Origin of the sequence: Haloarcula argentinensis DSM 12282 (assembly GCA_000336895.1) — an archaeon.
Classification (GTDB): domain Archaea; phylum Halobacteriota; class Halobacteria; order Halobacteriales; family Haloarculaceae; genus Haloarcula; species Haloarcula argentinensis.
Genome location: AOLX01000027.1, coordinates 1 through 54795, shown reverse-complemented (window position 1 = coordinate 54795; position 54795 = coordinate 1). Strand labels below are relative to the sequence as shown.

Annotated in this window: 61 protein-coding genes and 1 tRNA gene (1 of these 62 only partly in view); 14 read left to right on the top strand and 48 right to left on the bottom strand. The window is 59.4% G+C overall.

Annotation, left to right across the window (positions count from 1 at the left end; translation table 11 throughout):
- Positions 1-655, top strand: the 3' portion of a protein-coding gene (pyrF, locus tag C443_RS18070; protein ID WP_005538184.1) for an orotidine-5'-phosphate decarboxylase. 179 nt of this gene lie to the left of the window's left edge; 655 of the gene's 834 nt are visible here — the last part of the coding sequence; the start codon falls outside the window, past its left edge; its stop codon occupies positions 653-655.
- A gap of 1 nt (position 656) precedes the next feature.
- On the opposite strand, the gene C443_RS18065 is transcribed toward pyrF, so the two are convergent.
- Positions 657-857, bottom strand: coding sequence for a hypothetical protein (locus C443_RS18065; protein WP_005538182.1), 201 nt, complete (start codon positions 855-857; stop codon positions 657-659).
- A 130-nt stretch (positions 858-987) separates the two neighbouring features.
- Here C443_RS18065 and C443_RS18060 point away from each other — a divergent pair, with 130 nt between their 5' ends.
- A complete protein-coding gene (locus C443_RS18060) occupies positions 988-1176 on the top strand; it encodes a hypothetical protein (protein ID WP_005538180.1) in 189 nt (62 codons plus the stop codon).
- On the opposite strand, the gene trpG is transcribed toward C443_RS18060, so the two are convergent.
- Genes trpG through trpD form a run of 4 tightly spaced genes read right to left on the bottom strand, consistent with a single transcriptional unit; the run spans position 1173 to position 5036 of the window.
- Positions 1173-1796 carry an anthranilate synthase component II gene (gene trpG, locus C443_RS18055; protein WP_005538179.1) on the bottom strand — a complete coding sequence of 208 codons (624 nt, stop codon included), beginning with the start codon at positions 1794-1796 and terminating at the stop codon, positions 1173-1175. The genes C443_RS18060 and trpG overlap by 4 nt on opposite strands.
- Complete coding sequence (gene trpE / locus C443_RS18050; RefSeq protein WP_005538178.1) at positions 1793-3403, bottom strand: anthranilate synthase component I; 1611 nt, start codon at positions 3401-3403, stop codon at positions 1793-1795. Before trpE ends, trpG begins: the two co-directional genes overlap by 4 nt.
- The gene (locus C443_RS18045) at positions 3400-4044 is read right to left on the bottom strand and encodes a phosphoribosylanthranilate isomerase (RefSeq protein ID WP_005538177.1); all 645 of its coding nucleotides are present in this window, start codon (positions 4042-4044) and stop codon (positions 3400-3402) included. The genes trpE and C443_RS18045 overlap by 4 nt, the downstream gene beginning before the upstream one ends.
- Positions 4041-5036: an anthranilate phosphoribosyltransferase gene (gene trpD, locus C443_RS18040; protein ID WP_005538176.1), complete on the bottom strand. Its 996-nt coding sequence runs from the start codon at positions 5034-5036 to the stop codon at positions 4041-4043. The genes C443_RS18045 and trpD overlap by 4 nt, the downstream gene beginning before the upstream one ends.
- Positions 5037-5214: 178 nt before the next feature.
- Here trpD and C443_RS18035 point away from each other — a divergent pair.
- Together C443_RS18035 and C443_RS18030 are read left to right on the top strand one after the other, a co-directional pair.
- Positions 5215-5289, top strand: a tRNA-Val gene (locus tag C443_RS18035).
- A gap of 264 nt (positions 5290-5553) precedes the next feature.
- A complete protein-coding gene (locus C443_RS18030) occupies positions 5554-5907 on the top strand; it encodes a hypothetical protein (RefSeq protein ID WP_005538175.1) in 354 nt (117 codons plus the stop codon).
- A 9-nt stretch (positions 5908-5916) separates the two neighbouring features.
- Here C443_RS18030 and C443_RS18025 read toward each other — a convergent pair whose 3' ends face one another.
- Entirely contained in the window at positions 5917-6408 is a 492-nt protein-coding gene (locus C443_RS18025; protein ID WP_005538174.1) for an HTH domain-containing protein, read from the bottom strand.
- 180 nt (positions 6409-6588) lie between these two features.
- Positions 6589-6909 carry a lycopene cyclase domain-containing protein gene (locus tag C443_RS18020; protein ID WP_005538173.1) on the bottom strand — a complete coding sequence of 107 codons (321 nt, stop codon included), beginning with the start codon at positions 6907-6909 and terminating at the stop codon, positions 6589-6591.
- Between the two features lie 108 nt (positions 6910-7017).
- On the opposite strand from C443_RS18020, the gene C443_RS18015 reads away from it, so the two are divergent.
- On the top strand, positions 7018-8160 hold the full coding sequence (locus C443_RS18015) for a CBS domain-containing protein (RefSeq protein ID WP_005538172.1): 1143 nt from the start codon (positions 7018-7020) through the stop codon (positions 8158-8160).
- An 18-nt stretch (positions 8161-8178) separates the two neighbouring features.
- Here the strand turns inward: C443_RS18015 and C443_RS18010 are convergent, their stop codons facing one another.
- A complete protein-coding gene (locus C443_RS18010) occupies positions 8179-9192 on the bottom strand; it encodes an NADP-dependent oxidoreductase (protein WP_005538170.1) in 1014 nt (337 codons plus the stop codon).
- 187 nt (positions 9193-9379) lie between these two features.
- On the bottom strand, positions 9380-11605 hold the full coding sequence (locus tag C443_RS18005) for a CDC48 family AAA ATPase (protein ID WP_005538167.1): 2226 nt from the start codon (positions 11603-11605) through the stop codon (positions 9380-9382).
- Positions 11606-11805: 200 nt separating this feature from the next.
- Between C443_RS18005 and C443_RS18000 the strand changes: the two genes are divergently transcribed.
- Both C443_RS18000 and larC read left to right on the top strand, forming a co-directional pair.
- Positions 11806-12222 carry a universal stress protein gene (locus tag C443_RS18000; RefSeq protein WP_004591598.1) on the top strand — a complete coding sequence of 139 codons (417 nt, stop codon included), beginning with the start codon at positions 11806-11808 and terminating at the stop codon, positions 12220-12222.
- 75 nt (positions 12223-12297) lie between these two features.
- Positions 12298-13590, top strand: a complete 1293-nt coding sequence (gene larC / locus C443_RS17995; RefSeq protein ID WP_005538166.1) for a nickel pincer cofactor biosynthesis protein LarC — start codon at positions 12298-12300, stop codon at positions 13588-13590.
- A gap of 2 nt (positions 13591-13592) precedes the next feature.
- Here larC and C443_RS17990 read toward each other — a convergent pair whose 3' ends face one another.
- The gene (locus C443_RS17990; protein WP_005538165.1) at positions 13593-14360 is read right to left on the bottom strand and encodes a hypothetical protein; all 768 of its coding nucleotides are present in this window, start codon (positions 14358-14360) and stop codon (positions 13593-13595) included.
- Between the two features lie 163 nt (positions 14361-14523).
- Between C443_RS17990 and C443_RS17985 the strand changes: the two genes are divergently transcribed.
- Together C443_RS17985 and radB are read left to right on the top strand one after the other, a co-directional pair.
- Entirely contained in the window at positions 14524-15354 is an 831-nt protein-coding gene (locus tag C443_RS17985; RefSeq protein WP_005538164.1) for a hypothetical protein, read from the top strand.
- Between the two features lie 54 nt (positions 15355-15408).
- The gene (radB, locus tag C443_RS17980; RefSeq protein WP_005538163.1) at positions 15409-16119 is read left to right on the top strand and encodes a DNA repair and recombination protein RadB; all 711 of its coding nucleotides are present in this window, start codon (positions 15409-15411) and stop codon (positions 16117-16119) included.
- Positions 16120-16429: 310 nt separating this feature from the next.
- On the opposite strand, the gene phoU is transcribed toward radB, so the two are convergent.
- The 11 genes from phoU to C443_RS17930 form a co-directional block, all read right to left on the bottom strand.
- Entirely contained in the window at positions 16430-17110 is a 681-nt protein-coding gene (phoU, locus tag C443_RS17975; protein WP_004591593.1) for a phosphate signaling complex protein PhoU, read from the bottom strand.
- A gap of 126 nt (positions 17111-17236) precedes the next feature.
- Positions 17237-17548: a hypothetical protein gene (locus C443_RS17970; RefSeq protein ID WP_005538162.1), complete on the bottom strand. Its 312-nt coding sequence runs from the start codon at positions 17546-17548 to the stop codon at positions 17237-17239.
- Between the two features lie 57 nt (positions 17549-17605).
- The gene (gene trkA, locus C443_RS17965) at positions 17606-18937 is read right to left on the bottom strand and encodes a Trk system potassium transporter TrkA (protein ID WP_005538161.1); all 1332 of its coding nucleotides are present in this window, start codon (positions 18935-18937) and stop codon (positions 17606-17608) included.
- 165 nt (positions 18938-19102) lie between these two features.
- Complete coding sequence (locus tag C443_RS22240) at positions 19103-19231, bottom strand: hypothetical protein (protein WP_005538160.1); 129 nt, start codon at positions 19229-19231, stop codon at positions 19103-19105.
- Positions 19232-19684: 453 nt separating this feature from the next.
- Entirely contained in the window at positions 19685-19867 is a 183-nt protein-coding gene (locus C443_RS22235; RefSeq protein WP_005538159.1) for a hypothetical protein, read from the bottom strand.
- A 54-nt stretch (positions 19868-19921) separates the two neighbouring features.
- The gene (locus C443_RS17955) at positions 19922-20632 is read right to left on the bottom strand and encodes a DUF7344 domain-containing protein (RefSeq protein ID WP_049944133.1); all 711 of its coding nucleotides are present in this window, start codon (positions 20630-20632) and stop codon (positions 19922-19924) included.
- A gap of 483 nt (positions 20633-21115) precedes the next feature.
- The gene (locus C443_RS17950) at positions 21116-22819 is read right to left on the bottom strand and encodes a helix-turn-helix transcriptional regulator (RefSeq protein WP_005538155.1); all 1704 of its coding nucleotides are present in this window, start codon (positions 22817-22819) and stop codon (positions 21116-21118) included.
- A 108-nt stretch (positions 22820-22927) separates the two neighbouring features.
- Complete coding sequence (locus tag C443_RS17945) at positions 22928-23686, bottom strand: helix-turn-helix domain-containing protein (protein ID WP_005538153.1); 759 nt, start codon at positions 23684-23686, stop codon at positions 22928-22930.
- Between the two features lie 243 nt (positions 23687-23929).
- Positions 23930-25393 (bottom strand): glycosyltransferase family 39 protein, encoded by a 1464-nt coding sequence (locus C443_RS17940; RefSeq protein WP_160163368.1) that lies wholly within the window; start codon positions 25391-25393, stop codon positions 23930-23932.
- Positions 25394-25683: 290 nt separating this feature from the next.
- Entirely contained in the window at positions 25684-27042 is a 1359-nt protein-coding gene (locus C443_RS17935; RefSeq protein ID WP_049944132.1) for a hypothetical protein, read from the bottom strand.
- A 251-nt stretch (positions 27043-27293) separates the two neighbouring features.
- Positions 27294-28196, bottom strand: coding sequence for a hypothetical protein (locus tag C443_RS17930; protein WP_005538147.1), 903 nt, complete (start codon positions 28194-28196; stop codon positions 27294-27296).
- Positions 28197-28729: 533 nt separating this feature from the next.
- On the opposite strand from C443_RS17930, the gene C443_RS17925 reads away from it, so the two are divergent.
- Entirely contained in the window at positions 28730-29872 is a 1143-nt protein-coding gene (locus C443_RS17925) for a glycosyltransferase family 4 protein (RefSeq protein ID WP_005538145.1), read from the top strand.
- On the opposite strand, the gene C443_RS17920 is transcribed toward C443_RS17925, so the two are convergent.
- On the bottom strand, positions 29842-30972 hold the full coding sequence (locus C443_RS17920; RefSeq protein WP_049944131.1) for a glycosyltransferase: 1131 nt from the start codon (positions 30970-30972) through the stop codon (positions 29842-29844). The genes C443_RS17925 and C443_RS17920 overlap by 31 nt on opposite strands.
- Before the next feature lie 565 nt (positions 30973-31537).
- On the opposite strand from C443_RS17920, the gene C443_RS17915 reads away from it, so the two are divergent.
- From C443_RS17915 to C443_RS17905, 3 genes are read left to right on the top strand one after another with little or no spacing between them, the layout of a single operon-like run.
- Positions 31538-32698 (top strand): glycosyltransferase family 4 protein, encoded by a 1161-nt coding sequence (locus C443_RS17915; RefSeq protein WP_005538143.1) that lies wholly within the window; start codon positions 31538-31540, stop codon positions 32696-32698.
- An 8-nt stretch (positions 32699-32706) separates the two neighbouring features.
- Positions 32707-33855 (top strand): glycosyltransferase family 4 protein, encoded by a 1149-nt coding sequence (locus tag C443_RS17910; protein ID WP_080505496.1) that lies wholly within the window; start codon positions 32707-32709, stop codon positions 33853-33855.
- 14 nt (positions 33856-33869) lie between these two features.
- Positions 33870-34925, top strand: coding sequence for a glycosyltransferase family 4 protein (locus tag C443_RS17905; RefSeq protein ID WP_005538141.1), 1056 nt, complete (start codon positions 33870-33872; stop codon positions 34923-34925).
- A 305-nt stretch (positions 34926-35230) separates the two neighbouring features.
- Here the strand turns inward: C443_RS17905 and C443_RS17900 are convergent, their stop codons facing one another.
- The 5 genes from C443_RS17900 to C443_RS17880 all read right to left on the bottom strand — a co-directional run bounded on the left by C443_RS17900 (position 35231) and on the right by C443_RS17880 (position 41980).
- Positions 35231-36334 (bottom strand): glycosyltransferase family 4 protein, encoded by a 1104-nt coding sequence (locus tag C443_RS17900; RefSeq protein WP_342764093.1) that lies wholly within the window; start codon positions 36332-36334, stop codon positions 35231-35233.
- A gap of 93 nt (positions 36335-36427) precedes the next feature.
- Entirely contained in the window at positions 36428-37888 is a 1461-nt protein-coding gene (locus tag C443_RS17895; protein WP_005538138.1) for a lipopolysaccharide biosynthesis protein, read from the bottom strand.
- 5 nt (positions 37889-37893) lie between these two features.
- Positions 37894-39447: an alkaline phosphatase family protein gene (locus C443_RS17890; RefSeq protein WP_005538137.1), complete on the bottom strand. Its 1554-nt coding sequence runs from the start codon at positions 39445-39447 to the stop codon at positions 37894-37896.
- Positions 39448-39722: 275 nt separating this feature from the next.
- Positions 39723-40979 (bottom strand): glycosyltransferase family 4 protein, encoded by a 1257-nt coding sequence (locus C443_RS20875; RefSeq protein WP_080505493.1) that lies wholly within the window; start codon positions 40977-40979, stop codon positions 39723-39725.
- A gap of 65 nt (positions 40980-41044) precedes the next feature.
- Positions 41045-41980: a UDP-glucuronic acid decarboxylase family protein gene (locus tag C443_RS17880; protein WP_005538135.1), complete on the bottom strand. Its 936-nt coding sequence runs from the start codon at positions 41978-41980 to the stop codon at positions 41045-41047.
- Between the two features lie 198 nt (positions 41981-42178).
- On the opposite strand from C443_RS17880, the gene C443_RS20870 reads away from it, so the two are divergent.
- Positions 42179-43237 carry a glycosyltransferase family 4 protein gene (locus C443_RS20870; RefSeq protein ID WP_080505492.1) on the top strand — a complete coding sequence of 353 codons (1059 nt, stop codon included), beginning with the start codon at positions 42179-42181 and terminating at the stop codon, positions 43235-43237.
- Between the two features lie 507 nt (positions 43238-43744).
- Here the strand turns inward: C443_RS20870 and secY are convergent.
- The 21 genes from secY to C443_RS17770 form a co-directional block, all read right to left on the bottom strand.
- A complete protein-coding gene (secY, locus tag C443_RS17870) occupies positions 43745-45208 on the bottom strand; it encodes a preprotein translocase subunit SecY (protein WP_005538133.1) in 1464 nt (487 codons plus the stop codon).
- Between the two features lie 6 nt (positions 45209-45214).
- A complete protein-coding gene (locus C443_RS17865; RefSeq protein WP_005538132.1) occupies positions 45215-45712 on the bottom strand; it encodes an uL15m family ribosomal protein in 498 nt (165 codons plus the stop codon).
- Complete coding sequence (rpmD, locus tag C443_RS17860; RefSeq protein WP_005538131.1) at positions 45712-46176, bottom strand: 50S ribosomal protein L30; 465 nt, start codon at positions 46174-46176, stop codon at positions 45712-45714. Before rpmD ends, C443_RS17865 begins: the two co-directional genes overlap by 1 nt.
- Positions 46176-46814, bottom strand: coding sequence for a 30S ribosomal protein S5 (locus tag C443_RS17855; protein ID WP_004957374.1), 639 nt, complete (start codon positions 46812-46814; stop codon positions 46176-46178). Before C443_RS17855 ends, rpmD begins: the two co-directional genes overlap by 1 nt.
- Positions 46811-47374: a 50S ribosomal protein L18 gene (locus tag C443_RS17850; protein ID WP_049944128.1), complete on the bottom strand. Its 564-nt coding sequence runs from the start codon at positions 47372-47374 to the stop codon at positions 46811-46813. The genes C443_RS17855 and C443_RS17850 overlap by 4 nt, the downstream gene beginning before the upstream one ends.
- On the bottom strand, positions 47374-47823 hold the full coding sequence (locus tag C443_RS17845; protein WP_004516953.1) for a 50S ribosomal protein L19e: 450 nt from the start codon (positions 47821-47823) through the stop codon (positions 47374-47376). Before C443_RS17845 ends, C443_RS17850 begins: the two co-directional genes overlap by 1 nt.
- Complete coding sequence (locus C443_RS17840) at positions 47823-48545, bottom strand: 50S ribosomal protein L32e (protein WP_005538129.1); 723 nt, start codon at positions 48543-48545, stop codon at positions 47823-47825. Before C443_RS17840 ends, C443_RS17845 begins: the two co-directional genes overlap by 1 nt.
- Complete coding sequence (locus C443_RS17835; RefSeq protein ID WP_004591564.1) at positions 48545-49081, bottom strand: 50S ribosomal protein L6; 537 nt, start codon at positions 49079-49081, stop codon at positions 48545-48547. Before C443_RS17835 ends, C443_RS17840 begins: the two co-directional genes overlap by 1 nt.
- 2 nt (positions 49082-49083) lie before the next feature.
- Positions 49084-49476 (bottom strand): 30S ribosomal protein S8, encoded by a 393-nt coding sequence (locus tag C443_RS17830; RefSeq protein ID WP_004516956.1) that lies wholly within the window; start codon positions 49474-49476, stop codon positions 49084-49086.
- 2 nt (positions 49477-49478) lie between these two features.
- A complete protein-coding gene (locus C443_RS17825) occupies positions 49479-49664 on the bottom strand; it encodes a 30S ribosomal protein S14 (protein ID WP_004591563.1) in 186 nt (61 codons plus the stop codon).
- Positions 49661-50194, bottom strand: a complete 534-nt coding sequence (locus tag C443_RS17820; protein WP_004591562.1) for a 50S ribosomal protein L5 — start codon at positions 50192-50194, stop codon at positions 49661-49663. Before C443_RS17820 ends, C443_RS17825 begins: the two co-directional genes overlap by 4 nt.
- Positions 50191-50895 carry a 30S ribosomal protein S4e gene (locus C443_RS17815; RefSeq protein ID WP_005538128.1) on the bottom strand — a complete coding sequence of 235 codons (705 nt, stop codon included), beginning with the start codon at positions 50893-50895 and terminating at the stop codon, positions 50191-50193. The genes C443_RS17820 and C443_RS17815 overlap by 4 nt, the downstream gene beginning before the upstream one ends.
- Positions 50892-51254, bottom strand: a complete 363-nt coding sequence (rplX, locus tag C443_RS17810) for a 50S ribosomal protein L24 (RefSeq protein WP_005538127.1) — start codon at positions 51252-51254, stop codon at positions 50892-50894. Before rplX ends, C443_RS17815 begins: the two co-directional genes overlap by 4 nt.
- A 4-nt stretch (positions 51255-51258) precedes the next feature.
- Positions 51259-51657: a 50S ribosomal protein L14 gene (locus C443_RS17805; RefSeq protein ID WP_004516961.1), complete on the bottom strand. Its 399-nt coding sequence runs from the start codon at positions 51655-51657 to the stop codon at positions 51259-51261.
- Positions 51657-51995, bottom strand: a complete 339-nt coding sequence (locus C443_RS17800; protein ID WP_004591559.1) for a 30S ribosomal protein S17 — start codon at positions 51993-51995, stop codon at positions 51657-51659. The genes C443_RS17805 and C443_RS17800 overlap by 1 nt, the downstream gene beginning before the upstream one ends.
- The gene (locus tag C443_RS17795) at positions 51986-52270 is read right to left on the bottom strand and encodes a ribonuclease P protein component 1 (RefSeq protein ID WP_005538124.1); all 285 of its coding nucleotides are present in this window, start codon (positions 52268-52270) and stop codon (positions 51986-51988) included. The genes C443_RS17800 and C443_RS17795 overlap by 10 nt, the downstream gene beginning before the upstream one ends.
- Positions 52270-52485, bottom strand: coding sequence for a 50S ribosomal protein L29 (gene rpmC / locus C443_RS17790; RefSeq protein ID WP_004516964.1), 216 nt, complete (start codon positions 52483-52485; stop codon positions 52270-52272). The genes C443_RS17795 and rpmC overlap by 1 nt, the downstream gene beginning before the upstream one ends.
- The gene (locus C443_RS17785; protein ID WP_005538122.1) at positions 52482-53399 is read right to left on the bottom strand and encodes a 30S ribosomal protein S3; all 918 of its coding nucleotides are present in this window, start codon (positions 53397-53399) and stop codon (positions 52482-52484) included. Before C443_RS17785 ends, rpmC begins: the two co-directional genes overlap by 4 nt.
- On the bottom strand, positions 53399-53866 hold the full coding sequence (locus C443_RS17780) for a 50S ribosomal protein L22 (protein ID WP_005538121.1): 468 nt from the start codon (positions 53864-53866) through the stop codon (positions 53399-53401). Before C443_RS17780 ends, C443_RS17785 begins: the two co-directional genes overlap by 1 nt.
- Positions 53867-53868: 2 nt before the next feature.
- Entirely contained in the window at positions 53869-54291 is a 423-nt protein-coding gene (locus C443_RS17775) for a 30S ribosomal protein S19 (RefSeq protein WP_004516967.1), read from the bottom strand.
- On the bottom strand, positions 54288-54795 hold a 508-nt coding region (locus tag C443_RS17770; protein ID WP_005538120.1), incomplete at its 5' end, for a 50S ribosomal protein L2. The genes C443_RS17775 and C443_RS17770, both read right to left, overlap by 4 nt.

The following is a 54795-nucleotide window of genomic DNA, read 5'->3' as shown; positions in this document are numbered from 1 at the left end:
CAACGCCGCCTTCTATGAGGACCCTGACGGCTGGCGCGCCCTCGAAGAAACAATCGCCTACGCACATGGGAAAGACGTACCAGTCCTGCTGGATGCAAAGCGGGGCGACATCGGCAACACCGCACGGCAGTACGCCCAGATTCTCGACGAGGATGCGGGACCCGCCGCCGACGCCATCACGGTCAACCCCTTCCTCGGCCGCGACTCGTTGGAGCCGTTCCTCCAGCGCGCGGACAGGGGTGTGTTCGTTCTCGGGCGCACGTCAAACCCCGGCGGTGAGGATCTCCAGGACCTCGAACTGGCCTCCGGCGAGAAACTATACGAGCGCGTGGTCCACCTCGCTGACCTCTGGAATCAGAACGGCAATGTCGGCCTCGTCGTCGGTGCGACAAACCCCGACGAACTCGAAGAGATCCGCGAACTGGTTCCGGACATCCCGTTTCTCGTCCCCGGCGTCGGCGCGCAGGGCGGCGACGCCGAGGCCGCTGTCGAGCACGGCCTCGCCGACGGTGTCGGCCTCGTCAACTCCTCGCGAGGCATCATCTTTGCCGGCGAAGACGCCGATACGCGGCGCGATGACTCCGGTGACGCGTTCTTCAAGGCCGCTGGGCAGTCGGCCAAACAGCTCAAGCAGCGATTGAACCAGTTTCGGTGACTCAGAAACGGTACGTGTCCACACCATCGGGCATATTCTCTGGCGACGTCCGGTCGCCCGGCTGGCCGACCTCCGCGCCACACTCGACGCACATTCCGGTGTCCTCGTCCCAGTGGCGGTCACAGACGAGCCGCCCGCACCTGTCGCAGGTGTGATCCACGTCGGGGCGCTCACAGAGTTCACACAGTCCGGCTACGCTCATGGTATCGCGTAGCATAGCTGACGGTTTGAATCTTTGCCGGCGTGAGCCCGGAGTCGTTCGGCGGGCCCACGCCGGGACAGTCTCCCCGCTGGCCACGAAGTATTTCCCCGTGGCCATTCCTATCAGTACTATGCTGCCACTCCTCCAGCTCGGAACGCTTCCCGCACCGCCAGCGATACTCGTCGGTTTGCTGGCTATCGCCGTTGTACTACTGGTCGGTCGGCTCGTGATGAAAGTGGCGTGGCGGCTCGTCATCATCGCTATCATCGCCGTCGCTGTCCTCTGGCTCCTCGGAATGCTGGGCTTTCAGGTCATCTAGAGGCCGGCGAGGAAGTTCCGGATCACGTCGTGGCCGACCGCGGTCAGGACTGACTCGGGATGGAACTGTACGGCTTCGATGGGGTACTCGCGGTGGCGGACGCCCATCACCAGTTCTGTGTCGTCCTCGGTCTCCGTCGTCGCGCTGACGACGAACTCCTCGGGAACGTCCTCAGCGATGAGCGAGTGGTAGCGCCCGCCCTGGAACCCCTGTTCCAGTCCCTCGAAGACACCCTGCTCGTCGTGGTCGATGGGAAACGCCTTGCCGTGAACCGGCTCCGGCGCGCGGCCGATGGTGCCGCCGTAGGCGTACACCGCCGATTCGAGGCCGAGACAGACGCCCAGCGTCGGCACATCGGGGCTGACCTCCCGGAGGACGTCGAGCGTGACACCGACGTCCCGTTCGTTCTTCGGGTGGCCCGGACCCGGCGAGAGGATGATTGCGTCAGGGTCGAACGCCTCAACGTCATCGAGCGTTGCGGTGTTTCGGACGACCTCGGTCTCGGCGTGTTCGGAAACGTACTCGACGAGGTTGTAGGTAAAGGAGTCGAAGTTGTCCACGAACAGCACGCGGAGGTCGTCTCTGACGGCGTCTTCACCAGCAGGCTGTGACGCGCTCATCGGGTCACCTCTTCGGGGCCATCAGCGCGCTCTGACGCGTCGACCGGTTCCCCTTCGATTTCTTCCAGCGCCGTCAACACGCCGTCCATCTTCTGCTCGGTCTCGACGTACTCGCTTTCGGGGTCGGAATCCGCAACGATACCGGCCCCGGCCTGAACGGTGATGCGGTCCCGGTCGCCCTCGTCTTCGACCGTCGCTGAGCGGATGACGATGGCGAAGTCGGTGTCGCCGTCCCAGTCGAAGTAACCGACGCCCCCGCCGTAGGGACCACGCGGCGAGCGTTCGAGTTCGTCGATGATCTCCATCGCGCGGATCTTCGGCGCGCCGGAGAGGGTCCCTGCCGGGAACGTCGCCCGAGCGGCGTCGAAGGCGTCCTTGTCTTCGGCGAGCCGCCCCGTCACGGTGGATTCGATGTGCTGGACGTGGCTGTACTTGAGGACGTTCATGAACTCCGGGACCCGGACACTCCCGGCCTCGGCGACGCGGCGCACGTCGTTGCGCGCCAGGTCCACGAGCATGGTGTGTTCGGCCCGCTCCTTCCCGTCGGCGAGCATCTCGCCAGCGAGCCGGCGGTCCTCGACGGGGGAGTTCCCGCGCGGGCACGTCCCCGCGATAGGGTTCGAGACAACGTGGTCGCCCGCAACGGAGACGAGCGTCTCCGGACTCGCGCCGACGATGGTTAGGTCGTCGTAGCCCAGCAGGTACATGTACGGCGAGGGGTTCACCTCTCTGAGCGCCTCGTAGAAGCCCAGCGGGTCCACCTCGCCGTGCAGTTCGCGAGTCCGCGAGATGACGCCCTGGTAGATGTCGCCCGAGAGAACATACTCCTTGGCGCGCTCGACGGCATCCTTGTACTCATCTTGCGGCCCAGCGATCTCGTCTTCGCGGCGGAAGCCGCCGGTCGAAAGCGGCGACAGGTCAGAGAGCACGTCTTCGACCCGTTCGGATTCGGCGACTAATTCGTCGTAGCGTTCGCCGGCGTCCTCCCCTTGCCTGACAACGGGCGTGAACACGAGCGAGACAGTGTCCTCGACGTGGTCAAAGCGGACCGTCGACGTGGTGAGGACGAACTGCGCGTCCGGGAACCGTGAGTCGGGCCGATCCAGACCGACCTCGTCGAGCCAGAGGTCGTAGACGGCGTCGTACGAGAGAAAGCCCACGAGGCCGCCTTCGAGGTGCTGGCGGTCCATCGCCGGGAAGTTCCGCAGCGCCACGTCTGGCATCGCCGCCCGGAGGTCATCAACCACGTCGCCGCCGTCGGTCGTCACGAGGTCGGCGTAGCGGTCATCGAATGCCTCGACCTCGCTCTCATCGCCGGTCACCGTGACGACGGCGCGCGGGTCGTAGCCAACGAAGGAGAAGCGGGCGTGGCGGTCGTCCGTCTCCGGCGCGAACGCGCCGTCGGGGTCGCTGGAGGCGACCTTCTCGGCGCTTTCTAGCAGGAACGTGTAGTCGTTTGCAGCCACGTCGCTCGTGCGACCGGTCAGCGCTGCGTACGCGGTCAGTGGCTCCACATCGACATCGAGTTCGGCGGCGGTGCGGACGACAACCGGGCGGTCCGCCTTGGCATGCTCGATGAACTCCTCGCGAGAGATATCGAGGGTCATACCGCGCCCTCCGACGTTCGCTTGGCGTTCTGGACGAACCGCTCGACAGCGTCGTGGTCTTTCGTGCCGCCAGCCGATTCCACGCCGCTCGCCACGTCGATGGCGAACGGCTCTACCGTCTCGACGGCCTCGGCCACGTTCTCGGGGGTCAGACCACCGGCCAGCACGACGGGCACGTCAAGCGAATCCACAAGATCCCGCGTGCGCTCCCAGTCGTGTGTTTCGCCCGTTCCGCCGCCGCCGTCGGCGTCGACCGAGTCCACGAGCAGCGCATCGGCGTGGGCAGCGTAGTCCTCGATCGCCGGCGCGTCCGCCTCGACCACGGCGACGATGTCCTGAGTGATTCGGTTGTCGAGTGCCCCGACTTCCGCTGGCGAGAGGCCGTCGTGGACCTGCACCGCGTCGGGTTCGATCCTGTCGATACGCCTGACAGCCTCCTGGACTGTGGTCGGCATCGTCACCAGCACGCTCGTCACGAACGGTGGGACGCCGTCGGTGAGTCTCTCGGCGGTGGCCTCGTCGACCTCTCGGGGCGTGTCGACCGGGACACCATGAATGACACCGACCGCGTCGGCACCCGCTGTAACGACAGCATCGCGGTCCGCACTGTCCGTCACGCCACAGATTTTCACGCGCGTCATGCCCCGATCAGGTCGTCGAGTTTGTCGGCCGCCGCACCCGACTCGATAGCCTGCCGGGCTTGCTCGACTCCCTCTTCGTGCGTGTCGGCGACGCCGGCGACGTAGATGGCCGCGCCGGCGTTGGCGAGGATGATGTCCCGCTTCGCGCCGGTGACGACGCCCGTGACGATGCCGTGAAGGTCGGCGGCGTTCTCTTCCGGCGATCCCCCGGAGATAGCCTCGATGTCACGTGTTTCGAGCCCCATGTCCTCCGGGGTGATGGTGTATTCTGCGATCCGGTCGCCGGTGACTTCTGCGACAACCGTCTCGCCGTGGACCGCGATCTCGTCGAGGCCGTCGCCGTGGACGACCAGCGCGCGCTCGACATCCAGTCGAGCCAGCGCCTCTGCCATCACGGGCACGAGGTCCGGGTCGTAGACGCCCAGCACCTGCGCGTCCGCGTCGGCAGGGTTCGTCAGCGGGCCGAGAATGTTGAAGACGGTCCGCATCCCGAGTTCCTTGCGCGGGCCGATAACGGCCTTCATCGCCGGGTGGAACACGGGCGCGAGCATGAAGCCGATGCCGTCTCGCTCGATCGTCTCCTCGACGTCCGGTGGTTCGGCCTCGATATCGACGCCAACTTGTTCGAGCACGTCGGCGCTCCCCGAAGATGAAGAGACAGAGTAGTTGCCGTGTTTGGCGATGGGGACGCCAGCCCCAGCAGCGACGATGGCACTCGTCGTCGAGACGTTGATTGTGTTGTAGTCGTCGCCACCGGTCCCGCAGGTGTCGACAAGGCCCTCGCGGTCGGGCCGGATGGTCCGTGCGGCGTCGCGCATCCCCTCAGCAAAGCCGGCTATCTCAGCCTCCGTCTCCCCTTTCGCCCGCAGTGCCGTCAGGAGCGAACCGATCTGTGCTTCGGTCGCATCCTCGAAGACAGTCGTCGCAACGGCCCGAGCCTCGTCCTGTGTCAGGTCATCGCCGTCAGTGACGCGTTCAATATACTCTTGCATTGTATTCACCAATGAACTCTTTCGTGTTGTGATGTACAAATCCGTACATTGACTTAAGCCTATCGGGACCCTTACTCACTGACGTATATGTGTGGGCAATCAACAGACAACGTGGCGATACGGAATTCGAAACCTTCAATTATACCCACCGGAAACAATGTGGTGTACCTCGCAGTGAGGGTTCGTGGTCTAGGTCGGTTATGACACCTCCTTGACATGGAGGAGGCCGGCGGTTCAAATCCGCCCGAACCCATTTCTACTGTCGTTACTTCCCGAGCGAAGCGAGTCGGCAGCGGCCGGTGGATTCGCACTAGGCGAGTCGTGTACAAGTGAATCCGTCTCGACGTGGGTCACAATCCTCCCGAACCCACTTCTATCGTCGTTGAGTCAGTTCCGACACGGGTGCGTTTCGATAGTGCCAAAATAAGACCATTAGGCCGTCAGAGTCGAAATCAGGCCAGCGGGCCGACACCGTCGTCCCATAGTTTCTTGCCCTAACCGCGTTAGAGTCATCCATATGAGAGATCAGGTCCAGTCGGCGGACGCATTCGAACAGTTCGTCCTACTGGCGGTTGCAGAACTCGAAACAGCCGGCGAAACGCCGGTCCACTCATACCACGTGACACAGACAATGAAAGCGCACCTCGCAGATATCGATCGACAGCCGTTCGGCGGCGTCGAGCGCCAGAAGGTCATCTCGACGCTGGGCCGACTCGCCGACAAGGGACTACTGAGCGACGAAAAGACGGAGTCGCCGACGGGGAAAGGACGGCCAGGGTACGAACTGTCCGGCGACCCGGACGAGGTACTCGAAGCGCTGTCGGCAACGGACGAATTTGAGTCGTATATCGAGACGGTCCGGTCCTCGTAGCGTCCCTCGTTAGACGACGCTCACGCCGCCGCGCTCCTGATCGAGAGCGGGCGGCTGGCCCGCTTCGAGACGGTCGAGACGGTCCATGATCGTGTGGACGACGTCGTCTTTCGTACAGGGTGCGACGTGGACGAGCTCGCTGTCATCGTACTCAGCCAATCCCATCACGGGTAGGGCCATGGCATCGTACGCCGACGCCGCTACTTCTGAATCGACGGTCGTGTCCTGATAGAAGGATTCAAGCGAGACATTGTTGCTCAATGCCCACTGCTTGAAATCGGCGACGCGGTTCAGGATGTACTTGCCTTCCTCTGTCCGTGCAGCGGCCGACTGCGGTGCGATCTGTTTGCCCCAGACGATGACATTGAACCCGTCAATGTGGTCGTTCTCATCGAGCGTCTGGAGGCGGTTGATAACCGCTTCCTGTCGTTCGTGTGCGCCGTCGGGCAGCATCGACCGGACATACAGCTCGATGTGAGGTGTCGGGATAGTATCACTCATAGCTATCAGACGGCACTCTCGGCTGACACATATAGATACTGTGAGAGATGTCTTCACAGTACAGATGGCCTCATCAAGACTGGAGGCAGGTAAAATCAGCAGTTTCTGTGAGTGGGCCGTTTCCAGTTGTAACGCTGTCTCAAGAGTGGTTAACAGCTGAAAGCAGCCTCGGATTTCTTACTATTCGCTGTTCGACCCGGACGATAGACCGTGGAGGTTCTCGTGGATACCGAGGATGAGCGCGGGGACGACGATCATGAAAATATGCTCTTCGATGGGAATCCCGAGCAAGTCGACACCGGTTCGGAGTTTGATTGCGAAGACACCGACAGTCAGTGTATACCAGTCCCAGACGTAGGCGATCGGATAGAGCACGACGATGGTCTTGGCTGCCATCCGAAGAGCGTGCGCGCGCCAGAGCAACACGAGGGCGATACTCCCCCAGATTACCTCCGTGACCAGATACGTGTAGGGGCCAAAGACGCCGATGTCAGGCAGCATACAGCCACCTTAGATCCAAGGGCGTAAAGCTTAGTTCGTCTCTCGGTTTCCGGGGACTAAACCAACCTTGATAACCCCACACGTCGAATCTACGAACTGTGAAGAACGATGGATATTGCTGATATCGCCACCAGAGAATTTGTCGAGGTTGACGCCAACAAGCGCCTGGGGAAAGTCCGGTCTATCTTCGAACGCGAGAATCCCAAGGGTATCATCGTCACGGAAGACGATGACTACGCTGGCGTTATCACGCAGAAACAGCTGGTCCAGTCCCATGTCGAGGACAACGCGAAAGCGGGGGCGATGACGCGCTCGGCACCGAAGGTCGAGCGCACCGACGACGTGCGCGAAGTCGCGCGCGTCCTCGTCGAGGGTGGTGTCAAGCTCGCGCCGGTGTTCGAGGCGGGCGAGCTCTGGGGTATCGTCACCGAGGACGATATCCTCGATGCGGTTCTCGACAACCTCGACGCGCTGAGCGTCGAGGACATCTACACGCGGGATGTCATCACGGTGTCGGAAGACACCAACGTCGGGCAAGTCGTCAATCTCCTCCGGAAACACGGCATCTCCCGGCTTCCGGTGCTCGGTGACGACGATGGCCTGACCGGGATGGTCACGCGCCACGACATCGTCGACGTCGTCGTCCGTGACATGAACAAGACGACGCGGGGCGACCGCTCTGGCGAGATCGAGCGCGTGCTCGATATGCCCGTCTACGACGTGATGAGCAGCCCTGTCGAGACGGCGAAGCTCGGCGACTCCGTCGAGGACGCCGTCGCGCGGATGCTCGACAACGACTTCGCCGGGCTCGTCGTCACGCCGGAAGACGACGACACCCACGTCGCCGGCATCCTCACGAAAACCGACGTGCTCCGTGCGCTGACCTACACTGAGGAGGAACACATGGACGTTCAGATTACGAACATCAAGCTGCTGGACACCATCTCCCGTGCGGACATCCGATCCGACATCGAGACGGTCGCGGACAAGTACGGAGCGATGCAGGTCCAGCACGCCCACGTCCGGTTCCACGAGCACAAGGAGAAGCTCCGTGGCACGCCGCTCATCCAGTGCCAGATCCGCTTGCGGACCAACAAGGGCCAGGCGGCCGGCTCCGGTGAAGGCTACGGCGCTGAAACCGCGTTCAACGTCGCACTTGACAAGCTAGAGCGCAACGTTCTCGAACTGAAAGGCGTTCAGGCAGATGAGGAGTACCGCGGCCAGCTCCTCCGCAAACTCGGCGAGCTGTAACCTGAGACTCGCTTTTTTCTACCGTTCGGCGACCTGCACGAGCTGCTTGCCGATGTTCTCGCCTTCGAACAGCCCGAGGAACGCGTCGGGCGCGTTCTCGATGCCTTCGGTGACGGTTTCTCGATAAGAGATGTCGCCCGAGGCGACCCACTGACCGAGCTGCTTCGTTCCTTCCTCGAACCGCGGCTCGAAGTCGGAGACGAGGAGGCCCTCGACGGTCGCACGGGACTGAATGACCTGTGTCAGCTTGCGCGGCCCCATCGGAACGTCCTCGCTGTTGTACAGCGAGATCTGTCCGCAGACGGCGACGCGCGCGTCGGTGTTGAGTCGCGTGAACACCGCGTCGGTAATCGGTCCACCGACGTTGTCGAAGTAAGCGTCGACGCCGTCCGGTGCGGCCTCGTCCAGCGCAGCCTGGTAGTCGTCGGTCGTCTTGTAGTTGATGCCCACGTCGAAGCCGAGGTCGTCTTCGAGGAACGAGACCTTCTCGTCGGAGCCGGCGAAGCCGACGACGCGTGCGCCCTGAAGCTTGGCGAGCTGTCCTGCCACGGAGCCGACGGCTCCGGCAGCCCCTGTGACGACGAACGTATCTCCGGCGGACGGCTGTGCGACTTCACGCGTGCCGAAGTACGCTGTCAGGCCTGGCATCCCTAGAACGCCGAGTGCCGTCGAAATCGGTGCGAGGTCCGGATTGACCTCCGTAAGTACCGGTCCGGGTGCCGTGGCGTACTCCGCCCACTCTAGCTCGCCGGTGACGACGTCACCTTCGTCGAAGCGTGCACCGTTGGATTCGACGACCTCACCGACGACTGCACCCTTGAGCGGGTCGCCCACGTCCCACGGCTCTTCGTACGATTCGCTGTCACGCATCCGATCGCGCATATACGGGTCGACAGAGAGGTACAGCGTCTTGATGAGCACCTCGCCAGGCCCCGGTTCCGGTATCTCTTCCTCGGAAAGCTCGAACGTATCGTGGTCGGGGGTCCCTTCAGGGCGCTTCGCTAGCCGGTAAACGCGGTTAGTGTTCGACATCACCCCCTATACACTTGGGACCCGAAAGGGGGCTTCGAAAGGAGAAACAAGCACCGGTTTTATAGTTTATCTAATAATTATACACGGGTATTGTGCAGCTGGCGGAAGGGATATCGCTGATCGGGACAGCAAAACCGAAAAAACCGCGCTCGAATCGCAGCGAAGAGCAGGACCGAGAGAGTCGGAGTTACTGGAAGCCGATCCGGCCGCCGGACCCAGCCTGGCGCTGCGGGCTGGAGCCGCCTCTGAACTCCTCTTCCATCTGCTCGTAGTACTCGCGGATGTCGTCGGTGATGGTCGGGCGCACGCTGTCCATCGCCTGCCGGAAGTGGCGCATCTCGACTTCCTCCGCGTCGTCATCCTCACGAAGCGCCTCGATGGCGGCCTCCCGTGCGATGGATTCCAGATCAGAGCCGACGAACCCATCGCTGACTTCGGCCAGTTCACGCAGGCTCACGTCGGGCGACAGCGGCGTGTCGTCCGTGTGGATCTTCAGGATCTGCTCGCGGCCCTCGATATCGGGCTCGCCGATCATCACCAGCCGGTCGAACCGACCCGAACGGATCAGTGCCGGATCGATCATGTCCGGCCGGTTGGTTGCGCCGATGACCATCACGTCCTCCATCTCTTCCAGCCCGTCAAGTTCGGTCAGGAGTTGGTTGACGACGCGCTCAGAGACGTTCGACCCCATCTCGCCGCCCCGACCCGGTGCCAGCGAGTCGAGTTCGTCGAAGAAGATGATGGTCGGGGCGACCTGACGGGCCTTCCGGAACGTCTGCCGGATGGCCTTCTCGCTCTCGCCGACCCACTTCGAGAGCAGCTGTGGGCCACGGACCGAGATGAAGTTCGCGTCAGTCTCGTTGGCGACGGCTTTCGCCATGAGCGTCTTCCCGGTGCCGGGTGGGCCGTACAGCAACACCCCCGACGGCGGCGTGACGCCCATACGTTCGAACTTCTCCGGTGAGTTCATCGGCCACTCGACGGCCTCCTGGACCTGCTCTTTGGGGCCGCTGAGGCCGCCGACGTTGTCCCAGGACATCTTCGGGAGTTCGACCAGCACCTCCCGCATCGCCGATGGACTCACCTCGTTGAGTGCGCCCTTGAAGTCGTCCCGCTTGATAATCATCCGGTCGATGAGGCTCGGCGGGATGTCCTCCTCGTCTAAGTCTATTTCTGGGAGGTAGCGCCGGAGCGCCTTCATCGCGGCCTCCTTCGTGAGACTCTCGATGTCGGCTCCGACGAAGCCGTGGGTGTCCGTCGCCAGCTTGGCGAGGTTCACGTCGTCGGACAGCGGCATCCCGCGGGTGTGAATCTGGAGGATCTCCTCGCGGCCCACTTCGTCCGGGACGCCGATCTCGATCTCGCGGTCGAAGCGGCCCGGGCGACGGAGCGCCGGGTCCACGCTATCGACACGGTTCGTCGCGGCGATCACGATGACCTGCCCTCGCGATTCGAGGCCGTCCATCATCGTCAGTAGCTGGGCGACGACACGGCGCTCGACCTCGCCGGTTACGTCCTCGCGCTTGGGCGCGATGGAGTCCAGCTCGTCGATGAAGATGATCGAGGGCGATTCCTCGCTCGCGTCCTCGAAGATCTCGCGTAACTGCTGTTCGGACTCGCCGTAGTACTTCGAGATGATCTCGGGGCCGGCAATAGAGAAGAAGCTAGCGGAGGTCTCGTTGGCGACAGCCTTTGCAAGTAGCGTCTTCCCGGTGCCGGGCGGGCCGTGGAGCAGGACCCCCTGTGGCGGCTCGATGCCGAGCTTCTTGAAGATCTGGGGGTGTTTCATCGGCAACTCGACCATCTCTCGCACCCGCTGGATCTCGTTTTGCAGCCCACCGATATCCTCGTAGGTGATGCCGCCACCGGTCTTCTCGAAGCCGGAGATCGGTTCCTCGCGGAGTTCCACCTCGGTGTCCTCGGTGATGAGGCAGACGCCCTCGGGCTCTGTCTCGACGGCGATGAGCGGGATGGCCTGCCCGGGCGAACGCATGAACGGGTGGTTCGTCGAGGACATCACCGGGACGATGTCGCGCTCGACGACCGGCCGCTTCAGTATCTGCCGTTTGACCATGCCAGCGGCGTCGGAACCGAACTGGACCGACGCTTCCTCCGGCGGCGCGAGGACGAGCTTGTCGGCCTTCTCGGCCTCGGCCTTCCGGATGGTGACGCGCTCGCCGATACCCACGTCGGCGTTCTGGCGCGTGAAGCCGTCGATGCGGACGGTGTCAGTGTTCCAGTCCTGCCGGTCAGCCCGCCACACCTTGGCCGCAGTCGTATCGCTCCCTTCGATCTCGATGATGTCACCGGGAGAGAGTTTGAGGTGCAGCAACGTGTCGGGGTCGAGTCTGGCGATACCGCGCCCCGAGTCGTTCGGGTACGCCTTCGCCACTTCCAATTGGACTTCGTTCATAGTAGAGCCTGCTTACAACGAACTCGGGTAGCCCCGGAGATATGCTTTATGCTACCGGCGGGCAAGACGCACGGCGACGGGTTTATATGACACCTAATAACACACCGCACAGCAGGGGCTAATACCCTCCGGCCAGGGCGGCGGTAACACAGGCTGCCGCCATCGCCGCGTTTCATAAGGCTGGCCGCGATAGCGCCGATATGGTATTTCTCGTTCCCTTCGACGGGTCACCGCTCGCAGACGCCGCGCTCGACCGTGCCGTTTCCTACGCCGCGGCCCTCGACGAGGACGTCGTCGCCGTCGCGTTCATCCCGACCGGGGCCGACTACGCCGAGCGCCGCCGTCGCGTCGACCCGACCGAGGACTTCGCCGCCGAAACTGCCGCGGACGACCTCCGGCGCAAGATCGAGGAGGCGACCGACGACTCCGAACTCCGCTACGACGACGTGAGTGCCCACTCGACAAGCGAACTGTCGACGACGATCAGACAGACCGCTCGCGACGTCGACGCCAGCGTCGTGTTCCTCGGCAGCGACGACACCGAAGACATCGTGGTCCCCATCGGCGAAGTCACGGACGGCGAGTCCTACGATATCCATATCGTTCGACAGACCTGAGCGGTCCAGCGACTCGACACGTTCGATGGATTCGTAGTATGAGGGCTTTTACTCACGGGGCGCGACGCCCCGTGTATGCGAACACTCGCTTTCGACGGCCGGATGGGTGCCGCCGGCGACATGCTGCTGGGGGCACTGCTGGCCGCCGGGGCCGACCGCGAGGCCCTGTCGCCGGTCGAGGACGCCCTCCCCGTTGAATACGCCGTTTCTGAGGTTGATCGCTGCGGGATTGCTGCAACGCGCGTCGAGGTACTGCTGACCGACGCTGCTAGCGACGGCGATGGGTCCCACGACCACGATGAGGGGCACGACCACACCGGAGGTGACGACGCACATTCCCACGCCCACGGCGACCACGACCACACCCACGCCGAGGGCCACGGGCCGACCCGAACGTACGCCGAGGTCGTCGAACTCGTCGAGGCAATGGATCTTCCGACAGCCGTCAGCGCGGACGCACTGGCGATCTTCGAGATACTCGGCGAGGCCGAGGCGTCGGTCCACGGGACGGACCTCGACGACACGCACTTCCACGAGGTCGGGGCCGACGACGCCATCTCCGACATCGTCGGCGTCTGTCTCCTGCTCGATGATCTCGACGTGGACCGGGTCGTGACGACACCGCTGTCGACCGGCGGCGGGACCGTCGAGATGAGCCACGGTACCTACCCGGTCCCGACTCCCGCGGTGGTCGAGATCGCAGAGCAAGCCGACTGGTCGCTGCAGGGTGGCCCTATCGACAGGGAAGTCCTGACGCCGACCGGGGCGGCGATTCTCGCACACATCGCCGACGGGACCGAGTCGCTCCCGCCGCTCGATATCGACGTGTCGGGCTACGGCGCTGGCGGGTGGGACCTCAGCGACCGCCCCAACGTCCTGCGGGCGCTGGCCGGCGACGGCGCGGGGCGGCTCCGTCGCGACGAAATCACGGTCCTCGAAACGAACGTCGACGACGTCCCGCCCGAGGTGCTCGGCGACCTCCAGCGCTCGCTTTCGGAGGTCGGCGCTCGCGACGTGTCGATAGTGCCGACGACGATGAAGAAATCCCGGCCGGGCCACATCGTGAAGGTCATCTGCAGGCCGGAAGACGCCGAGCGGGTCGCGCGCCGCCTCGCCGAAGCGACCGGGACGCTCGGCGTGCGCGAGTCCGGGGCCGGTCATCGCTGGGTCGCCGACCGGGAGTACGAGACGGTCGTGCTCTCCGTCGACGGCGAGCAGTTCGAGGTCACGGTCAAGATTGCAAGCGACACCGACGGCACAGTGTTCGACGTGAGCACGGAGTACGACGACGCCGCGGCCGTCGCGGACGCGACCGGACTCCCCGTCCGCAAAGTGATGCAGCGGGCTGAGCGGATGGTCCGAGAGTAGCGCTATCCGCTGTCGGGTTCGCTCTCGTCGGCGGTCGGACTGTCGCTGTCGTGTTCAGCTAGCGCCTCTTCGACGGTGAGCGCGCCGGTCGCGACCTGCCGGGCGAGTTCCTCGCTGATCGCCCGGTTCGTCTCGCTTGCCTCCCGCGAGCGATCCTTGATCTTCTGGAGTTCGCCGGCTGTCGGCTCGATGGTTCGGCTTTCGATTTCCTCGCCGTCGAGGTGGGCAATGTTGACCGCGGCCAGCACGTCGCCCATCCCGCGTGCGCCGGAACCGAGATACGGCGTTGTCCCCGTTTCGTCGACCAGCTCCACCGGCACGGACTGTATCTCGTCGATGATGCGCGCACCGACGAGCCGCGCACCATCGCCAATGCGAACGACCGGATCGACCGCGTCTTCGACTTCCTCGCGGACGATTTCGGTGATGTCCGCCGCGGGCACCTGAAACGCTGCAACGACCATGTCGCCGTGGAGAATCGCGACACCTGGTCGCTCGCCGGGGTCGATACCGATGACAGTGCGACCGTCGCCACCGCGAAGCGCCGAAATAACGGTTTCGACGGCCCGCCGCGGCGCATCCGGGTCCGCCTGCACGACATCCACGCTGTCGGGGATTTCGACCGACTCCCCGGCCGCGATGACCGCGACGTCCGCCCCTTTGGGCCACTCGTCGCCTGGTTCGATAGTCGTGAACTCTACGCCGCGGTCGCGTAGCTCGTTGACGACGCCGTGGTACACTTCGAAATCCTCGGTGGCGACGACAATCACGACCGGATTTCGGCCGCCGCTTACTTACAGATGTGGGAGTCCGTTGGTCAACGTTTGTACTTCAGCTATTTGCCAGACGCCTCTGGATACGTTCGGTTGGAGGTATCTTCATCCCCTATTATATTTGATAGGATTTTTATGATAGCTGATTGGACTGCTAGTGATGCGTCCGGTGGTTCGCACTGACGGAGCAGGGGCGGCCTCCGACCCACTATTCGGTGGTGTCAGCGGTGCCTATCTGGGCTTGCTTCTGGCACCGCCAGTCGTACTGGGGCTGGAGTGGGTCGGCGTTACCGAAGCGTGGGCGCTATACTCCGGGCTGGTCGGGACGGTCGCCGCTGTGACCGCCGTAACGGTGTTGGTGCTATCCGGTCGACCGACAGCGGCCGTTACACTCGGTGCGACTCACGCTCGCTGGCTTCCGGTGGCGACCGCGGCCGGGTATGCGATCGTCGGGTTTGCGTCGCTGGAGATGAGTGGTATCGGTGGCGTGCTGGCGTTTTTCTTCGGCCTGCTGGCCTTTCTGCTCGGAGTCGCTATCGCGGTTATGTCACAGACGCGGTACACCGCGGCAGTCACCGCAGAGGCGGAGGAGTTGACGCGGTGGCGAGCGAGCTGGCCCGAGTCCGCACAGCGGCGGCGGCTGTTTATCGGCGGGGCTGTCGCCTGCGTCGCGATTGTCGGCTTCGCAGTCGGCGCAGTGTTCGATATCGCCCTGCTCCAGTACACTGGTCAGGTGCTGTTCCCGTCCGGGTTCGTCCTCCTCTCGACAGGTGGGACACGAACCGCCGTGGCGACCGAGCGCGGTCTGGAAATCAGGTTGCCGGTCGCCAGGCGATTCTATGCCTGGGACGAGCTGGAATCCTACGATCTCGACGCCGACTCGCTCGTCATCACCCGCAAATGGGGAACAGACCTGCGGTTCGCAACAGCCGACATCGACGACGTGTCCTTCGCAGAGTGGACACTGGCCGAGCGGCTTTCAGACGGCTGACAACAGTGCCTGCAGGTACCAGTGTTTTTACCCGAACCTGCCCAACCCCTGCCTGTGAGCGAGTACGTCCCGACCGGGTGTGAGGCGATCGACGACCTTCTGGGTGGTGGGCTGGAGCGCGGCGCGGTCACGCAAGTGTACGGCCCGCCGGCGGCCGGGAAGACCAATTTCGCGCTGTCGGCGGTGATGGAAGTCGCCGCTGCCGGCGACGCGGCGCTGTACATCGACACCGAAGGACTCTCCGCAGACCGGATGGAGCAGGTCGCCAGGGGCCGCGCACACGGGACGGCCCAGACCGTGGACGACCTCGCCGGCCGGCTCATCATCACTGAGGCGCTGGATTACGACGAGCAGGCCGAGGCCGTCCAGGACGCCGCCGAGTTCGCCGCCGAGGTCGAACTCATCGTCCTCGACAGTGCAACCGGCTTTTACCGGCTCCGCCGGGACGACGAGGACGGCGGCGAGACGCTTCGGGACGTGGCCCGTCAGATCACCCACCTGCTCTCCCTGGCCCGTAAGCACGACATCGCCGTCCTGTACACGAATCAGGTGTTTACCGACCCTGACAGCGACCGCTCGACGGCACTTGGCGGCCACACCCTGAACCACTGGTCGGGCGCAATCGTCCGTCTGGACCGGTTCCGGGGCGGCAACCGACGCGCGACGCTGGAGAAACACCGCGCCAAACCGGCCGGCGACACGGCCCAGTTCCGCATCACCGACTCGGGACTTGTGGGCGACGACGCGCCCGAAACACCGAAGTAGGCTTTTCGCCGAAAGGTACTGCTGTCAGGCGCGCACCGTCGCGGTGACGGCCGCGTCGCAAGCGCGAGGGACGAGTCGCACAGGCGAGCGGAGCGAGCCGAGCAACGCAGTCGGCTGGGGAGGCGTGTGGTTGTCGCGGTTTCGTGCTGCTGTAGTTCGCAGTGATTTATACCGCGCGAGCGGAGCGAGCGCGGTTTCGCTCCGAGCGCGGCCCTGGCCGCGACTCGGAGGTCGTTTTTATCGTAGATTTTCCCAAGGGGGTTCCACAGCGCCGCAGGCGCGAGGAAACCCCCTGCAGTAAAAAGGTACTTCAGTAGATGAGGTCGTCGTCGTTCTCGACCATGTACAGCGTCCGCGCGGCGATGTTGACGGCGTGGTCCCCGACCCGCTCGATGTCCCGGATGGTCAGCAGCAGACGGGACACGTCGGCCATCAGTTGCTCTATCTCGGCTTCGCTGGAGTCGGCGTCGATCTCGCGCTCGATGAGGTCGCGCACGACCGTCTCGGAGGCCGCCTCACACCGTTCGTCGACCTCGTCGTCGATGTCGGCGATGGTATAGCACTGGTCGGCGTCCTGATCGCTGTAGGCTTCCATGGCGTTTTCGACCATCTCGATAGTGACGTCGGCGACATCCTGAATGTCGACCTCGGGGAACACGTCGCGTTCAGCAGTGAGCGAGTACTCGCCGAGGTTCGTCGCGAGGTCACCGATCCGTTCGAGGTCGGTGATGATCTTGAACGACGCGGCGATAAAGCGGAGGTCGGACGCGACCGGCTGTTGCAGCGCCAGCAGGTCGATACAGTCCTGTTCGAGATCGAGATACAGCTGATTGATCTCGTGGTCACCCTCGATGACTTCCCGAGCCATCTCCTCGTCTTTCTGTTCGAGCGCGTCCAGACCGAGCCGGAGCCGCTCGAGGACGATCTCTGACATATAAAGGACGTCCTCGCGGAGCGAGTTCAGTCCCTCCTGATAGGAATCGCGTGGCATAGTCCGGAATGTGCTGGTGGTATGCATCAGCCTTTCCCTTCTCCCAATATCTCCCGATACCGACAGGCGTGACGGTAGCAGCGGGCGTACTATGCAGGGACAGGCATGCCCGACAGCGAGAACCGACTACTGTGACACTGCCTCATCGTCGTCACGAGGATGAACGTCCAGCGTCGTCGTGTCGCCGAGTGCCGTTCCGCTCTCGACGTGCTCGACACGCAACACCACGTCTTGTGGTGTTGCGCAGCCACAGCTTACGAACTCGGCCCACTCCTCGCCGACGGCCACCGGGCCGCCGTGGGCGCGCCGGAGGTACTGTTGATAGGTGTCCCCACGGAGTTCGTCGACTATCCACTCGGTATCGACGCCTGACCACGGGTCCCCATCGGCGGTGCTGGGGGCAAACGAGAGCACGATACGGTCCGCAACGGGAACCATACACTAGCTGAGGCGGGAGCCAGGCTTAGTCTCTTGGGAGCGATCCCCTCGGTGCGGCTACAACTTGTCGTTGACTGCTTCCAAGCAGTCGGCGTCGACGAACACCACGACGTGATCGCCGGGTTCGATGACGGTGTCACCACGGGGGATGACCAGTTCGCCGCCGCGGCTGATCGCTCCGATAACCACGCCGGTCGGGAGTTCCTGTACCGATTCCTGAATCGGCCGCCCAGCGAGGACGCTGTCGGCGGATATCTCGATTTCCAGCACCTCGGCACGGTCGGATTCGATGATGGCAACCTTCGTTGCGTCGTACTCCCGGGTGAATCGCGTGATCTCTTCGGCGGTCGTCTCGCGGGGATTGACAGCCACATCGACGCCGACAGCCTCGAACAGGTCGACGTACTCGCCGGAGTTGACCACGGCGACGGTTCGCTCTGCACCGAGTCGCTTGGCAAGCAACGTCACTAAAAGGTTCTTTTCGTCGCTATCAAGCGTCGCAACCACGGCGTCAGCGTCTGAAACGTGCTCCCGTTCGAGGAACTCGCTGTCGGTCGCGTCGCTTTCCAGCACGGTGGTTCCCTGCAGGTCCTCCGCGAGTTCGCGCGCCCTGTCGTGGTCCTGCTCGATGAGCCGCGGCTTGATGCCACGATCCTGGAGCAGTCGTGCAGTGTGATAGCCGACATCGCTCCCGCCGACGATGAGGACGTTCTGGGTCGCATCCGACTCCGGCGCGATTTCGGTCGCGAACAGGCGGACACTCTCACGGCTACCGATGACGACGATATCGTCGCCTGCCTTGATGACCGTCTCTCCGCGCGGGATAATGATCTCGTCGTCGCGCAATACAGCGGCAAAGGTCAGGGATTCGTAGCGGTCAGCCTCCGCGACGGTTTGATCCGCGATTGGACTGGATTCGCGAACTCCGAACTCCCCCATCTGGACCTGCCCATCAACGAACGTTTCCACGTCGCGCGCGCCGGGAAGCCCGATGACGCGGGCGATGTTCTCCGCGGTGAGCAGGTTCGTCGCAACCATATGATCGACACCGAAGGCACCCCCGGATTTCTCCCAAGTCCGGAGGAACTTCGCGCTCTTGACGCGGGAAATGGTGAACGGGTCAGCCGCCGTTACCGCCGTCCCACAGGTGACGATGTTCGTCTCGTCGTCGTCGGTACTGGCGATAAGAACGTCGGCTTTCTCGATACCGGCCTCCGCAAGCGTGTCGAGTTCCGCACCATCCCCTTCGACACCGAGCACATCGGCCTCGTACATCAGGCTCTCCACACGGTCAGGATCGATATCTACGACGGCGACTTCGTGACTTTCTGCGAGGCTCTCAGCGATGGTCGAGCCGACCTCGCCCGCACCGACGATTACGATATACACGGCTGCGCCTCCGCCTGATACATGTGCATCAGCTTTCTACCGATGGGTGAAGTGTATTTTCATCCGGCCAGCGAACGGCGGCCCCGAGCGTTGTGGTGGACAAGCACCGAAACCCGACCGTGAATAAGTACTGCTGAGCCGATCGAGATGCAGCCGTCGAGTCTCTCAGATCTCGTCTCGGAGCGGCACGTCTAACCAGGGACGGAAGACTGACCGACGCTGGAACCGTTCAACCGCATCGAACGATTCCTTGGTCTCTTCGATTGCTTTTCGCATACTGGCATAGTCGGTCATACACACTTCGTCTGTCTCCCCACCGTTTGATTATGTGGCTCTTTACGCCCGCTATCTGTCCGGTAGACGCCTACTTCTGTCGGCCGCTCGCATCGATCCGTTCGTCGAACCTGCCTCAGGAACTGGGCCTCAACAGTCACTCTGGTCTCTCATCTGCAGCCCTCGCCAGCACGCAGCGGCCGTTTGGCGGAACGCTCGCTGTAGTAGCAGGTGACTACTGACCCGTCGCTGCTCGGTGTAGCTGTCGCTTTCCGTACGCGGGCAGGCTTAGTAACTAATTGTAGACGTGGATGTGGACGCAAGCACGAGTACGAGAAGGTGAACCGCAACGAGTCCGAAAAGCAGTGCCGTTCTGGCTGCCGGTGGATTCGCGATTGTGGCTGACAGAGTGAAATATACATGCTGTCGTAGAGTCCCACTTTCAGTCTCTGTATCAGCGATTGCGCGCGTCACCTATTCACTCAGAGTGCTTAGAGATAGCACTGTCTCGTGTTCAGCAAGACAGTGCAAACATGTGCGGCGGCGCTCGTTACCGAGAACATCGAATAGTGTCGCGTCAGCGAAGCCGCCCTGGTCTGGGGACACAGTCGTCTCTCCGGCGTCGAGTGTTGCATCGAGTTCGACTGTCGGCGCCATTCGTTATCGCCCTCCGAACGTACCGCTGTGTGTACGTATCTGTCCAGTGCGAGCTTACGATTCCTGGCTGAGAGCGGCCCGTAGACGGTCAACAGGTGACTGTGGTGCCGACAGTGAGAGCCGATGGCTCGCGGCCAGCGCTACGAACACTACGCTCACGACGAGCGCGACTGCGACGCCCGGCACTGTGATCCCGCTGAGTGCGAGTCCACTAATCGCAATCAGTGCGGCACACGCAGTCCCGAGATACCGACCTGCCCAGCGCTCGTCGGCCGACGTGTGGGCACCTGTCCGATTATGATCAGTCACGGGCCCGGCTGACGGCGTTGACTCCGCAGCCGGCGTCGACAGGAGCGATGGTTCCTCGTCGAGATACCCGTCGAAAGAGTCCGCGAGTGCGGTCGCTTCGACGAGTCCGCGATCCTGATTGTAGTTGATGACGCCCGCGTCGTCCATCTTCGGGAGGTGAGACTGGTATAGCGCGATGTAGACGCGCTGGCGCTGTTTCGAGCGGAGCGAGTCGACCGTCGTGTCGTGTTCCAGCGCCGCGATATGTTCTGCGATGTCGCTCATATCGGCCGGCTCGTCACCGGGGTGTTCGTGGAGGTACTTGAGGACCAGGCGGCGTCGACGACACTGGAGGACGTGGAAGAGGTCGTCGCGGGTGAGTTCGTCGCCCGATGTGGATTCCGCAGACGACTCCTCTGTCGCGGACTCTTCGGCCTCAGTTGTCGTGGGTTCGGAAGTCGTTTCAGCTATCGACATGTTCGCTCGTTCCTTTTCCAGCAACCGATATATACCGGCTCGACTGTTCCGCCGATTGCGGCTGTTTCACCGATTTAACGGGTCGATAATGGCCGACTTACCCGGGACCAACGCGCGATAAAACGGCGTTGTAAAGGAGTTACGCATATTTGACGAGGTTTCGGCTCAAGAACTCTGTTCCACTGCTGTTTCACACAGCATACTAAATTGTTTCACCGCTACAACGGCAAATAAGATCTGCAAATATACATACGTGCAGTCGTGTCAGGCGTTGTATCTCGGGCCAATTCTGCCGTTTGTTGGGTATAGAAGGATCAAAAAGCCGGAAATTATCGCTTCCATGTGTCTGCCGGCTATCGGTGTGGATTCAGCTACGACTGTTGTGACAGGGCGAACAGTTGCAGGTGACTGAGGCACACCCGAAAAGCGCCGGTAGTGAACAGTGATGCCACTATCGACCGGCTATCTGGGACGTGAGTCGGTTTATCCGCCGGGCGTCGGCGGCTTGATATCGCCCGCATGGGGCGAGTTCGCCGCGGCGGGCTTTGCCCGCTCCAGACAAATGAGGTTCTCTCTTCCGAGTCGGATCTTTACGATCTCGTCGTCATCGGCCATCCGCGAAAGGAGACGGCTAACCTTCGCTTTCGACCAGTCCGTCGCCTCGACGATGTCGGTCTGGTGCAAACGGCCATTCTCGACTTGCAACATCAGCTTCACGAGCTGTGCGTCGGGGGTGAGTTCCTGTTCGGCCTGCTCGAAGGCTTCAGCGGCGGTATCAGCGTCGATGTCTGGTTGGTCAGCTTCGGCCACCCTGTCCGTCGCCTCGATTTCATGGTTGACCTCGATTATCTCTCGGTCCAGTTCGAGGCGGCGATAGATATACAGTCTGGCCGCCACGGTAAGCTCCGTGACCCAGCCACGCCCGATCGCTACGACTGTCAGCCCGATTCCGATGAGGAACCCAAGAAGCGAGCTCGTCACCCAGGCTGGCGTCAGCACGCTGTTCGGGTTCGTTCCCCAAGTGACTTCCTGCCGATCAGTCAGGAAGTCTCCGTCCGAATCGGCCGCGAGCGGGTCCGTTCCGAGGTCTGAAACCTCGCGCCCGTCGCTGAGACCATCGCCGTCCGTGTCGGCGGTGGTCGGGGACGTGCCAGCCGCCAGTTCCTTTCCGTCGTTGAGGCCGTCATTGTCCGTATCGCTCTCCGTTGGCGCGGTGCCCGCTTCGAGTTCTCTCCCGTCTGTTACCCCATCTCCGTCGGTGTCCGCGACTGTCGGGTCCGTTCCTATGGCCAACTCTCGCCCGTCGGCGACCTCGTCGGCGTCAGTGTCAGCCTGTACCGGGTTCGTACCGACCTCCAGCTCCCGACCGTCGGCGACGCCGTCGTCATCCGTGTCTGCGTCGGTCGGGTCGGTCTTGCCGGATGCCTCTCGCTGGTCGGACAGCCCATCGCCGTCCGTATCGACGACGGTCGGATTCGTCCCGAGTGACAGTTCGCGTTCGTCCGACAGCCCGTCGCTGTCCGTGTCACCCTGACGCGGGTCGGTCCCCTGTTGAATTTCAGTCCTGTCTGCAACACCGTCTTCGTCAGTGTCTGCGGCCGTAGGATCTGTCCCGTGCTGGTGAACCTCCGCACCATCCGTCAGCCCGTCGCCGTCAGTGTCAGCATCAGTGAGATTTGTCCCCTGAGAGACCTCGTTGCTGTTGTTGAGCCCGTCGTCGTCAACATCACCGGCACGCTGAATCGGCTGTAGAGACACCGATTTCCGATCTAGCGTGGTGTTAGAGCTCGTGTTGTAGAGCGAGACGGAGAGGTGATCAAGCCCCGCCGTTCCGGGGGTCGTGAAGGCTACAGTTTCGTTCGGGCCGACCGACGTACAGGTTGACGACCCGTTCGCATGCGCACAGACTGAGAGGTTTTCTTGCGGCGAACTAACCGTCACTGCGATCCGATACCCGCTGACCCGCTCGCCGTCTATCCGTTCCCAGACGAACGCGGTTCCGTTCGCCCCGTCTGCAGCAGCCTGTGTGGGCTCGACCGATTGTATCGCTGGCGCCGTTTCGTTGCCCGTCGCTGTGTATTCAGCATACTGCCCGGCGTCCGCTGCGGCAGCGACACCTACGGAGACAGATGCGACTGTCAAGAGGAGGAGTAAAGCGCAGATCCCGCTCACGATCCGGTGTCTCATACAGTACGAGTGTCACACCGGGACAATATCCTTTTTGGCACATTGACTGGTTGTCACTTCTAGACACACCTGATAAATCAGCGATAATTGTCGCTACGTCCCAACTACTTACTCATCGGATAGTCCGAGCTCTGACTCAACGACCTGATCCATCCCGCGCCGAATCCGCTGTGACATCGCCGATGGTGAAATATCGAGTTTGTCCGCCAGCTCAGCCTGTGAGATACCACGGGGCACGTCGAAATACCCCTCTCTGTGTGCTGTCTCGAGTGCGACTTGCTGATCTGCGGTCAGCCCACATGCACCGGCGTTTGCCTCTCCGGAGGTCCAGTACAGTCGGTCAAGTCTAAATGTGATATTCCGTTCAGCGCACTCGGATCGAAACTGCGACAGTGCCGCCCGCGACCGAAACTGTGCGTGTACCAGCCACTGTCCACCTGTCGCCTCGATGTCGAGCGCACGGCCACCGGCACGGACGAGCGAGGGCATGACCCAGACGGCGCTGTCGGCCACCTCGACGCGATAGACGCGATTCGTTTCCGTCCAGTCTAACACGATGAGGTCACACACTGTGCTATCCCTCGCCAGTGCTGTTTCGAACTGGTCGAGTGTCTCACCTGCGGCCTCTATCACCAGAAAACGCGACGTACCGTCGCTGACCATCTGCTCCGGACGGACTGTCACGTCCGGACTGCTCTCGATTGCCTCCGTCAGAATCAGCTCTGGATGACTCAGGCATAGATCGACACCGAGGCTTTTCTTCTGTGACGTCCCATCCGTCTCCGATGGGCTTGCCGGCCCGTATCCACCACCATCGACTGGCTGGTTTGCCTCGGCCGCTGACCCCTGGTCGCCGGTGTTGCGCATATGGACACCAGACGAATCGTGCACAAGGACATTATCACTATATAGATAGTGTCTGAAAATCGAGATGCTATATTGATAGTCACACTGAAACCGGTCCTGGGCTTTCCAAATATAGTCTGTATGACTGTGGCTGCCGTCGGCTAACTACGCCTGCACAGGGTCTGATTGTTAGTATTTGTACCCATCCATGAGAAAAGATAGGAAGAGTACATAAACTGAATAGCTCCAGATCGCCCGTCCCACTCAGGAATGACTAGTATCAGTGGTACATGAAGTTCTAATATACCCCTCCCAGGCGTGCACAGATACAGAATGGGTGTAGCACTCCCGAAGTTTCGTTTCCTGCGTCTGGCTGATGGTCCATGGTTGCACGAGGGCAATATGGGGGTTTCTTGAGAGTCCTACGTACTGTACCTCCGAACGGTATTCCCAGAGGTGATATTGAGGTTGTCCACCACCAATAATGGCGATCTTGGTCTCGCCGGTTTGATTCATATTCTGTACCACAAACTGCTTCATTTCTTCCCCCCCTCCGGCGCGAGATTGATACCGGTCAGATATGTCCTCTGTTTGTGGCAGGCCCGAGACTGGCATGAACAGTGAACTAACGGTCATAATTGCAAGAATTAGGATAAGAGCAGACGACAGCGCACCAGCAGCGGGGGGCATCTTGAGACGAGGTGTTTGCTCACTGAGGCTCACTATACCCTGTGCGGCGAGAATGGCGAAAATCGGAATCGTAACCACGTAGAAACGAGGCTTCTGGGCACCGAAATGGAGAAACGAGATAACTGGGGGATACAGCAGAATTAATACTGTAAGGAACCGTTCAAATGGGCGGCCGTGTCTACGAACGGTCCAGATACCAACAACCACAAAAACGACTACTGGTACTGTAAGATACGCTAACAGCGACTGGCCTGCTACTACGGAGTCGCCACTCGCAAGATTAAACAATTGAGATAAATTATCAACCATCTGAATTATCTTTGATAGCAAGAACTGGTTGATATTACTCTCTGTTGCAAATTGATCGCTGTTCTGTCTTCCAAGAATTGTATGTAACGGCCAAATTACGTAGTAAGCAAGCAGCGGCAACAATGAACAGATAATAACACCCAGTCGACTGTCCCAATCGGGATACTGGTCCCAAAGAATGTAGAGAGTGGCTAGTGCCAGCATGGCTATTATAGTTTCATGGAATAGATAGCCAGCGAACACCCACACTCCAGCGAAAAATAGGTATACATCTGACCGAGTTGGGATGTATCCAAAAGACTGTAGGCGTTCTATTTTGGATTCATCTCGTGTAAAATACCCGCGCTCAAGACAAGCTAAACTCATTACGAGACAAAACGTCATGGCGGAGACGTGCCAGCCTGTTCGACTGTAAAACACATGGTAGGGTAGCACAGCGATCAGGCCGGCGGAGATCATCGCAACTCTCCGAGACACCCTCCGCCACATAACGTACGTTGCTGGTATGGTAAGTGTCCCCAGAATGACACTAGGCAATCGTATCGCTAAGACCGGCGACGCACCGCTGGCCACAAAACCTCTCGTCAAGACAAGAAAAAGGGAAGAGTGAGCACGTTTCTGCATTCGAACAGTCATATCAAAGTGAAGCCACGGTAGGAACGGCACATCAAGCATTGCAAGCCCCAGCCGGTTCGCCTCGTCGACCTGTAAAAGGTACTGATCAACCATATACCCACGCAAACCCAGTCCGATAACCGTTAAAATAACCAGAATCGTTGCTGTCAGCCTCGTCCTGGGAAGATCTCTAAAACTCTCACGCATCGTCTTGATAAAACATCAGTGGGTCAACCAGAGTATAAAGATTCCCACGCTCGCCCAAAATTGCTCGTCGCCGGTATATCACAACTAACAATTTGAAACCGTTGTGGATGTCGCTACTGCATCAAAAGCCAATAGTTTCTGAAGGTTCCAAGCGGGTCACTGACTGAGATTGAGTAAACCGCGGGTAGTATGAATACCTATGTGGAACTCGTAACACTCTGCGATTTAGCAGTCGTGCCGCTTTCGGTGTCACCGCCGCTGATAACCACCATGTCAAGAATAGTTTTGAGTCCGTATCCGGCGTAAAGGCTGCCTACGACAGCCATTGGAAGCAGGTATCTAGGAGCCAGATAGAGGATAGCAAGGAGACACAAATACGGAATCGTAGCAAACAGCGGGAAGAGTCGCCTATCGCTCGATTGTACTACAAGGACGACGAGTGCAATGAAAACGCCAGTGTATAGCCCTGCAATCAACCCTGTCGAAGGCCCGATTAGCCCCTTCCCGACAGTTAGCTCGCGGTGTACGAATGCAGCGGCGATGACAATAGCGCTGGTTAGCGGTAAGAGGCGAGCGTACCGAACCCGTGGCAGGAGAGCAATTACTCCGATAATAAAGAGCACCGGTAGAATGGGATTCACAAGTGGGGATTCGAAATACGGAACACCCCAATGGAGGAAGTGAGGCGTATAGAATTGGAGATTCCGGACTGTATGTTCAACCGGTGCTTGTGACAAGCCGACAAAGAAGCCGGTCGAGAACAGCGAAGGCATTGATACGAGCGTCCGAATGGCAATTATGGGTGAGTTCCCCGACGGGAGCTGATAAAACAGTATGGTTCCAACGAGTCCCAGCAGTGGACCAAGTACGAAGACGTGCCGAAACCTGTTTTCAGAGAACGCGTAGAGTCCGGCGAGTGGAGCGAGGATGAGAAACAGGTACTCTAGACGCATAAATAGCACAATCACACCAATGGCCGCTCCGGCTGCATACCTTCGACTGACAAGAAAGTACAGGCTGAGAGTGAAAAAGCAAACAGCAATCGGCTCTGTGTAAGCCCACCACGAGAAATTGATGTGGAGCGGCGTAACTGCAAGGACGAATCCGGCGGCTTGCCCTGCCCGACGAGAATTAAACAGTACAGTGGCTGTTCGACCGGCGAGCCACACCGTCGCCAACGACGCTGCAAACGACGCGAGATTACCGCCCATCTGGCCAAAGAGACCAAGAAACAGCGCCATGATGGCTTCTACACCGATGTGACCCGAGATGACGACCTGCCCTTCAAGCAGGTCGAGTGCTCTGCCAACGTAGATCGAAGAATCGTCGTGGACGGGCCTCAATACCGTGTACGGGAGCCGAACGAGTATGCTGACGATCAGGATCCCGAACCATACCCGGCTTCGACAGAGGAGGGCTGCACCACCGAATAAAATGAGGAGGGAGAGTACGAGCGAAATCAAAGTAAGCACTGCTGTCAAACCCCACGTAGCGAGAATCATAACAACACCTGTCGCCACTCCGGCACCCACCGCCATCAAAGCGCTATGGCGCATTCACTAGCGTTTCGAATATCGTCGTATAAACTCTATCGGAAGATCTTATCTCCCATCTTTTATGCAATGTGTACTGTGGGCGTCCACGACTGCACATGATAGAGGCGAGTACAATCATGAGTTCGAACTGAAGCCGACAGACATCCAAAATAACACGAACACAGTTGAACAGAAGGAGACCGAACGTCTGCGAGATCTCGGTTACCTGTGAGAGTATATAATTCGAGTCTGTCCCCTCAGTCTTCTCTCGACTAGTCCGTGTAGCCAAGGCTTTCAAGTCGCTCTTTGACGACATCCGTTTCAACTTCTTCGTCGCTAGTCTTCGACGACCCGGTAGTCACGTCTCGTCGCTCGCCCTGTTCGTGGACGAGCCACGGCACACGTACGAGTTCGTCAACGTATGTTCCGTGCGGGTGCCCCCAGCACGAAACCGGCACCGGGAATAATCGCTCGCCCAGGAGCTCTCCATGGTCTGCAGAGACAACTGTCCTTCCGTCGAGTCCTTCAACTAGATCGGCTACGTGCGGAAGGGTAATATCAACATTCCGACGGTACGCCTCCCGCAGTGTTGAGGCGTCTACTGATAGCTCTCCACTGATGAACTGTCGATATATGTTACTATCTGTTCTCAGTTCTTCGGTCGGTCGATCGAGGAAGGGAGTGTGTGGCTGGATATAATGCACCAGGAGTCGCTTATTCGGGTATTGCTCGGCGGCCTGAAGTGCGTGCTCTGTGGTCGTTTCGGGGCGCACGACCTGTCGTCCCTTATTGTACCATACGTTCGAATCATCGCTCCAGATGTTGATGACGTCGTGAAACGTCGCGTTGAGTTCGTCTTCGAACCGGTGGTACTGCGGCGTTGCAGTAACATAAACCGTATCCAGCAAGTCACGATCAGTAAAGTTCGCTCGGAGAAATTCGTACGTCTGTGATCCTTTGGAAACCCGGGACTCTAGATCACCAGGCAGTTCGTCTTGGTCTGCGAGAGCATCGTACCGACAAGCGTCAAGAAGGACAAGCGAGTCCCAGTCCTCTTCAAAGATGTCGATTCCGTCCGGATTGGAGTCTATGGTGTAAAACTGTTTGTGGTAGAGTCGATTGACTCGGAGGAGCCACTCATGTAATCGGTCACGGAACGTTGACTTGAACGTCATTACCTCTCCGTTGAAACACTGCAACCGACAATTATAGCTGTGATGGTCTCCCTTCAGATATAAGTAGCTGTCTTATGCCAAAGTGTAGTCTCTGATATAGAATTCGACAGCAGTACAGCGGTTAGTGTAGAAACCGCTAGCATGATAGACGCCTACGTTACCCGGTCGTGTCTCCAAACCACGCATCCGGATGAAATCTGATAAATTGGGTCAATTACAGTTGTGAACGAGAGCTTCACTGGTAGAATTACGATTATCCCAAACGCAATACTGATATCCGACTGGCGTAAGCGATGCTTCGTCAGACTCAGACCGGTAAAGCTCGCCGGGACCAGCAACCTGAGGAAGTCGCGAAGCCAAAGACCATGGGATAGCATTGAAAATGTTTGGGGCTAAGGACTCTACTCTGGGACGATAGTTTCGCTTGAAAGGTCTGATTGTTCATTGTGAATATCGTGCGGATTGTTCGTAGATTAGTCGATTGGCGGTGAAATTTCGGCAATTCTTTAGTCGGCTCGTGGAAACGTAGATTCGTGACTGAGCCGTATCGTGTCCTCCATCTTATCACGCGGTTTCTTGATGGCGGTGCAGAGAAGAGCGTCGAAGACATCCTCTCGGCGCTTCGGGCTGCGCCAGAGGAATACGACCTACGAGTAGGTGTCGGCGCAGAGCACGATCCCGCGCGACTGGATGCTCTCCGCGAGACGGGAACCGACGTAGCTGTGTTCCGGACGATTAGACACTACAACCCAGTTACTGCACTTCCGGCAGTTCTGTGCGTCGCACGCTATCTCCAGAGCGAGCAGATAGATATCCTCCACACGCATAGCACGGAGGCAGGCGTGATTGGCCGCTGGGCGAGCGTCATTGCGGATGTCCCAGTCACTGTCCACAGTGTTCACGGTGACCCAATCGCAAGCGACCGGAACCCGCTATTGAACGCCATACTCTATTTTTTCGAACGGGTGAGTGCGCCACTGAGCGACCGCATAGTGACGAACTCCCGCCGAGTTCGTGATACCTATCTCGAGCGCGGGTTCGGCTATCCGGACCAGTACGAGGTTATCTACGACGGTCTAGATTTAGATGCGTATCGTGCTCCGGATCGGTGGGACGACTTGCCACCCGCCGATGAGCCAGTTTCGCTACTTTTTGTCGGTCGACTGACGGACGGCAAGGGACTATTCGATCTGGTAGAGGCAGTCGATCAAGTCGCCGAAAGCCATTCGATTGAGCTGGATATTGCAGGCGACGGAGAAAACCGAGAAGAACTACAAGACGCAGTCAAACGACGCGGACTTGAAGACAGTGTCTCATTTCTCGGGTACTGCGATGATGTTCCCAGTCTGCTCGCCACGGCGGATGTCTTCGTCCTGCCCTCTTATCGTGAAGGGATGCCCCGTGTCATCACCGAAGCCCGTGCCGCCGGGCTGCCAATCGTCTCTACGGCCGTGGCAGGAATCCCTGAACAGGTCTCGCACGGTGAAACCGGATTTTTAGTGGAGCCGGGGGACGTTTCAGAACTGAGCGCGCGCATCGAGCAACTTGTCGCATCCCCGTCGCGCCGACGTGAGATGAGCGAACGAACTACCGCCGATCTGAATCGATTTGATATCGAAAGGATGCGGCAGTCGTACCGATCACTCTACTGCGATTTGCTGGACAGTGTGTCTTGATAGATTGTCGCCACCTCTTCGATCATCCTGTCGACCGCGAATTCTCGGTCGAGTCGTTCTCTCCCAGCTTTGCCCATCGATTCGGCCATTTCTGGAGTCTCAAGCAGAGTTGAGATGGCATCGGCAAACTTTGCTTCGTCCATCGGTGGACATAGCAGTCCCGTCTCGCCGTCTGCGACCACTTCTGGGATGGCACTTACTTCGGATGCAACGACGGGTGTCTGGGCGGCCATTGCTTCGAGAAAAACAACGCCGAACCCCTCCCAGAGCGATGGTAATGCGAACACGTCGAATGCATGCATAAGTTCGGGGATGTCAGTCCGGAATCCAGAGAAGGTCACGTCGTCCTCGATATCGTGAGTTTCTGCAAGACGTTTCAGGCGGTCTTCTTCCTCACCGCGTCCGACAATAGCGAGGTGTGCGTCCGGCACTCGGTCTTTAACTTGCTCGAACGCGCGTAGGAGCGTCTCAAGATTCTTTTGCTCAGTGAGTCGAGCGACGGTCCCCACGAGTGGTGTATTATCGTCGACAAAATCCCGTCGTACCGATTGGACATCACGCTCAGAGACGCCATCGAATTCCGTTGGCGAAATCCCGTATCGAACCGTCTGAACCTGATTCGGACTGATCCTGGAAGTTTCAAGCAGGTAGTCGCGAACGTGTTCCGAAATTGGGAGAACACGGTCGGTACGAGACAGCGACAGGTCGTGTATTAGTTTGTACGGCTGTTCCTGCCAGTACGGTGGATCGTTGTGTTTCGAGGAGATGATAGCTGGGACTCCAGCAACGGTGGCGGCTGTCGCGCCGTAGATGTCGCCGTGAAAGAGGTGGGTGTGAACGAGGTCATAATCGTTTCGTACGATCTTTGTGACGAGCTTGCCGAACCCAAGCGGGTCAAAGTCTGATCGAATACCGATTCGTTCAACAGAGCAACCTGCTTCCCGGAAGTCGCTCGCAAGCTCGCCGTCGCCTTTTAGATACGCTACAGTAACGTCGAACCCCCGTGAGGAGAGTCCGTCGAGGAGCATTAGAAGGTGATTCTCTGCTCCGCCGACATCGATGCCGGAAATAACATGCAGAACGCTCGGCGAATCTGTCATTGCCTCTCGTTTATAATGTTCTAACAAAGATGTATTGGCTTCAGCTTACTCTGGTCCGAAACCGAGGTTGACCGACTGCGTGCTGATTTCCTCACAGGCTGAAATCCGTCTGTCGCTGGACTTGTCGAAATACGGGATTGGCTGGTAGAACACAAAACTCGTTATTTGCAGTGCATGCATGGGTATAGTCCCGAGCCGTACAGTAATCTGAACCGCTGCTTTGCGATTTTATGTTCCAGTGAGTGAGCGAGTCATTTCCAGTACTTCTGATCGATCCGGCTGGTTCACTCCGGACTCGTGGGAGGACCACGCTGCAGGGGGCTCTCCTTTGGTCGCAACCTTTCATTTTCGTATAGTCAACCCGGGCGCTACTGAAACCAATCAAGACGATGTTCTGTGGTATATAATCCGTCCTCACTGGCGAAACCGTGTTCAGTTCAGTATGTTCCTGCTGAACCTGTTCGGGGAAAGTAATAGATTCTCAGATGTCCCCGTCTCGCTCCTCCAAGCACCCCACAGCGAATAGAACGATATTTCAAGCGTGACAGATACTGTTCAGCCAACAGTGAAGGAGTCCGTCAATGTATTGCTCGCTCCCGGAATCTTCCCGCCCGATTCTGGGGGGCCGGCGACATTCGTCTCGTCGCTCGGCCGCGAACTCGTCAACCGAGGTCACTCAGTCCGCGTTGTCACGAACGGCCGCGCCTCCGCAGGGTTTGACGACCAGTACCCGTTCAAAGTTGTGCGCATTCCTCGGGGTAATTCAGTCGTCTCCAGATACGCCCGGCAGATCCGAACCCTCGTGGCTGAACTCCGCTCATATGACCCAGATGTGATGTTGGTGAACGCCTTCGACTTACAGGCAACGACTGCCGGGCGTATTGTAGGCGTACCGACAGTGTCTAAGATTGTCGGTGACTCGGCGTGGGAGCGGGCCCGTCGGTCCGGGGAAACATGCAAACATATAGAGGATTTTCAACAGTTCACCTTCAATCCGAAACTCGAAGGCTGGAAGGTTCTCAGAACGGCACCAGTTCGGCTGGCGGACCACGTTGCCGTGCCAAGCGAGTTCCTCCGCTCACTCGTTACTGGTTGGGGGGTGGATCCTGATGAGACGAGCGTTATTTACAATGCGATAGATATTGACCGACCGTCAGTGGCCGACTCTAACCGACCACCACGAATCGTGACTGTCGGTCGACTTGTTCCGTGGAAAGGGATTGACGGAATTATTGACGCCTTCCAGCAAACCGACGTGGCCGACGCGGAGTTACACATCGTCGGTGACGGACCCGAACGAAACGCCCTCGAAGCACGCGCCAGTCGGCAGGGTGTGGGCGATCAGGTAGTCTTCCACGGTCGCATTCCCCATGAGCAGGTACTTGAGATAGTCTCTCAGAGCCGTGTCTTCGCTTTGAACTCGACCTATGAGGGGCTTCCACATGTGGTCCTCGAAGCAATGGCCTGCGGGACGCCTGTCGTCGCGTCCGCGGTATGTGGGACTCCCGAAGCCATAACCGACGGTGAAGACGGCTTCCTGGTTCAACAGGATGACATCGAATCGTTTTCCAAGCGGTTCGAGCAATTACTTTCGAACCCTTCGCTCCGAAATCGGCTCCGAACGCAAGCGTACAAGCGCCTTGAGAGTCAGTTCGAACACGAAAAGATGGTTGCCGAATACGAGACGCTTCTTCGAGAGGTGGCCTCCACGAGAGGCTGCGAATAAACCCAACTATGGCCAAGATACAGTACGTGGCAAATGCAAGGCTTCCGAGCCGACGGGCACACGCCTATCAGATTGTTCAGATGTGCGATGCACTCGCTGAAAACGGCCACGAGGTCGAACTCATCATCCCCGACCGTGTCCAGCCAGACGACGCTCCCGATTCAATGGATGAGTACTTTGACTCGCCACTCAATTTCGAGATAACGCGACTTCCGTGCCTCGATTTTCTGAGTAGGAGCTCTCGCCAACCGTTCCTTCGATTTGCGTTCTACCTCCAATCGGTCACGTTCACGCTCGCTGCGCTCGCGTACACACTGCGATCCGACCGGGACTGGCTGTACTCCCGAGCGCTCCTATTCGCCGTCCTCGGAGCACCATTGTTCGGGAATTCGCTTGCAGTCGAACTACACCGCCGACCCTCGAGAGACCGAGTCGCAGCATTTCTCGGGAGTGTATTGCAGCACACTCGCGGTGTCGTCGTCATCAGTAAGGGCCTTCGAGACGAGTGGCAGTCGTTCACTAACGCGCCGATGCTTGTCGCACCGGATGGTGTCCGCCTTGAGCGGTTCACAATCGAGAGCTCGAAGTTGTCACTTCGAACCGAACTATCGCTCCCGGACGGCGAGTTAGTCTGTTACGCTGGGAGCCTCAAACCGTGGAAAGGCGTCGATACGCTGGTTGAAGCAGCTAAAAATGTACCAGAAGTGACTATCTGCCTCGTGGGCGGTACCGCCGATCAGCAGGACCGACTTGAGACTGCTGTGGAGACAATACCGGACAACGTTGAGATGGTTGGACACGTCCACCCAGATCAGGTTCCAAAGTATCTCGCAGCCAGCGATGCGCTCATTCTCCCGAACACGGCTGAAAGGGCAATCTCACGCCGATACACCTCCCCGCTCAAACTGTTCGAGTACATGGCGGCAGGGCGGCCGATAATTGCCACCGATATCCCATCGCTGAGGGAGGTGTTGAACAACTCCAGTGCCTACTTTGCACTACCTGACAGTTCTGGATCGCTCGCGGACTCGATACGCCAGGTGTTGGATGACCCGGATGCGAGCAAGGCCGCAAGCCACGCTCGTGAAACTGTGAAACAGTACACATGGAAACACCGAGCTGAAAACATCGTGGAATTCCTACAAGGAGGCGTCTGAGCATGCATGTTCTGATGATCACACAGAAGGTAGATTCGACCGATGATGTTCTCGGATTCACTGTCGATTGGATCAGTGCACTTGCCGAACATGTCGAGAAACTTGACGTGCTGACGAGCTATATCGGCCAGTACGACCTCCCGGAGAATGTTACGCTTTACAGCTTCGGGAAGGAGAAGGGGTACTCGAAGGCGAGGCGGGTTCTCTCGTTCGAGCGGCACTGTATCGAGGCTGTACGGCGAGATATCGATGCGGTCTTCGCCCACATGATTCCACATTACGTTATTGCAGGCTGGCCGTGGTTCAGGCCGGCAGGAATACCGGTTACGCTCTGGTACGCCCACAGTAGTGTTGAGTGGCATCTACAGGTTGCTCATCGGCTGGCTGCCCGTGTAGTGACCGCTACAGATGGGAGCTTCCGTCTTTTCTCGGATAAACTCTCCGTACTCGGTCATGGTATCGACACCGATACGTTCGCGCCAGACAGTTCGATCACCGACCGGCAACTGGCTCTCGGCGTCGGTCGTCTTGATCCGGTAAAACGGTTCGAGACACTCGTCGCTGCTATCGAGATACTTGAGAACCGCGGCATCAGTGCAAAACTAAATATAGTTGGTGCACCGTCAGGTGACGAGGCTTACGTTAGAGAACTATACGAGACGGTGGAGTCTCAAGGGTTGACCGATTCGGTTGAGTTCGTCGGCTCTGTCCCGCACGACGAAGTCGTTGAGAAGTACCAGCGTGCAGGTGTCTTTTTGAACGACAGTAGTACCGGTAGCCTCGATAAGACGGAAGTCGAAGCAATGGCGTCTGGAACTCCAGTCATTTCTTCTAATGATTCATACGTAGATATGGTTCACGACTCGGATCTCGACGCCTCACGCCTCACGTTCCCAAGTGGTGATCCAGAGGCACTCGCTGATCGTATTGAGGTCATCCTGAAATTGGACGATGAAGAGTACCGTAGCCTCTGTCAGCGGAGTCGGGAAGTTGCCTGTGACCGCCACGACATACAGGCCCTGATGTCGGAGTTAGCGTCTGTACTAGGAGAGACCTGCGATAGTGACTGACTCACTGTTTTATTCCAACGATACAGGCGTATATTCTGCCCCTGTTGAACAGGAACCTCCGGAGCCTCGACAAGTCTGTGAGTGTCGGTATCTTATGCAGAGGGCTGTTTCGATAGGTCTCATTTCTTCGCGGAATCCATGAGCCTCAAGCTGACCAGAAAGTGAGAGTGGGTCAATGAACCGAACATGGTCGTTGGCTTCGAGGTAAACTCGCATACACACCGACGAATCCCACGCCGAGTATACGTTCGTCCTCGACGGTTTGCTCTATCTATTTGATGTGAGAAGTTTCAAATATATTATATTCAATCTCCGCATATTCCATCTTGCAGGAACTCGACATACTCTTCAGTCAGGCGCTCGGCGTCAAATCGGTCCATCAGGTGTTCTCGTGCCCGAGTCCCCATCTGTTGTCGCACGGTCGCGTCTTCAAGCAACTCACAGACCCGCTGAGCGAGTGTTTCCACGTCGTCAGCGACGAAGCCAGTCTCGCCGTCAACAATGTTATCGATTGCCCCTGCAAACGGTGTCGCGACGACTGGTGTCTCGTTCATACCGGCCTCAACGACAACCCGAGACGTCCCCTCGTAATCAGAGGTGATTAGAAACACGTCTGCGAGGTCGTAGTATTCCGCGAGCCGGTCGGTCTCTACCCACCCTGGAAACCGAAAGCTGTCCTCTATACCGAGCTCAATGACTTCCTTTCGTATATCTTCAGACTGAGGACCGTCCCCGACCATGACGAATATTGGCGTCCTGTTAGCGGCTTCGTGAACCCGTGCAGCGACTTCGAGCCACTTGTTCAAGTTCTTTTGTCCGGTGAATCGGCCCGCAAAGAAGATGACGGGTCGATCGTCAAAACCGAACGTTGAGCGCAGTTCGGTCACCGACCGCTCACCACCGTTCACGACCCCATCGAAGTCCATCCGAACCGGGGCAACCGAAATCGTGGTCGAGTCTTTGACGACCGAACGGACCTTTTTACGTTCGTGTTCAGTTCCAACTCGAACCGCATCAGCACGCTTCAATACCGTTCTGCCAAGCGCTTCCGCCAATGGGTTCTTCACCGACTGCCAGCGCCACTTCGGATTAGATATGAAATCAGCGTGAACCTGCACTCGTAGCGACGCATCGAACTGTTGTGCGAGCGCAAGTCCGACGATACCAGTTGAGAACGGGTCTTGCGTCGTCACGCAATCAGGTTCCCGCTCCTTGGCGACCGCGTGCCCGAGTTGATACGCGTCTATCGGGAAACAGTACCGTGTCGTCGAATTTGTGGGGAACACCCGTAGCGGCCCTTTCTGAATCTGCTTTTTATGCCCTGGGTCGGTCTTAACCACGACACTATATCTGTCGAAGTAGTTAGCGTACCTTCGCTGTCGCTGGTGAGCATCATTCTCCGACAGCATAATCGACTCATCTAGACTTATTGAAAGTACGTGCATGCGTTCGGTCTAAGGACAGTACTATCGGAATAGGACGCGCGGATAAATACATGTTGGTTATACGCTAACAAATTGGCGAATGAGTTCCCACTCCTGCTCACGGACGAACCCTGTGGCATAGAGCGCCACGAAGTACGTGGCAGCACCGAGGGCGACGGCGCCAAATGTCGTTGGTACGCCAGCTATCCACGGTTCTACGAGCCCCACAGCTACCACCATCACAGCGAGTGAAAAACAGAGCTTCCAGACCGTCGCGAAATTCGGACGTGGAAGTTCAATAATCGTGGACTGATATTTGAGTGATATCGTCAGCGCAATAAGGTTCTCTGCGAGGTACCCAGCTGAAACGATAATAAGTGAATCGAAGAAGAAGGCCCCAAGCAGCACAAGCGAGAGAAGGCCGACCGCGGACAGAATCTGAGTATATGTTGCAAGGTCGCTCCGGTCGGTGGCCACGTATACTGAGCCCGTTATCGCGTTGAGCGACTGGACACCGAATCCAGCGAGCAAAAGCCAGATTACGGCATCGGCGAGGACATACTCCGCGCCAAAGACGTGCTGAATGACCTCTGCACCGAGAAGCCACCCGCCGACAACCGCTGGGAAAATGAGAGTCCCCATTGCGCGGTAGTACTGGTACACGAGTCCGTCGAGTGACTGCCCTTCGGAGAGCGCTTTCGATATCTTCGGGAGGAGAATCTGTGAGAACGGTCTGCTCAATAGCCGAAACGACATGGCGAGCGTGAAGACGACTGACCAGCTCCCGAAAGTGCCGACCCCGAACGCACTGATAATGAGGAATCGAGGAGTAATGTCTTTTGCCTTCTTGACAAGTGATCGAGGAATTAGTGGCGCTGAGATCCGATGGTACTCCTGAATCAACGTCTCAAAATCGGGCTTCGCATTGAGTTCGTCGTGGACAGTCACGATGATAATAGCGACGGCTAGCATACTTGCACCCGCGTAGGCCGAAATCGCCGTCACGATCGTGAGCTGACCGACCGTAACGAGCGCGACGAGCGCTCCCAGGAACGTTATCTCATACAGGAATTTGATACCACTGTACATCGCAAACTCGTCGAGGCCCTTGCATACGGTGAGCCCGTACTGGTACAGCGACTTCGATGCCACGAGTAACATCGCCAACCAAATGTTAGCGGCCACAAACTCTTGGAGTCGACTCGAAACCTCGTTTAATAGCCCCAGCTCCGTCAGGAGGACGAGTCCGACGAGCGAAATCGCGATTAAAGCAATGGTACATACGGTGATTGCCACCGTCAGCGACCTCTGTCGCTGTCTCTCGAGCCGTGGAAGTTGATCGAGGAGAAGCGGCTGGAGGTTCGCGACACCCCGAACGAATGTCAACAGCGAGACCACTACGAACGCTGATCGATAGAGGCCGTACTCAGACGGGATCAGTGCCCGTGTAAGGAGCGGGACTGTGACAAACGAGGCAATCTGCGAGAAGACTTCGGCGAACGACACCCAGCGCAAGTCACGGATGAAATCCGATACCATCTATGTTATTCAAAGTAGCCGAGTTCAGCCAGTTTCTCCTTCACCTCGTCCATCTCTCCGTGTTCCGACCGATCCTCAATTAGCGTCTGCTGGAAATCTCTGAACCCGGTTTCGGGAGCGGACGCTGGCCGGCTACCGGGCTCATAGAGATCAGTCCGGGCGGTCCCGTGTACGTTGGGCGGTACAACGCCCACGAGTTGGTTCAAAATCGTCGGGGCAACGTCAAGTAAATGGAGGGGTTCGATTTTTGCGTTGTGCTTCACGTTTGGTCCTGAAAGGACAAAAACTCCGTCTTCGCCGTGGTTCAGATTAGCCGTGTCGAACGTCTCGAAGTAATCCTCTGGATTCTCTTTTCCCGGTGAGACAACTGACTTTGGGCGCAGAATCCCATCTTGTGCGTGTATCGTTACGACAGCGTCTGGCGCATCAGGATGCAACTTTTCGCCTTCGTACGCCGTTTCTGGCCAATCAACGGCTACCTGGAAACCCTGTTCGGTCGCCATCTGAGAGAGTGTGTCTACGACTGTTTTGACTTCATCGGCTCCGTCTATACCGTACAACTGTCCCCAATCCCCGCTGTGAACGACAACAGTATTCTCACAGTCGATGTCCTCGAAATCAAATGCGTGTTCGAGTCCCGCCTGCTGACGGATTTCGTCACCACTTAAGAACAGTTCCTGGATTGGGCGTGCAAGTCCAAGAGCTTTCAATACGGCTTTGGACTTCTCGATAGCACGCTGGCTGATGTCCGTCTGTGTGACCCGCTCGGCCGTCGTGGTCTCCCTCTGAAGCAGGCCTTGGTCAATGAGAAACTGAGTCATATAGAACTTCCCATGTACCTTCGAAATGCCGTGATCCGAAACCATCATGACGGCACAGTCGTCCGCACAGTGGTCCAGCAAGGATTCGACGATCTCGTCTATCGCCTCATAGACTTGGTACACGTCGTCGAGCGTATCTTCATTTGCGATGTGGATGATAGTATCAGCGTCGAGGTGTGTGAAATATACATCGAAGTCGAAGCGATCTAAAACACGCTCATCGAACTCAGCCTTATCCCAGAGATCCGCGAGCACTGTTTCGACCTCGAACTCCGTGTTCTCCCGGATGTAGTCGTCGACATTGATATCAGTGCCGTCAAAGAACTCTTCAGGGGCCAATTGTTGCTCGTCTTCGGGTAGATACCAGGGCCACGAGAGAACAAACCCATCAACAGGCTTATCGAGCGGTGCGACCGGATAGCCACTGATACCCGTGGTGTGCCCGTCCTCACTGAGGTAACTCCAGAAAGGGTCAACCGCCGACGGTGAGGGACGGTACTCCCGACAATCTTCCCGGGAGAAGTTCCGGAAGTCGAACATCCCGATGCTGTTAGGGTCGCGCCCACAGGCCATCGCAGGCCACGCCGCTCCGGTTATCGGCGGTGTGGTACTCTTGAGAGGCGCCGAAACACCCTCCTGTATGAGCCGTTCGAGCGTCGGAAGTGAGACCGAGTCCGAACTAAGAATGCTGAAGTCCGCGGCATCCACTCCGAGGATCAGCAATTCACTTACTGCCATTACCGTTAGCACTGGTCGCCAGCGAAAATACGTTCCGGAACCGTGTCCGTTTCCAAAGCCTATATTTTGATCCTTCGCATTCTTTAATCGTTAAGTATGCTGCCATTCCCATTGTAGCCTCGCCAAGTGGTGCTACACGTATTGTGAATTAAGCGAGTGTCTCTGTTGGAGAGGGTGCGGTAGTCGCCAGCGAAAGCACGGTCACCGACGATATTCCAGTGCTAACCCTTTCGTTGGCAGCCCAGTGGAGTTACTGACATCCACGTAGGGTAGCACTAATCGGGTCTGTAACCAAAAAATGATAGATACTTGCTAGTGGTTTTCTTGATAGTAAACGACTTACTGACATGCTGTTGAGCATGATGACCCAACTCTTGGCGTCGTTCAGTATGTTGGACAAGGGTGTCAATCCGGTTAGCAAACTTACGTGTTGCGAATGGATTGACAATATACCCGGTGTGGTCGTCTTCCACAACCTCTGGCGGACCGCCGAAGCAAGTGGTGATTGGAGGTGTTCCGGCAGCCATCGCCTCTAAATTCTGGAGATTAAACGGCTCAAGAAAAATACTTGGCGTTGCCACGGCTGTCGCAGCGGCCATTGCACTTGGCATTAGATCTTCTTCCACCCATCCGGTCTCTCTGATCGTAATTTGAGTGTTTTTATTTCTCAATTCTTTAGCATATTTTTTATTATTTCCAGTGAGGATTAATGTGGGTTGGGTTTCCGAATAAGCGATAGCGTTGGCTAATTGAGTACCACCCTTAAGATCTGAGGCACGGCCGCCAAAAAGGATGAACGGCTGGTCACCTATACCGTAATTATCTCGAAACTGGCTTCCATCGGCCTTCAGATATGCTTGTTGATCAACACCGTTATGAATGACATCGTCAACTGGCCGACCGTTTACGCGGAGCGCGCGCCCGAGTTCGTGACTAACCGCGATACAGTGATCCACATAGTTGGACAAATACCACTTATTTACTCGATTTCTAATCGGATTGTACTGGAATTTCGCTCGGCGCACCTGGTGGAGCACTGAGGGGCGGTATGCATAATTAGGGAGACAGCCATCGTTATCGGGGTCATTATCGACGAAATGCGTAATCTTCCCGTATGCGAAGCTCATACCATCGTGATAGGTGAGGGTGACATCGTCTGCATAGGTGCTGGCGGCTCGGAGTGCATCATATGACAGGAACTCATGGACGTTGTGTGCGTGGACGGCATCAACTGTATGCTGAGAGAACCACTGGTGTATTGAGGGACTCGTCCAAGGGTTGTAGAGAGCATGGTATGCACGAAGTTGCTGGTAAGGAGTGCGAGGAAAGCAGTAGACGGTGATGCCGTTTCGGCTCTCCACGTCGGGGGATGTCGCAGTGAAAGCGTCTGGCCGCTCCGTCTCAGAACTGGTTGTTAAGATGCTGACGGTGTGTCCGCGATCATGGTATTGCTCTGCGAGTCTCGCGGCCATCGTTCCAGCTCCAGCGGCCCCATATTCTGGATATCGGTCGGAGAGAACGGCAATATGCATACTGGACAGATTCGGGAAGACGACTAAGGAATTACGCTCTACCGAGACTACACGGGATTCAGAAGTTATTTCGACTCAAATGAGGAGATGGTCTGGCGAAGCCCTTCGTTAAGCGACACATTCGGTTCCCAGTCAAGCAGTTCCTTTGCCTTCGAGATATCAGGGCGTCGCCGCTCAGGGTCATCCTCGGGCAGTGAGTCGAATGTAAGGTCACTGTCCGTATCACAGAGTTCCAGTATACGGTCGGCCAAGGTCCGAATCGTGATCTCGTTTTCTCTTCCTATGTTGACTACTTCGCCGTCAATATCTGGCTGGTCCATCAAAGCCCTGAGACCGCTCACCATGTCTGTTACGTAACAGAAACTCCGGGTCTGTGTGCCATCGCCATAAATGGTGAGGTCCTCCCCATCGAGAGCCTGCCTGACGAATGTGGGGACGACTCGACCGTCATCGGCTCGCATCCGAGGGCCGTATGTATTGAAGATTCGTGCGGTCCGAACATCAATGTCATACCGCTCCTCGTAGGCGACGGTCAGCGTCTCACCGAAACGCTTCGACTCGTCATAACAGCCGCGTGGACCTCTTATATTGACATTTCCGGAGTAGCTCTCAGGCTGAGGATGGACCTCCGGGTTGCCGTATACTTCACTTGTACTTGCATACACCATCCGAGCGTCGTGCTTGACCGCGTAGTCGAGTAGATTGCGTGTCCCTTCAGTGTTCGTCAGCGCGATCTGTACTGGAAACTCAGTGAAGTCAGTCGGTGAAGCACGCGACGCAAGGTGGTATACGCGGTCAGCGGCGGGTAGGCCTAGCGGCTCGCGGATATCGGCCTCAATAAGCATGAACCGCGGATGGTCCTCGAGGTGTGCGATGTTCTCGCGGCGTCCACTGCCAAAGTTATCGATGCAGATGACCTCGCGTCCGTCTTCGACTAGTGCCGTACAGAGGTGACTTCCGAGAAAGCCGCCACCGCCAGCTACCAGCGTTGTCAGCGTCATTAGTTGAACCAAGGACGGCGGCAAATGGTGAATCTTTTCGTTGTGTCTTCGCTCGGCCGATCCGGCAAGCGACACCAACGATTCTCGTGCTGCCGTCAGTAAATCGCACTCCCCGACATAAGATACTATCCAATGCGATATCCGCGGCATGGAACGGCAACAGGTATTTGGGTATATCACTAACTGGTTCCATACAGCATGGATCGCCTTCTTGTTATGACGCCGACCATATCCCCTGACACCGGCTGGGGGCGGTACTCCAAAGCGGTCGTCGCAGGGCTTCGTGATCACTACGAAGTTGACGTCCGAACCGATCTCCCTGATCCACTACCGTTGCGGTCATCGCCTGTTTCTGTTCTCCGGGCGGCTCGACGTATCCGCCGTGCGATTGATGACGTAGACGCCGTCTTCTCACTGGTTGCCTACCCATACTCGTTGATCGCGTATCTCGCTACCCGTTGCAGTGATGTGCCGTACTTTGTTTCATGTCATGGCACATACGCAGTTGAGCCGCTCCACTCGAAGCATAGGCTCCCGGCACGCTTGGCGTTGTCTCAGGCAGCCGCGGCGTTCTGCGTTTCGACGTTTACCGCTGACTGCATTCGGTCAGCTACGGCGCTTCAGAACCTCGTCACAGTCCCTAACGGCGTGACTCCAGTAGATGATCCCCCGACGCCGTTTTCGATTGACCACCGTGTCTTACTGACTGTTGGAGCGTTCAAGCCCCGGAAAGGTCAGCATCTCTCTGCTGAAGCGTTTGTACGTATTGCCGACGAAGAACCAGACGTTGACTATCATCTGGTCGGGAGTGGATCAGACACCGAGTACGCAGACGGCGTTCGAAACATCGTCCGTGAGAACGGGCTGAGTGATCGTGTTCATTTTGAGGGAAAGGTTTCGGATGATGTGCTTGAGCGGTGGTATGCGACCGCCGAAGCGTTCGTTTTGACACCCCAATACATCAACCATCATTTCGAAGGCTTTGGACTCGTCTATCTTGAAGCAAATCGCCACGGAGTCCCAGTTGTTGGAACGTTCGGCACTGGTGCTGAAGACGCAATTGCGGATGGTGTCTCAGGCAAGTGCACTCGTCCCAACCCAGACGCTGTCGCGTCAGGTCTTCGTGAGGTTCTTCAGAGCAGCCAGCAGTTCTCAGAGGGAGCACAGCGTTGGGCCGGTTCGCATACGTGGACTCGTACCGTTGAAACAATGGTGTCAGTTATCGATCGCCACCTCGCCGACGGATTTACACAGTGAGCGACTGCTTACAAGATATTTTCAAGAGGTGTGCATACTGTATAGGTGTCCTGAGAGTGGATAGCACGTATTATTTTAGACGGTAGTGGTTTAGCATAACAATCTCTGTCAAGATGCACACCCCGTTGAATGGTAATAACAGGACAAGCGCTTCTTGCAGCATCGGGCATTGCTGGTGTATATTCTGCGCGTCCTCAGTCAGTCGGATCTGTAGAGACAGTGGCGAATAGGAGAGTACTCCTCGAGTTCGTGGAACACGAATAATAGCCGTTGTGCTCCGGAATACTAGCAGAGAGGTGACGATTGCTGAAAATAGCAGTTGACGCTAGCAGCTTGAGGATGGGTGTGATGGGCTGAAGTGAAGTTGAGGTACGACGGGGAAGATCAAATACGTCCACTCCATCTACCTTGAGAAAGAGCGCCTGAAGCGTCGTCACTAGTCGATCTTATACGAATCGGGTGACCACTTGCTCAGAATAAAGCGAATAGGACAGGTTATCTGCTGGCCTATCCAAACATCTGGCGCATCATCGGGTGCATCTCCATGAGCTGCTCTTCGGCGATCTCCTCGTACAGCTTGTACGTAATAGAGACCGTCAGCAGCAGCCCGGTACCGGAGACGCCACCAATGGTACCCAGCATGTTGGCCATCACTGCGAGCAGCCCAACGAGTGCGCCGCCGATGACGGTCACTTGCGGGATATACCGCTCAAGGACCTTCTCGATGACGCCGACGTTCTGTCGGAAGCCGGGGATTTGCATCCCGGAGTTGTGGATCTGCTTGGCCGTTGCCTCCGGACCCATGTCGGTGGTTTCGACCCAGAACACGGCGAAGACTGCGCCACCGATCAGCATGACGAACAGGTCGATTCCGACGCGGGTCAGGATCTGCCAGACTGGTTGGGTGGTGCCTTCGAGCCACCACATCCAGTCGCCACGGCTCTGAACTGGGGCGAGGAAGTAGAACAGGCCGCCGGTGGGCTGACCGTTCGAATACGTCCCGAGGAACGCCGGCATCGAGCCCAGCTGAGCGTCGAGAATCCGGCCCAGGAACTGGATGTTCGCCTGCAACGCCCGAACGAGGATCATCGGCAGGACGCTCGCGTAGATGAGCTTGACCGGGAACCGGCCACGGGCACCTTTCACGCGGGCGTTCGACAGCGGGATCTCGACACGAACGGATTCGGCGTAGACGACCACTGCGAAGATGAGGACCGTCGTGAACAGCCCCAGCAGTTCGCCTTGGAGCAGCACGGTTTGGAGGCCATCAGCAGCCAGCACTGGCCCGGTGCCGCGCTGGCCGGTGATGAACAGGTACCAGGTGTAGATGATCCCTTCTCTGTTGCCGATAAACGGCGTCGTCAGGACGCCGCCGATGAGCCGTTGGCTCACGCCGGCGACAATGAACAGGCCGATACCGGAGCCAACGCCCCACTTGGAGATGACCTCGTCCATGAACAGGATGAGGACACCGCCGACGAACATCTGGCCGAAGATGAGCCACTGGACACCGGTCGTGCCGATACCCAGGGAACTTGCGACCGCCGTGTCAGCCGGGAGGAAGCCGCCGGCAAACACCATCGGGAGCCCGGTGAGACAGATCATTACGAGCACCAGCAGCTTCTGGAGCCCCTGATAGAGGATCTGGTCACGTGGGTCGTCTTGGGTGTTCAGCCCGAGCAAGTCCGCCCCACCGAGGAGCTGCAACACGATGGACGCCGTGACGATCGGACCGATACCCAGTTGCAAGATGCTCCCCTGGCCGGAGGCCAGAATCGACGAGAAGCGCCCGAACACCTGTTGGCTGGCGTCGAGGTCCAGCCCGAACAGCTTCACGTTCGTCAGGAAGAAATACAGCAGGAGTACGCCCCCTGTCCACGTGAGCTTGCGCTTGAACGGGACGTGTCCTTCCGGCCGCTGGACTGCGGGCATCCGGACAAGCAGTGGTTCGGCGGTGTCCTTCCAGCTCATCGTTCGTTATTCCTCGTCCGCGTCCGCGTCGTCGGTTTCTTCGGCCTCGGCCTGGCGCTCCTCGCCGAGGTCGGTCAGTTCGACGCTCCCGCCTGCGGCTTCGACCTTCTCGCGAGCGCCCTCGGAGAAGTCGTCGGCGATGAGCGTGAGTTCGTGGCGAACCTGGCCGGCACCGAGTACCTTCACGTAGTCGGCGTCGTCGGCCTCTTCGACCACATCACGGACATCGACGCGGAAGCCACCGTCTTCGACTTCGGCGACGTCATCGGCAGCCAGCAGCGTGACGTTCTCGTCGATCTCGCGAACGTCGATGGTTGCGGCCTCTTCCTGCACCTTCTGCGGGCGCTTGAAGCCGCTCTTGCCGAGCGGTTCGTGGTTGTGGAACTCGTGCTTGTCACGGCCTGCGGCACCGCGACCACCGCGGTGGCCGGCACCACGTCGGTTCTTGTGCGAGCCGCCGCCGTGCGTGCGCGAGCCGCGCTGTCGTTTCTTTTTACTCGTCATTATCGCATCGCCTCCAGGAGTTCGTCGATTCCCTCGGTGTCGTGTTTGCCGAGCTGGCCGCCCTCCTTGACGGGGTGTTTGACGCCGTCGTGGCCGCCGCGTGGCGGGTGCAGACGGAGCGTCGGGGACAGGCCCTGCTCGCGCAGCGTCGTCTCCTCAGAGAGGAGCGCGAACGCGAGCCCGGAGATGTCGTCGTAGTCCGTGTTCTCGGCGATCCACTCGTCGTCCACGTCGGCGTCACCCTCAAGCGGCTCGGCGCGCGTGGCCAGAACTGTCTCCAGCGTCTCCTGGCTCGGCTCACCGAAGGCGACGAAGTCGTTGACCTTCGTCACCATGCCGCGGTAGGCGTCCGTCTCGGGGACGAGCGTGCAGTGGTTCACGTGGTGGATGTTGAGCATCTCCAGCGTGTCCTGGATGTCGGTGTGCATGTTGACTTCGCCACGGAGCTGGACGAGTGCGTGCATCACTCGATCACCTCTCGTTTCTCGAAGGTTCGTTCGGGGACGCGCGCCTCGGCCGTGTTCTGCAGGGCGTTGAACGTCGCCTTTGCGAAGTTGACCGTGGTGCGCGTGTTCCCGCTACTGCGTGTCCAGATGTCTTCGATACCGGCGAGTTCGAGCACCTTGCGGACGGTCTCTCCGCCTGCGAGGCCCAGCCCACGCGGGGCCGGCTGCAGCTCGACCTCGACGCTCCCGGCCTTGCCCTCGGTGCGCAGCGCGACCGTGTGCGGACGGCCACAGCCACACTCCCAGGACCCGCAGCCGCGGGAGACGTCGATGATGTTCAGCTTCGCGATGTCGATGGCTTTCTGGATGGCACCGCCGACCTGATCGTCACGCCCTTCGGCGTAGCCGATGAGGCCGTCGCGGTTGCCAACGGCGACCACGCAGCGGAACTTCACGCGGCGGCCGGAGTCTGTCATCCGCTGGACCATGTTGATGTCCAGCACTTCGTCTTCCAGGTCGGGAACGAGCTGGTCGACGACTTCCGATTCTTTCAGCGGGAGTCCGGAGTTCAGCGCCTCCTGCATGGAGTCGATTTCGCCCTCGACAACCTGCTTGCCGAGGCGTGTCCGTGGCTCCCATCCGTTGTTAGCACTCATAGTTCGATGTCACCGTCCAGTAGGGTCTCTCGGAGCTCGTCGAAGTGCTCCGGGAGGTCTGCAGCGTCGAAGTCGCCGCTGTACAGCGGCTCGTCGAGCTGCTCGTCGTACTCGGCGATGTGGGCACCGCGCGTGCGCTGCCAGTCGGCGAGTACGTCGTCGTTGTGCGGAATGTCCAGGCCGGCGTCGATTGCGCCTTCCTGTATTGCGAATACTTTGCTTCCGGGGGTCGGGCTGTTGAGTCCGATGTCGAGCACTGCCTCCTCGATGCCCGCTTCCTGCGCGCGAAGCCCAGCGAGCAGACCGGTGAGGTAGGCCGAGGGCATGTTGCCCGTCGGGGCCTCCCAGCCGTACTCGGCGAGGTCGCTCGAGTGAGCGGACGCGAGAGTATCGTCACCGTTGGGGCCAAGCGTCACCAGCTGCGCCCTGACGTGTTTATTGCTCTTTCGAGCAACGAGACGTGGCTTACCGGATTTCAACAGGCGCAACCGCTGATGGTAATCGGTTCTGGCCTCGCGGCGTCGCCGCATCGGTACTTTGTATCGTGGTCCTGTCGCCATTATGCGTCACCGTGGTTTGCGTCGATGTAACGTTCGAGATCGGCAACGCTGTCGAACTCGCCACCGCCGGCCTTGTCGTACAGGTCGCGGTACTGCGAACTCGAAAGCGTTCCCTCGTCACGCAACTCGCGCAGCTTCGTCCGCTGTGCGCGGATGCGTGACTCCCAGTCCTCCTTGGAGTTCTGCCGTGCGCCTGCCTTGCCCTTCCGGGAACCGGCTCCCTTCTGGTGGCCGTACGCACGCTTCTTCTGGCGCTCCCGGGCGCGTCCACGGGAGTTGCCTTTCTTGTCTTTCGCCTGAATGGCGCCCTCATCGACTAGTTCGCGAACGTCCTCGCGGGTGATCGCGTCGGCGATGTCGCCCTGTCGCTCGGGGTTGAACCAGACGCGGTTCTTCCCGACGTCGAGGACATCAGCCGCGAGTCGCTTCTGTGCAGAGAGATCAGTCATCACTCACTCACCTCGACTTCGACGTAGGTGGGGTTGAGCACGCGGATGCCCGCGTCCTCGGCCTCCTCTTCGATTCGCTCGCGCTTGCGAGCGCCGACCTTCGAGGCGATCCGCACGGCCTCGGTGTCGCCGTCGACGCCTTCGAGGTCGTCCACGTTGTGCACGCGAACCTCCTCGAAGCCGGATGGGTGCTTGCCGCGCACCGCAGTCGGCGAGCGGAAGCCCGCCTGGACTGTGTCGCCCTTGCCCTTGATGCCGCGGCGCTGCTTCGAGAGCTGGCCGCGGGGCTTGCGCCACGAGGTCGAGACGCGCTTTTTCTTGTGGTGGTCCTGGCGGTTGAACTGCGGCTTGCCGACCCGGTGTCGCTGGGTCAGTAGCCGCGCTTCCTCGTCGGAGAGGTCCGGCGTCTTCTCGGTGAGCCCGCGGGCCTGGAGTTCTGTCTCCACGTCCTCGTCGGGCGCTTCCTCGCCGCCTTCCTCTTCGACTTCGGCTTCGGTCTCGGACTCGACTTCGAGTCCGCCGACGTCGGCCTTGATTCGGGCCGCCAGCGCGTTCCCGATGCCGCTGACATCGGCGAGCGCGGACTGATCGGCACCGCGAACGTCCTCGACCGATTCGAAGCCGGCCTCGCGGAGCGACTCCGCCTTGGACGGACCGACGCCGCTGATGTCGGTCAGTTCAGTGTACTCTTCCTCTGGCACGTCTTCTTCGTTGTCCGCCATTAGGCGTCACCTCGGTTCGGTTTGCGGGTGATGTACACCCCGTCCTGGAACACGCGCACGTCCTTGTCGTTGATGCGCGTGAGCTGCTCGATGTCGGCAGCGGTCTGGCCGACGGCTTCGATGTCGGGACCGCTGATGGTCAGCTCCTCGCCGTCGATCTCGACGTCCGTGTCGCCGTGGATCGTCGTGCGGCGGGGGGCCTTCTCGCCCAGGAAGTTCTCGATGACGACTTCGTCACCCTCGACGTCGACCTGCATTGGGAAGTGAGAGTAAAAGACCTCCATACCGTACTCCCAGCCCTCGGTCACGCCGTGGAACATGTTCTCGATGTGGCTCTGGAAGGTACCGATCGTCGACATCGTCTTGGCGTTGTCCTCATCGGATTCGATGACGACTGTGTCGCCGTCGACGGACACGTCGATGTCAGGGTACCAGAGCCGACGCGTGACGCTGCCGTTGTCCCCCTCGACAGTGATGTCGAGATGGTCCTGCTCGGCGTCCACGTCCTCCGGAATCTCCAGTTCTACTCGTGGCATTGTTAGTATACGTACGCGATGACTTGGCCACCGACGCCCTGCTCACGAGCCTCGTAGTGGCTCATGATGCCGTGGCTGGTCGTAACGACGAGAGTCCCGTAGTCACGGGCGGGGAGGAACCGCTTCTCCCACTTCTCGAACTCGTCTGCGCCCGCAGAGTAGCGGGGCTTGACCGGGCCACACTCGTTGATGGCTCCTTTCAGTTCAACTTCGAACTCGCCGGCTTTGCCGTCGTCGACGAAACTGAATCCGTCGATGTACCCGCGGTCGTAGAAGACCTCGAGGACGCTGCCGATCTCGTTCGAAGCTGGCGATACTGTCTGCTCTAGGTGCCCGACGCTTTCGGCGTTGTTAAGCGCCGACAGTGCGTTGGCAAATGGGTCGTTCCCTGTCATTGTTAGCTGTACTTCCTGAAGCCCATGCCCCGCGAGATCTCGCGGAAGCACTGGCGGCACAGCCAGATGTCGTACTTGCCGACGAGTCCCTGTTCGCGACCGCAGCGCTGACAGGACTCGAGCTGGCCAGTTCGCTCACTGGATGCCGTCTCGGAATCGGGCTCGTCTGTGGTTTCACTTTCGCTCATTCGCTCACCTCCACGTCGTAGGTCGACTCGATGAAGGCGACGGCGTCCGCCGGGTTGAGTCGATGCTTCGTCGGAATCGAGCGCGACGCCTTGTCGCGCTTGGCGACGCGGTAGCCGGGACGGACGAGGTTGACCGTCACGTCCAGCCCGTAGATTCCGATGCTCGGGTCGTACTCCTGACTCGGGAACTCGGTGTGTTCCTCGACGCCGAAGCTGAAGTTGCCGGTGTCGTCGAACTGACTCGTCGCCAGTTCGGCGAGCGGCAGCGCCGTCTGAAGGAACTCTTCGGCCATCTCGTCGCGGAGGGTGACCTTCGCACCGATGGGGTCGCCCTCGCGGATGTCGAACTCGCCGACAGTCCGCTTGGCCTTCGTTCGCACCGGCGTCTGCCCGGTGATCTCCCCGAGGATGTCCTCTGCGTTGGCGAGGTCGCGGCCACCGTGGCCGATACCCATGTGGACGACGACCTTCTCGATGCGCGGTTCGCGCATCTCGTGGAAGTCGCCGCCGGACTCACTCTCGGAGCTCATTCGTCATCACCCGTGAAGTTCTCGTCGATGACGACGACGTACTCTTCGACTGTCTCGAAGCCTTCGCCCTCGTCCTGCGAGACGATCACGTTGTTCTGGGCCGACCCCGGCGTCACCTGAATCTCCTCGACTTCGCCGACTTCGCCCGCGTGGGCACCGTCGACGGCAGTGACGAGCGCGCCCTCTTCGTACTCGAAGTGGGCGACGACTTCGCCGTCCTCGTTGCCGACGACGATGGAGTCGCCAGCGTCGTAGGTCTGGTCGTCCTCGACGATGAGCGTCTCACCGTCGTGGAGGCCCAGCTGGACATCGCCACCGGAAACGTGCGTCTTGGTGACGATCTTGCCGAGCTTGGATTCGGCCGCGTCCGGGTCGATTGCGGTCAGCGCCAGCCGACCACCCTCGCCGGGGAACACGCGGTAGTACTCCTCGCGCTCGGTGAAGGCCAGGATGTCGAACATCCCGACGGGGCGTTCCTCGTCGGAAATGGCCTTCCCGTTGATGAGGACGTTGTCCTCGTTGAGGGCGTAGCGGGCTTCTTTGCGGTTGTCGGCGTAGCCGAGCACGTCCCGAAGGACGATGAGCAGGGGAACCCCATCCTCACCGTGCGGGCCGGCGCCGGCTTTCACCGTAAACGTCGCAGTCTTGCGCTCTACGGGCCAACTGTTCGGCACCGAGAGTCGCTTCTGGTGGTTACTCATGCGGAATCATCCTCCGATTCGAGACGCGCCTCGCGCTTCTCGTCTTCGAGGTCTAGGTCCGTCACGCGGACGTTCGAGGTGTCCAGCGGTCGCGGGACTTCCTCACCGTCCGTCTTTTCGAGCGTGACGTCTTCGACGTGGATGACAGCCTTGTCGAGGTCCACGTTGATGACTTCGCCTTCGTCGCCGGCGAAGTCGCCACGGAGCACCTCGACGGTGTCACCAGCGTTGACGCGGACGTTGCGCTGGCCGTACTCCTCGCGGAGGTCGGCGCTCAGCGTCGCCCGGACCTGCTTGTGCCGCTCGTGAAGCGGGGCACGTCGTTGACTCTTGCGTTGTTTGTCTGGTTGCTTGCTCATGGTTCTATACGATCATCGTCGCTGCTGATGCCACACTGCCGAATCGCTGTGCGACTTCCCGTGCGATGGGACCTTTCAGCTCGGTCCCGCGCGGGTCCTCGTTCTCGTCGACGATGACGGCCGCGTTGTCTTCGAACTTGACGCGGGTGCCGTCGGGTCGACGGATCGGCTTTCGCTGGCGGACGACGACGGCTTCGAGCACCTGGCGACGCATTTCGGGCGTCCCCTTGGTGACCGAGACCGTGATCTTGTCGCCCAGCCCAGCTTTGGGGTGGCGGTTCTTCGTTCCCGAGTAGCCGTGGACGGAAATGACCTTGAGTTCGCGCGCTCCCGTGTTGTCCGCACACGTGATGAGCGAGCCCTTCTCCAGGCCTTGCGTGACGTCAGCACCGAGTGCTTCCATCAGGCATCACCGTCCTGTTCATCGGCGACCACGCCAACGACGACGTGGCTTTTCGTTTTCGAGAGCGGTCGACACTCTGCTATCGTGACCGTGTCACCGACCGCGAGGTCGAGACAGTCGGGTGCGTGAGCCGGAACGCGGCTCCGCCGCTTCATGAAGCGGTCGTATTTCGGCACCTTCACGTCGTACTCGCGCTCGACGACAACGGTCTTCTCCATGTCAGTGGAGGCTACCTCGCCGTTCAGTGTCTGTCCGCGCACGGAGAGCTCTCCGTGGAACGGGCAGTTCTGATCGGCACAGGTCTCCTCCGGTTCCTGTACGTTCAGTCCTAGCGCCATAGTGAATCTCCTGTGTTCTCTGTGCGACGAGCGGGACGCGCGACGAGTCGGTCGCCGTCGACGAGAACCGTCTCGGTCGACAGGTCGAACGCGAACGTCGCGCTGTCCTTCGGCACGTGCCACACCCGGTCGGCTCCCTCGAGTGTCAGCATCTGTGTCGTCTCCATGACCACAGTTCCGCTGATACCGACGACGTCCGGATTGGACGCCGAGACGACCTCGCAGTCGAGGCCGACGAGTTCGTGTCGTGGGAGCGTCTCGGGTGTCAGTGGCATTATTCGTTCTCCTGCAGGTCGCCTTCTTCGCCCTGAATCGTCTTGATGCGGGCGATGGCCTTCCGCAGCTCCTTGATGCGACCGGGGTTCTCCGGCGCACCACCCGCGGCCTGCACGGCCCGGGCGTTCAGCAGTTCGGTCTTCAGGTCGTCGAGTTCCGCCTCGCGCTCGGCGGGCGTCATGTCCCGAATCTCCTGGACGTGCAGGACGGTCATTCGTCGTCACCCTCCTCGTCGTCCATTTCGTCCATCAGCTCTTCTGCTTCCGCTTCGACGTCCTCGTCGAGTTCCTCGTCGACAGCGTCTTCGAGTTCGTCGACATCGACGTCCTCGACATCGTCGTCAGTCGGGACTTCGACGTCTTCCTCGACGATCTCCTCGTCGACGAACTCCTCGTCGGTCTCGGAGTCGTCGTCGGCCCCGGTGGCCACGTCTTCGTCGAGTTCTTCGGCCGTCTCGCTGTCTTCGGGCTCGCCTTCGAGGAGTTCTTCGACGGACTCGCCGTCGGTGTCGGCCACGTAATCCTCGACGTCGACATCCTCGTAGATCTCGAAGTCGTCGGGGAGCTCCGCGTCCGGCGGGATGATCTTGACTCGGACCCCAATGGTACCGAGCTTCATCACGGCGACGCCGACGCCGCTGTCGACGATCTCCTCCGCGGGTTCGCCGTTGTGCTTGACGTAGCCGCGGTTGAACTTCTCCACGCGTGAGCGTGCACCTGTGACCTTTCCGGAGAGGACGATCTCTGCGCCGAGTGCGCCCGACTCCATGATGCGGTCGATGGTGGTGTGGCCCGCTTTGCGGAAGTACCAGCCACGCTCGAGTGCGTTGGCCAGTCGATCCGCGACGATGCGGGCGTTGAGGTCCGGCTCGTCGACTTCCTGCACGTCGACTTGCGGGTCGTCGAGGTTAAATCGGTCCTCGAGTTCCGTCGTGATCTTCCGGATGTTCTTCCCGCCCTTGCCGATGACCATCCCTGGCTTCTCGGCTTTGAGCACGATCTGGGTCCCCATCGGCGTCTTGGCGACGTCCATGCCGCCGTAGCCGGCTCGACCGAGTTCCTCTGCGAAGAACTCGTCGATCTGGGTCCGCTGGAGTCCGTCCTCGATGAACTGTTGTTCGTCGGCCATTAGTCTTCGACCTCCGGCTCTTCGAGGATGAGTTCGACGTCGACCTGCGGGCTGTTCCACGCCGAGGCGCGCCCCATTGCGCGGGGCTTGCGACCCTGCTGCTCGCCGACCTTGTGGGCGGCGACGTGCTTGATCGTCATGGCCTCACCGTCGAAGCCCTGATGGTCGGCGTTGCCGACTGCGTTCTCGAGCAGGTCGAGGAAGGCCTTGCTGGCCTTCTCCGGGTAACGCCCGGCGTCCCAGCCGTCGACCTTGCGTTTGTGGCCAACGCCCGAGTTGTGCTGTTTGAACGGAACGGGCTGGTCGCCCTCGATAACCGCTTCGAGGTAGTCGACAGCCTCGCCGGCCGTTTTGCCCTTGATCTCGCGGGCGATGGCCTTGCTGTGCTTGAAGCTCATCTGCCGCTCCCGGAGCATCGCTTTGGCCGTCGTGTCCGGGTCGGCTTCGACTGAGTAACTGATTCCCATGATTATTTGAGCGGTACGAACTTCGAGGAGCGTGTCGCTCCGATACCGGCCTGACCGTGTTCGACACTACTCCGGGTGAGCTGGAACTCACCGAGGTAGTGGCCGAGCATCTCGGGCTCGACTTTGACACGCTCGAAGTTCTGGCCGTCGTGGACGGCGAAGGTCAGCCCGACCATCTCCGGGACCACCGGCATGTCGCGCAGGTGTGTCCGGATCGGGTCGTTGGCTGTCTCCTCTTCGCCGGCCTCGCGGGCCTTCTCGAGGAGCTTGTGTTTCTCCTCGGTCAGGCCGCGTACGATACTTCGCCGCTGTCGAGCGGGGAGCAGTTCCGCGACTTCCTCGAGCTCCATCTCCTGCAGCTCGTCGAGCGTGTGGCCGCGGAAGGAGAACTCTCCTTCGTGGCCGATTTGATATTCTGAGCTCATTCGTTGCCACCTCGACCTGTTCGCTTCGAGGCGATGTCCCCGACCTTACGGCCAGGCGGGGCGTTCCGCGAGATGGACTTGGGCTTGCCGGGGTGCTGGCGTCCGCCACCACCGAACGGGTGGTCGACGGCGTTCATCGCTACACCGCGGACGTTTGGCCACTTCGTCCCTCGCGCTTTCATCTTGTGATGCTTGTTGCCAGCCTTCACGAACGGCTTGTCAGTTCGGCCGCCACCGGCGACGACGCCGATGGTGGCGCGACACTGCGGGTCAAGCCGCTTCATCTCCCCGGAGGGGAGCTTGACGACCGCGACGTTGCGGTCGTGGGTGAGCAGCTGGGCGTTGACACCCGACGCGCGGGCGAACTTCCCACCGTCACCGGGGCTGGATTCGACGTTGCACACCGGGACCCCCTCTGGGATCTCGGCCAGCGGGAGCGTGTTCCCGGGTGCGATCTCGGCGCTGACGCCGACCTGTAGCTCGTCGCCCACCCCGACGCCTTCC

Bases quoted from the DNA above. Each gene is read 5' to 3' on its own strand.
- C443_RS18045 (WP_005538177.1), bottom strand. From the start codon at position 4,044: ATGACGCGCGTGAAAATCTGTGGCGTGACGGACAGTGCGGACCGCGAT.
- C443_RS17800 (WP_004591559.1), bottom strand. From the start codon at position 51,995: ATGGCGCTAGGACTGAACGTACAGGAACCGGAGGAGACCTGTGCCGAT.
- C443_RS17865 (WP_005538132.1), bottom strand. From the start codon at position 45,712: ATGACGAGTAAAAAGAAACGACAGCGCGGCTCGCGCACGCACGGCGGC.
- C443_RS18010 (WP_005538170.1), bottom strand. From the start codon at position 9,192: ATGTCGAACACTAACCGCGTTTACCGGCTAGCGAAGCGCCCTGAAGGG.
- trpD (WP_005538176.1), bottom strand. From the start codon at position 5,036: ATGCAAGAGTATATTGAACGCGTCACTGACGGCGATGACCTGACACAG.
- trpE (WP_005538178.1), bottom strand. From the start codon at position 3,403: ATGACCCTCGATATCTCTCGCGAGGAGTTCATCGAGCATGCCAAGGCG.
- C443_RS17845 (WP_004516953.1), bottom strand. From the start codon at position 47,823: ATGACTGATCTCTCTGCACAGAAGCGACTCGCGGCTGATGTCCTCGAC.
- C443_RS17900 (WP_342764093.1), bottom strand. From the start codon at position 36,334: ATGCTGTCGGAGAATGATGCTCACCAGCGACAGCGAAGGTACGCTAAC.
- larC (WP_005538166.1), top strand. From the start codon at position 12,298: ATGCGAACACTCGCTTTCGACGGCCGGATGGGTGCCGCCGGCGACATG.
- C443_RS20870 (WP_080505492.1), top strand. From the start codon at position 42,179: ATGGATCGCCTTCTTGTTATGACGCCGACCATATCCCCTGACACCGGC.
- C443_RS17905 (WP_005538141.1), top strand. From the start codon at position 33,870: ATGATCACACAGAAGGTAGATTCGACCGATGATGTTCTCGGATTCACT.
- C443_RS17950 (WP_005538155.1), bottom strand. From the start codon at position 22,819: ATGAGACACCGGATCGTGAGCGGGATCTGCGCTTTACTCCTCCTCTTG.
- C443_RS18025 (WP_005538174.1), bottom strand. From the start codon at position 6,408: ATGAGTGATACTATCCCGACACCTCACATCGAGCTGTATGTCCGGTCG.
- rplX (WP_005538127.1), bottom strand. From the start codon at position 51,254: ATGAGCAAGCAACCAGACAAACAACGCAAGAGTCAACGACGTGCCCCG.
- C443_RS17780 (WP_005538121.1), bottom strand. From the start codon at position 53,866: ATGGGAATCAGTTACTCAGTCGAAGCCGACCCGGACACGACGGCCAAA.
- phoU (WP_004591593.1), bottom strand. From the start codon at position 17,110: ATGCCACGCGATTCCTATCAGGAGGGACTGAACTCGCTCCGCGAGGAC.
- C443_RS17895 (WP_005538138.1), bottom strand. From the start codon at position 37,888: ATGGTATCGGATTTCATCCGTGACTTGCGCTGGGTGTCGTTCGCCGAA.
- C443_RS17920 (WP_049944131.1), bottom strand. From the start codon at position 30,972: ATGACAGATTCGCCGAGCGTTCTGCATGTTATTTCCGGCATCGATGTC.
- rpmC (WP_004516964.1), bottom strand. From the start codon at position 52,485: ATGACCGTCCTGCACGTCCAGGAGATTCGGGACATGACGCCCGCCGAG.
- C443_RS17775 (WP_004516967.1), bottom strand. From the start codon at position 54,291: ATGAGCTCAGAATATCAAATCGGCCACGAAGGAGAGTTCTCCTTCCGC.
- C443_RS17930 (WP_005538147.1), bottom strand. From the start codon at position 28,196: ATGACGTTCAAGTCAACGTTCCGTGACCGATTACATGAGTGGCTCCTC.
- C443_RS17850 (WP_049944128.1), bottom strand. From the start codon at position 47,374: ATGGCGACAGGACCACGATACAAAGTACCGATGCGGCGACGCCGCGAG.
- C443_RS17785 (WP_005538122.1), bottom strand. From the start codon at position 53,399: ATGGCCGACGAACAACAGTTCATCGAGGACGGACTCCAGCGGACCCAG.
- C443_RS17985 (WP_005538164.1), top strand. From the start codon at position 14,524: ATGCGTCCGGTGGTTCGCACTGACGGAGCAGGGGCGGCCTCCGACCCA.
- C443_RS17805 (WP_004516961.1), bottom strand. From the start codon at position 51,657: ATGGAAGCACTCGGTGCTGACGTCACGCAAGGCCTGGAGAAGGGCTCG.
- C443_RS17795 (WP_005538124.1), bottom strand. From the start codon at position 52,270: ATGCCACTGACACCCGAGACGCTCCCACGACACGAACTCGTCGGCCTC.
- C443_RS17935 (WP_049944132.1), bottom strand. From the start codon at position 27,042: ATGCGCCATAGCGCTTTGATGGCGGTGGGTGCCGGAGTGGCGACAGGT.
- C443_RS18000 (WP_004591598.1), top strand. From the start codon at position 11,806: ATGGTATTTCTCGTTCCCTTCGACGGGTCACCGCTCGCAGACGCCGCG.
- C443_RS17855 (WP_004957374.1), bottom strand. From the start codon at position 46,814: ATGAGTGCTAACAACGGATGGGAGCCACGGACACGCCTCGGCAAGCAG.
- secY (WP_005538133.1), bottom strand. From the start codon at position 45,208: ATGAGCTGGAAGGACACCGCCGAACCACTGCTTGTCCGGATGCCCGCA.
- C443_RS18020 (WP_005538173.1), bottom strand. From the start codon at position 6,909: ATGCTGCCTGACATCGGCGTCTTTGGCCCCTACACGTATCTGGTCACG.
- C443_RS17945 (WP_005538153.1), bottom strand. From the start codon at position 23,686: ATGCGCAACACCGGCGACCAGGGGTCAGCGGCCGAGGCAAACCAGCCA.
- trpG (WP_005538179.1), bottom strand. From the start codon at position 1,796: ATGAGCGCGTCACAGCCTGCTGGTGAAGACGCCGTCAGAGACGACCTC.
- C443_RS20875 (WP_080505493.1), bottom strand. From the start codon at position 40,979: ATGCATATTGCCGTTCTCTCCGACCGATATCCAGAATATGGGGCCGCT.
- C443_RS18005 (WP_005538167.1), bottom strand. From the start codon at position 11,605: ATGAACGAAGTCCAATTGGAAGTGGCGAAGGCGTACCCGAACGACTCG.
- C443_RS17830 (WP_004516956.1), bottom strand. From the start codon at position 49,476: ATGACAGGGAACGACCCATTTGCCAACGCACTGTCGGCGCTTAACAAC.
- C443_RS18065 (WP_005538182.1), bottom strand. From the start codon at position 857: ATGAGCGTAGCCGGACTGTGTGAACTCTGTGAGCGCCCCGACGTGGAT.
- C443_RS18030 (WP_005538175.1), top strand. From the start codon at position 5,554: ATGAGAGATCAGGTCCAGTCGGCGGACGCATTCGAACAGTTCGTCCTA.
- C443_RS17880 (WP_005538135.1), bottom strand. From the start codon at position 41,980: ATGACGCTGACAACGCTGGTAGCTGGCGGTGGCGGCTTTCTCGGAAGT.
- C443_RS17820 (WP_004591562.1), bottom strand. From the start codon at position 50,194: ATGAGCTCCGAGAGTGAGTCCGGCGGCGACTTCCACGAGATGCGCGAA.
- C443_RS17840 (WP_005538129.1), bottom strand. From the start codon at position 48,545: ATGGCGGACAACGAAGAAGACGTGCCAGAGGAAGAGTACACTGAACTG.
- C443_RS17890 (WP_005538137.1), bottom strand. From the start codon at position 39,447: ATGGCAGTAAGTGAATTGCTGATCCTCGGAGTGGATGCCGCGGACTTC.
- C443_RS17815 (WP_005538128.1), bottom strand. From the start codon at position 50,895: ATGAGTAACCACCAGAAGCGACTCTCGGTGCCGAACAGTTGGCCCGTA.
- C443_RS17940 (WP_160163368.1), bottom strand. From the start codon at position 25,393: ATGGTTGATCAGTACCTTTTACAGGTCGACGAGGCGAACCGGCTGGGG.
- C443_RS22240 (WP_005538160.1), bottom strand. From the start codon at position 19,231: ATGACCGACTATGCCAGTATGCGAAAAGCAATCGAAGAGACCAAGGAA.
- C443_RS17835 (WP_004591564.1), bottom strand. From the start codon at position 49,081: ATGCCACGAGTAGAACTGGAGATTCCGGAGGACGTGGACGCCGAGCAG.
- rpmD (WP_005538131.1), bottom strand. From the start codon at position 46,176: ATGCACGCACTCGTCCAGCTCCGTGGCGAAGTCAACATGCACACCGAC.
- C443_RS18060 (WP_005538180.1), top strand. From the start codon at position 988: ATGCTGCCACTCCTCCAGCTCGGAACGCTTCCCGCACCGCCAGCGATA.
- C443_RS17910 (WP_080505496.1), top strand. From the start codon at position 32,707: ATGGCCAAGATACAGTACGTGGCAAATGCAAGGCTTCCGAGCCGACGG.
- C443_RS22235 (WP_005538159.1), bottom strand. From the start codon at position 19,867: ATGGCGCCGACAGTCGAACTCGATGCAACACTCGACGCCGGAGAGACG.
- C443_RS17970 (WP_005538162.1), bottom strand. From the start codon at position 17,548: ATGGTTCCCGTTGCGGACCGTATCGTGCTCTCGTTTGCCCCCAGCACC.
- C443_RS17955 (WP_049944133.1), bottom strand. From the start codon at position 20,632: ATGTCGATAGCTGAAACGACTTCCGAACCCACGACAACTGAGGCCGAA.
- C443_RS18015 (WP_005538172.1), top strand. From the start codon at position 7,018: ATGGATATTGCTGATATCGCCACCAGAGAATTTGTCGAGGTTGACGCC.
- C443_RS17825 (WP_004591563.1), bottom strand. From the start codon at position 49,664: ATGAGCGAAAGTGAAACCACAGACGAGCCCGATTCCGAGACGGCATCC.